We start from the raw sequence: 57,486 nt of genomic DNA, 5'->3' as shown, positions 1-57,486 counted from the left end.
AAGGTTGATTATTATTGAGCAAACTTGATACAAATAGCCACTCAGTCTTCTTACTCACATATCATCTGATTTTGGTAGTAAAATACCGCAGAAAAGTTATAAACGACACAATAGCAAACCGTATCAAAGAAATTGGTGAGTATATTGCACCAAAATATAATATTAGTTTTCTTGAATACAACCATGACAAAGATCACACACGCATATTGTTCAAGGCTCACCCTAATACGGAAATTTCTAAGTACATCAATGCATTCAAAAGTGCATCATCCAGACTTATTAAAAAGGAGTTTCCGGAAGTTAGAAAGCAGCTGTGGAAAGAATATTTTTGGTCGCAAAGTTTTTGTCTTCTAACTACAGGTGGTGCACCCATTGAAGTAATTAAGAAGTACATTGAAACCCAGGGTGAAAAGAGGTGAATCATTTGCAAATTGTCTACCGGTTTGAAATGCGTCCGACCAAAGAGCAACAGAAAAAAATGTTTCACACACTAAAACTTTGCCGGAAACTCTATAACTGGTCTTTATCTGAGCGTCAGCGTGTGTATAAAGAAACCGGCCAAGGGTTGACATATAATAAACAGCAGAATATGCTGCCGGGCTATACAAAAGAACATCTGGAATACAAGCAAGTTCACAGTCAGGTAATGCAGGATACTTTGCGCCGGGTAGACTTTGCCTATCAGCGGTTTTTTGCCAAAGAAGCCGGATACCCCCGGTTCAAAAACCGTGACCATTACACATCATTTACCTATCCCCAGGTGGATGCTGTAAAGAAAACTTTCTCTAAGCCGGGTAAAATCTATCTTTCTAAAATAGGTTTCGTAAAAATGACAACTCACCGGGAATTTGATGCCAGTCAAATATCCAGGGTTAACATAAAGTATCACGGTGGTAAGTGGTACGCTAATTTGACTGCCGAAGTGGAAGTACTCGAAAATCTTATCGACAGTACCAAATCCATTGGAATAGACGTGGGCCTTGAACATTTTGCTGTATTGTCTGATAGTACAGAAATAGGAACCCCAAAATACTATCGTAAATCAGAAAGGAAGTTAGCCAAACAACAGCGAAGACTTTCTCGCAAAAAGAAAGGTTCTAACAACCGAGGGAAAGCCAAAACTAAAGTGGCTAAACTTCATGCTAAGATAACTAATCAACGAAAAGACTTTCTACACAAGGCCAGTCTAGACGTGGTTCAGAGCCATGATATTGTCTTCATGGAAGATCTAAAGATCAAGAACATGGTCAAAAACCACTACCTAGCTAAAAGCATACATGATGCTTCATGGGGTACATTCAGAAACTTTGTTGAGTATAAATGTCACAGATATGGTAAAATATTTCTTCCTGTCCCTCCTCATGGCACTTCCCAGACATGTCTTTGTGGTGCCAATGTGCCAAAGGATTTGAGTGTCAGAGTGCACCGGTGTCCTGCTTGTGGAATGGTTATGCCCAGGGATTTGGTGTCAGCCATATTGATAGAACGTCGTGGCTTAGAAATGCTAGCGGCTTAGATATATAGTTGTAGGGCGGGGACCGCCCGAAGTCATGCCTGCTGGAGGCCGTGTAAGACCTATTGCTCTTTGTAACGGTAGGCCGTGGCTGATGAATCAGGAAACGCTCGTTGATGTTCCTTTGGAAGCCCCCGCTTCTTAGTGGAACGTAAGCGGGGGTAGTTCACAATATGGTACTCTGGAATGCCTTTACAGATAATGCTAAAATATTTCAATCAAATTACTTAAACGTATTGCCACGGATTTGGAATTTAGAGCTCAGCATAATCAACCGTATAAACCCAGGACGAAAAAAGGATAAAAAAACTGTAAAACATGAATCAGTAGGTTTAAGGATGGGGTTTGGGGTAGATTAGAACTAATGAAGATAGTTTAGAAAAATGAAAGAATTTTTATAAATTCGTTGAAAAATTATTAGGAAATATAAAACAAGGGGGAGTTATTATGATAAAATTATAATCAGGTGATTTTGCATGTTTTTAAAAAAGGTTATACTTTTACGAGAAAATATAGCATCTTTTAAACATTACCCATTTTCTATACCCTCCATTAATAGCTTGTATCAAATTGAATTCAAGAGTAATGTAACATTTTTTGTTGGGGAGAATGGTTCTGGAAAATCTACTTTGCTAGAAGCAATTGCAGATAAGTGTAATTTTAACACTGCTGGTGGTGGACGAAATAATATTTACAAAGTACATGCTTCTGAGTCTGCTTTAGGAGATTACATTAGACTATCATGGATGCCAAAGATTACTAATGGATTCTTCTTACGAGCAGAATCCTTTTATCATTTTGCTACTCATATTGATGATGTGGATGATACCGGTTTTAGAGATTACGGTGGTTCTTCTCTTCATAGACAATCGCACGGAGAAGCATTTCTATCTCTGTTTTTGAATCGTTTTAGGGGAAAAGCCATTTACTTATTGGATGAACCAGAATCAGCTTTATCACCATCTATATAGAACCGAAATAATAAATATCGTTATAAATTAAACGCAAAGTCTCTTTTTCACATCTTCCGAACAGCATTTGATTTCCTCTAAAAACGAGTCAACAGATTTTTGAATTTCTGAAGCATTTTTATGAAAGCGATTATAAATAGCTGTATTTTTTAACCATTTCCATAACTCTTCTATGCAATTCAGATTGGGTGAGTAGGGTGGAAGAAATTTCAAAAACAGATGATCCTTATGCTCGTCTAAAAAGTCTTTAAGTAATTTTGCATGATGAACTCTTGCATTATCAAGAACAATGTAAATTTTAGAAATGTCATCTTTTAAAAAATGTGATACCAATTTTTTAAGAAAATCTTTGAATTTTTCTGCATTGATTTTGTCATAATTTACACAAAAAACTTTACCCGTATAGTAGTTTAAAGCACCGTATAATGTAACTTTTGCATGGTGTCCATAGGTCTTAATCTTTTTTTGCTCACCTTTTGGGAACCATGCTCGTTGTAAACCTTGATAGTCCCTAATGTGAGATGCATCCACATATAGGAGTATTTCACATTCAGTGAGATTTTTTTAACTCTTCCAGCTCATCTTGAAAAGCTTTTTGCTTTTCCGGATCAGCTTTGGCTAATACATAAGTGGGACGATTATAACGAAAATCCATCTTAAGAAGCATGCGCCAAACACCATCTGATGTATATTTAATGCCGTATGTATCATGAATGTAAGCAGCGAGGGTTTTACAATTCCAAGTAGTATGGGTACTAAAACCAACCTCTGATGGTGATTTTTTCAGTACCTCTTTGACCTCTTCTTTTTGTTCATTGGTTAGCCTTGGCGGTCTTCCCGGTTTTTTTGATACATGAAGCAGTTTTTCAACTCCACCTTCATTAAAGTAAGCAACGTATTTTCTTATGGTTTGTTCACTTATATCAAGATATTCGGCAATCTGCTTTGCTTGTCTCCCTTTCATGACAAGAATGACAGCTTGAACTCTGCATCTTAGTTTATATGGTGTTTCTCTTTTTATCTTATTCAAATCCTCAATGGTTAAATTTTGTGGATTGTTTAAATGCAATTTCCTCATGGTAATAATACCCCTCCCCACACTTGATTCTATTTTACAGGATAGGAGTAAAAATTACCATTACTTTATTAATCGTTTCTATATAGACAAATAACATTTTTAAGAATAATACATGACTTAACTAGGAGTGGTGATGTGCAATTTATTATTGCTACTCACTCTCCCATACTACTAGGCTATCCTGATTCTGTAATTTTGAGTTTTGATGATGGAAAAATTACTGAAATGGAATACGAAATGACAGATCACTATCAAATCACTAAATATTTTTTGCAGCATAGAGAAAAGTTTCTTTCCAAAATATTAGATAATGATTAACTATACTATTTCAGACATTTCAACTAGTAAACAAATTTTTATGGAATAACACATATAAAAACCAACTTTAACCAATTGCTCCTTACATTTATATTTGTCGGAGGGTATTTCTATGGAAATTCGGGTTTATTACGAAGACACTGATGCAGGTGGAGTGGTTTATCATTCAAATTATCTAAAGTACTTCGAAAGAGGAAGGACTGAATACCTTCGTGAGCGGGGATTTTCAGTTGGGGAAATGGCCAGACAAGGTTTTGTCTTTCCGGTTGTGCATTTGGAGATTGATTACCTCGCCCCGGCCCTGCATGACGATTTGCTCAGAGTGGAAACAGTCGTGCTGGAAATTAGAAAATCCTCTTTCACCCTTGCCCAGCAAGTGCTGCGGGTTATTGACGGAAAACTGCTCGCAGATGGTAAAGTGAAATTGGCGTGTGTAGGACCTGGAATGAAGCCCAAGCGGTTGCCTGAGGAGATCATACAGGCCATTAAAGAATAAGTCATTACGAACAAGCCATCAATAATGGACACATCTATGATTTCATGGGTAGTGCCTAATTTCTGTGCTAAATTTTTCGCCTCTTCGATTTGCCATTTAGGAATAATGTAGGGCAAATGTATTTATTGTTACTGTTTTTGAGTTATCACCAAGAGATCTACTTAGTTACTTTAAGTAAAAAGTACCGTCTGCTCCGCCGAAAAAGGTTAAAAGGATATTTCCCTTTTAAGGATAATTATTTGGCTTTATATATTTCATATTATTTTTCACGCTAACATTCCTCTATTATTTTGTATACTTCTCTGTATACACTTGAAATAGGTATATTCTTTTCACTGGCTATTTTTCTGCAATCCTCATATTCCGGCTTGTATTTCACTTTTTCCCCTTGGTAATAGGAGTTTTTAATAGTTATATCACCATACTGCGTCTTTACCCGTACAAAATCTCTTTGCAGCATTATTTTTTCAACCTTGTATTTTCTGATGCCGATGGAAGTGGTTTCTCTAAAAACTATGTCCAGTATGTCTTTTTCCCGCCCTTCATCGATTAATATACTTAGTTTTATTGCTGACCTTCCTTTTTTCATTGATATAGGTGTCTTAAATACATCTAGAGCGCCTCGTTCAAAAAGCTTTTCCTCAATATAACCGTAGAGCTCCGGGTTCATGTCATCAATATTAGTCTCCAATATATATTGAGTTTCTATTTCTTCATTTTTTTCTTCGTTCGCTAAATAAACCCTAAGAATATTGGGAATTTCCATATCTCTATGTCCTATTCCGTAGCCGGTCCTGCCTATTGAAAAATGCACCATATCTGTAAATTTATCCACATTGGCTGCTAAAATAGCTGCTCCAGTAGGTGTCGTTGTTTCAAAAGGTACGTTGCCGAACTTAATAGGAACGCCTTTTAATATTTCGACCGTTGCCGGGGCGGGAATAGGTATAATGCCATGAGCACACTTTACAAAGCCTCCTCCTAACTGGACGGAAGAGGACATAATCTTATCCACCTTTAGGTAATCCAAGCACACTGCTGCTCCAACAATATCGATGATGGAATCAGTAGCCCCAACCTCGTGGAAATGCACTTCGTACGGGGAATTTCCGTGAATCATTGCCTCAGCCTCGGCTACTTTCATGAACATATTCAAGCTTAATTCTTTTACTCTGTCATTTAAACCGCTGGTTTTTATAATGTGTTCAATATCCTTTAAATTTCTATGCTCATGATAAGTATGTTCGGTATGAACCGTTGAAAAGTACTGCTCTTTGTCTTTCTGATGATTATGATGGTGGTGATGGTCATGAGAGTGGTTATGTGTGTGATCGCGCTTATGGCACTCTTTTTCATTTTTTAAGATTACATCCACCCGTGTTCCTTTTATTTCTTTTTTAATATCCTTTTTAATCTGCAAATCATATTCAGCGTCCAAATTCAGTTTGGAAAGCTCTTGTCTTAAGTACTTCTGGTTCACTCCTAAATCAAGCAATGCCCCTAAATTCATATCTCCACTGATTCCGCAAAAACAATCATAATATAATATTTTCATAAATTATCTCTCCCAATACACGTTTTGGTTCTCAACATGAGAATACCAATTTTCTGTCGAGATATCAAGCAATATTTAGAAACTATAAATTTACCCCGACTTTATATCCATTAGAAAGGTCGGCTAAAGATATAAACGAATAAGAGCCGCCTAATGGACGAGGATTTTCAGGTATTACTCTTGCTTATAACACTAAATCAATTGAAGAGGTTGATGAAATTATAAAAAAAGCAGGAAAAGCCGGAGGAATAGTCGAGAAATTACCTTGACGTGTTTTCTGGGGAAGACATAGCGGGTATTTTAAAAGGTGGAATTTGGCTAATGGAATTTAAAAATCTGTTACCGGAGCAGGATTATATCGTACATGAATAAATGTAGTCAACTAAATACTGATATTGATTATCATTAACGAAAAATGTTAGAATTGTTCATGTAGAATCATAAAAAACAGGCGGCAATTAATAATGGGGGAGATAAAAATGATTATAAGATCGGCAATTTCCAACATTTCAGCAATTCCCCAGTTTTGGGCGAATTTATGCTGCGTATGGTGGTGTTTTTATTATAATGTCAATACTGTGGGGTTGGTGGATTGATAACATAATCCCTGATTTTTATGATTGGGTTGGCACGGTTATAGCGTTATTGGGAACAGGTATTATTCTTTGGGCTCCACGACAGGAACTGCAGGAAGGAGTGAATAAAGAGTGATGATAAAATCAGCAATTCTATTTGTATTGGCCGGACTTGCGGAAATTGGTGGCGGTTACTTGGTTTGGTTATGTCTTCGTGAGAAAAAGCATGTTTTTGTTGGCCTAGCTGGGGGCATTATTCTTGTAGTATACGGGGTTATTCCCACGTTCCAGGACTATCCTAATTTCGGAAGGGTGTATGCTGCATATGGCGGTATTTTTATTATACTGTCTTTGTTATGGGGATGGGGTATTGATAAAAAGAAACCTGATCACTATGATTGGATAGGGTCTGCAATCTCCTTAATAGGTGCGGCTATTATAATATGGACACCCAGATAATTATTATAAGTTAATTATTCTGTTGCATAGCAGAAATAAGAGACTGCCACTCTTCTTCCTAGCGTGCAAGCTAAAGCATAACACCAGGGCATGACTGCATAAAGACAGCAAAGAAAAAGGTAGGTTCTTAACCGTGAGAGCCTTCTTTTTTTATTAATAGACGGCACAATGTGAGGCGATAGTAACCGGCTATGAACCGGGTATTATTATAGCAATTTTATTTCTATAATAATACCAAAGAAATTCATGTCGTTTGAGACTAGAATAGATCGTCTCCAGAGTCACTGAAATTGAAGTCTAATAGACCACTGTCAGCCTTTTCACCACCACCTGTATGTGTATCTGAATCTTCAGCATCTGTTTCTTCATTTTCATTATCACTAAACAAGCTGTCTAGCATGGCTGACCCAGCAGACCCGTTGCTATGCCTCTCATAAAACTATCTAATCCAAAGCCACCATGGCCATGCTGAATGATGGAATTATATCATAGATAACATTTCAATAAAATCAAGTATCAGTGTTTGAATTAAGATCATAGTATGAAGCAGAATTTGTTTTGTTGTTGGCGCTTGGTCAGGTGCCGCTAGTTAAACTAATATTTGCTGCAGCTTAGTTAGACTGTTTCGGTATTGTTTTATTTGATTACTTATGGTTTCATATCATAAAGGAGTTTCAGTCGTATTTTATTTAAGCAATAGTGAATAATCTGTTGTATAAAGATAACTCGAGAAATGAGGGGTTTTTAAGATATGAAAACGAGTATAAAAATTTCTATTTGGCTAAATAAACAAGTGAAGCGATTCATTGAAGAGGAAAGTAGAAATAATATGAAACAAATTGGGCTTAACTAATGGCAGGAATATTAAATATATTATCCAATTTCGTTAATAATCTACATGATATTATTCTTTACATTTCAAAAGTAATAGGACTTAATTTAAGTGACAAGGATTTGCACTTTTGGCTAATCGGCGCTTTAGGAATATTTATATTTTTTGTAACAGATGTTATTTTTAAGCGGATTGCCATGTTTAATGTGTCAGTTATTTCTTTTATCTATACATTTACGGTATTATTAGTGATAGTGTTTGGTCTTGAAATTGAACAAAAGATAACACATAGAGGAAATATGGAATTTGCAGATATAGTCGCAGGTTTATGGGGCTTTTTGTGTATGTTTAGTATATATTTAATTATTCAAATTGCAATTTCCTTAATTAAAAAAGCAATAAATAAAATGTAAGAACTAGCATACTGAAAAGGTAATAAAATTAAGGAAAAAGGCATTTACCACTATGCTAAGCAAGCAAGGTATTTTAGGGGCACATGGTTTTTTATTTTTCATGCCTTTTTACTATCCAAAAGGATTAAAACATTAAAGCTGTACTTTCATTTTTCGGAGTTATTTTTGTTTATACTGCATGAATATCTCTATTTAACTTATTATCAAGGATATTTAAACGAATTTGTTGGATACGGAGTCCTTGAATTCTGGTTACCTCTAGCCGGTGATTAGGTAGTTCCACAATATCTCCAACCTTGGGGCGTTTGCCGAGTTCACCAAAAACATAACCGCCAATAGTATCATATTCTGTATCCTCAGTTACAGGTAGGTGAAACATTTCTTTAGCTTCTTCCAGAAGCAATCGACCCTCTACAAGAAAAGTCCCTTCTTTTTCTGGGATTATTTTTGGAATCTCATTGTCAAACTCATCATGAATCTCACCTACCAATTTTTCCAAAACATCTTCCATAGTAACTATACCACTTGTACCGCCGTATTCATCTACTACCAAAGCCATCTGCTGGCGGCATTGTTGGAATTGCTTGAGTAATCTGTCTAATGGAATTCCCTCTGGTACCATCATAATATTGCGTTTAACATCATTAATGCTAGTTTCATCTTTTAGCTTAAAAAGGTCTTTGATGTGTATAAGACCAACCACATTGTCATTATCTCCGTCACAAAGAGGAAAACGAGTATGTTCCGATTGCCGTGCTATCTCAATATTTTGCTGTAGGGTTTTTCTTCTATCTAAAAAAACTACTTCCGGACGTGGAACCAATATTTCTCTGGCAATTCTTTTCTCAAATTCAAAAACATTTTGAAGTAATCTCCACTCATCTTTATCTAAATGTCCGGATTTGTAACTTTCGGAAACAAGCATTTGCAGTTCTTTCTCACTATGACTTGCCTCATGTTCACTGGTACGTTGAATACCAATGATATGCAATATTGAATTGGCTGTACCGTTAAAAACGATTATCCCCGGATAAAAAAGATAATAAAATATACGCATAGGTGTTGCCAGATACAGGGCTATTTTTTCTGCTCTCTGGATTGCCAAAGATTTTGGTACCAGTTCACCAAACACTACATGCATTAACGTAACTAAACTAAATGCAATTACAAAAGAAATGTAATGCAGCACATCTGACGAAAATACCCCTAAGTAACCCAAAACAGGTTCTATAATTTTAGCTACCACTGGTTCCCCGAGCCAACCCAAGCCAAGGCTTGCCAGGGTTATACCAAGTTGACACACTGAAAGATATGCGTCTATATTGCTTATGATAGTTTGAGCAATATTTGCTTTCCGGTTTCCTTCATCTGCCAGTTGCGCTAGACGTGTAGGTCTTACTTTAACAAAGGAGAATTCCGCAGCCACAAAGATACCATTTAAAAAAACCAAAAACAACGCGAATATAATTTGTACTGCAACAATAATACTAAACGACGTATCATCACCCATAAATATGGGTTCACACTCCTTTTACATCAATTACATAGCTAATTAACTTCAAAATTATTCTATCATAAAAATTATTAATAATAAAATATGAACTTCGCTTAAAGCAGCACGAAAAAGCCAGTTTTGTTCTGTTATTATATTTTAACATTGTCAAGTTAATTTTTTAGCTGCAATTCGTTCATTATCTTGCGTTTACTATAATTTTTATGAAATAACGAAGTTAATATCATGGTATGCCTTATTAAATTTATGTTAAAAAATTAGTCTTCAGGGCATGTTGCTGAGTAAAATCAGGATATAATAAAAAGTATATATGAATTAATAATTATTAAGCCAGAAGGAGTTTACATTGAGATATAAAGAATTAAAGCCTTTTTAATGTTTGATGGTAATGCTGAAGAGGCAATAAATTATTATACCTCATTGTTTGAACAATAGGAAATAATTAGTATTTCATGGCAACTAAATCTCGATAATTAATTGAGGAAGGGTTAAACCCTTTCCTTTTTGTTTTCCCGAATCCATACGGAATATATTTGCTGTAAGTATAAGGTTATTTTATAATATTGTCTTATAATACCTGAGAGTCAAAAGTTCTCTAAATATGAACCTATATAGCATTTATTTTATTAGATAAAACACTATATAGTATGGAAAACTAGAACTTTTAACTGTCAAGTAAAATATATAGAGTAAAATTAGTCGCAGCAAACCCGCGTCACTTTTTGGGTGATGCGGGCTTTGGGAGATTAGCTTAAATGTGGTTAGCCTTACGTGTCGTCCATAATTATATTTTTGTAACCATTATGGTAAATTCTGCATAAATTATCATATGCCAGATATACCTCACTTAAAGCACAGATTAAAGGCAATGCAAGAAGGCAGGCCTAGTAGGCTCTGGCCTTCTCTTTTTGGATAAATTTAGTTTTCATATGCCTGTATGGACCTCTTGTTTACTACAAAGGATTTATTGGGACATGCTTAAAGACCAGTTTTGACCATTATTATTATCCCAGTTGTTGGCACTGTCTTTGAAGCAGAAATTTAAATGGTTGCTCTCAATTTGGATAGTTTTTTCAAAACCGTATGGAGTAGGTTCCATTCGATGATCATATACATTATTCCAGTTGTCTTCTGTACCGGTATGAAGATAAACTTGGGTAGCTCCCGATTTTGTCAGTAAACCATTGTAAAAAATGCTTACGTCCTTTTTATCCGGGCATAAACACTTGACCGTGATTCCTGCCTTTTGATCGCAGTCTCCCTGTCCGTTATTAACTTTTAATTGATGCATTTCATATTCCTCCATTTAATTTTTTATGCTCCGGGAAATTATACTAAACGCAAATTTGTTTTGCGTAAGCAAGGTTAATACTGAATAATTTCCTACGAGATTTCCATGTGCCTAGAGCTGTCTTAATGATCACTTAAACAACTTTTCTGTAGTTTTCCCGGCTGCTGTTTTAACATGCACAGGTCCTTTAATTGAGAATAATATAATTAAGGCAAAGAAGTAAAAAAGGGGGTATTCTATGACCTTATATAATGAGATGAAAAGATTATTGAATAAAAAAGTGAAAATACAAACCGATGATAGTATTAAAGAGGTAATTATTGTTGATATAAGTGAAAGCACCGTTCGAGCAGCCGAGTCGGGTAGTGTTGAACCTGTAATTTTTCAAATGATTAATATTGGTTTTATTGAGTATGTTTAGGCCGGATATCCTGCTTTTGACCGGGGGTGACAGATATCTTAGCGAACCATGCCGAATCCCAATTGGAATTTAATAGAAATGAGGATGGCCTTTCCCAGTTGGTTCGGGAATTAAATAGTTATAAATATAAGCGGGTGACAGTTCAGATAAAAACTGAAAGATTTGAGGGCGTTCTTGTGTATGTTGGACAGAGCTTTGTTAATATAATATCCCAGGCCAGCCTGGTGATTATCCCACTGAAAAATATATTGATAATAAACGTGCCTAATATGTAATAATCATTCATAAAAAGGGGAGTTATAATATGTCACTCAGCGATGAAATTAGAAAACTGCACAATTTTCGGGTTCAAATCAGCACCAAAGGTCTAAAACAAGATATTATAATCGTAGAGGTGGCAGATGAATTTATTCGAGGGATTGATTTAGACTCGGGCAATGTAAAAATATTTCCTTTACAGAATATAGATTTTATTAAGAAATCAACCGGACCTCCGGCTAATACCAGAAAAAAAGTATCTTCCCTGCTTAGCAGCAGCAAAGAAAGAGGCACTCAGGAAAATTGAGTGCCTCTTTTATTTTAACAACTATTAGCCAAAAGCAACGATTCTATCGGTATTAATTCTTATAACCTGGCCTATAAAGAAGGGCGCTGTCGCGGCGGTTAATCTGACAGCAACAAAGTTGTCAACCAGGCTGATTAACTCTCCTATATAAGTGCCATTGGTAGTCACAATAGTAACTGTAACTCCGGTAGGAAAGTTCGTGCTATTTAAGATTGCCATTAAAATCTTCCTTTCGCTGTAGATTTAACCTAAGGCCACAATTCTATTGGTGTTAATTCTAATAACCTGGCCTGCTGAAAATGGAGTGGTGCCTACAGTGAGTCTGATAATTAAGAAGTTATCGACTTCATTGATCAATTCTCCGGTAAAAGTGGGGCCTGTGGTAACAATAGTAACAGTTACACCAGGGGCAAAATTGAACTTTGCTGAAATAGCCATAATCATTCTCCTTTCAGAAATTAATAATTTGCATTTCCAAGGTCTTTTTTAGTGAGAGCTTTTTATTAATATGTATATGGAAATAGTATCTATAGTGTGCATAATATGGAAATTTATAACTTGAATGGATTATTTCATATAGAAGAAGTCGGACATAAGGATATATTTGCATTGTAAACGATTATGAACTTAGAGCCTGTTTCAAAAGTCCTGTTTTAAATGCAAGATTCAATATATGGATAGCAACAAGAGATTTAGTATTATATATTAAGGATAATAAATAGAAATCCATTATTGACATAATATTCTAATTAGGGTAGAATTCAATAAAAAACCCGTATTAATTCATGAGTAATACGGGTTCTGCCTGCCTACCTTATTGTACCGGGAAATCCGCATTAATTTTATTAGGAACAGATATTGAAAGTCTTCCCCACTAATCATTGTTTAAATAATTGGCTGGCCTGTTCATAACTGATAGGTCCTTCAGCCGCGTAGATTACTTTTTCTTCCGGGTTGATAATTATGGTAGTAGGTATGGCATTTATGCCATAGGTGGCGGCTACCTCCGCATTTTTATCCAAATAAACCGGGATCTGCAAATTGTTTTGTTTTAAGAAAGCAGGTACATCAGAGATTTTCTTTTCCTGTGCGGCTATATTGATAAATATAAACTCAACATTTTTTTTACTATAATCCAAATAAAGCCTGTTTAGATCCGGCATCTCTCCTTTACATGGAGAGCACCAGGTATTCCAAAAATTAATAAAAATATACTTTCCCTTTAAGCTGCTTAGCGTTGTGGTTTTTTTATCTCGTGTTATGAAAAATGAGGGCGGTTGCCCCGGCGACAATTTTTCTTTTACTCCGCTGGGTGCTGTAATGGAGACATCTCCGGCTATACCGGGAATTTCAGATTCGTTTGCTGTTTGATGAGTTAGTCCAAATCCTAAAGCCAACAGCAAGAAAACAATAACAATAGTGATTATTTTGGGATTCATATAAAACCTCCTAATAAAATAGTAAAACCAATTTTTGCCATGTGCCGGTCAACAGTAAGATGCCCATAGTAATTAGCAATGCACCGCTGACAGCGTTTATGTATGGTAGCAACCATTGTGTTTTTTGCAGCCATTTATGTACCGAACCAATGCACATAGCTGCCAGAATAAAAGGGAAACCCAGACCCAGTGTATAGGCGGTCAAGAGGAGCATTCCGCGGGCGGGATCTGAGCCGCTTGCCAGTAGCAGGATGGAAGCAAGTACCGGCCCGACACAGGGAGTCCAACCGAGGGCAAAACATACGCCAAGAAGAAATGCGCCCAGCCGGCCGGAAAGTTTGGGGGCCTGACATTTAAACTGCCTGAATAAAATATTTATTGTAAAAATATTGCCGGTATGAAGACCAAAAATTATAATAATCAGGCCGGCTAATTTAGTTAACCAGGGCCGGTGGTATGTTAGATACTGTCCTAAACTGCCGGCTGCGGCACCGAAAACAATAAATATAAGACCAAATCCCAGTACAAAAAACAGGCTGTTTAGCAGGGTCTGTTTTTTATCAGGCCGAATGCCATTACTTAAATCAGTGCCGGCAATAAAAGATAAATAGCCGGGTAGAAGAGGTAAAATGCAAGGTGATAAAAAAGATAAAAAACCAAAGAACAGGGCAACGGTCGTATTTAATGAGTTTGTTGCTATTGGTACATCACCGCCTGTAAGAAATAGTATGTAAAACTTGACCTGAGCTCTAATTTAAAGTTATTATTATAATATAAAACTTCTTAATGAAAACTTAACCTAATATGAACAAAATTGCAATCTATATTTTTTATAATAGGAAAAGTCATTTACACGGGAGGGATTGCCATGAATATTGAAAGCAAGCTGCTTCTAGCTGTATCCACTGCTATAGTAATCTTATCCTTTTGGGTTTTGCCTAATATTTCAATTCATACGGAGGTCATAAGAAAACTAATTATAGGAATATAGCTATTTTAGGAACGAGATATTGACAGGATGATAATAGTAAATTATAATAATTACAAATTATAATTTTAGTGGATTTTAGGAAAGTCATTTGTAAAGTATTCTGACTGGAGGTAATATTTATGACATGGAATTTAATTGAATTTAGCGCAGAAGAAATCGTTAAGTTATCTACTGATATTGAGAAGTCTGGATATACTTTCTATAGCACTCTGGCAGTTAAAGTTGCGGATGCCAGGGCAAAAGAAGTCTTGCAGTTCCTGGCTAATGAAGAAGGCCAGCATATTAAGGATTTTGAAGCACTCGGTGCCGAATTGGCCAAGGAGTTTGTGGCTAACGAAAACTATGCCGGTGAGTATAAGGAATATCTTGATTCTTTAATTGAAAGCCATATCTTTAACCAGGCTGATATTGAGGACAAATTTAATAAAATAACCGATGCTAAAAGTGCTTTGGAGATGGCCCTGCGTTTTGAAAAAGATTCTATTATGATTTTTCAATCTTTCTTAAATGTTGTGGGTGGTAAGGCGCAAGAGGTAATTGGCAAGCTGATCAATGAGGAAATCGGTCACATCAAGAAACTGAGCCAGTTGAAAAAACAATTATAGATCATAAGGAGGTTACCTCTCTGAAAACTGATGACAACTTAATGGCTGCATTTGCCGGTGAATCTCAGGCTAATAGAAAATATCTTGCCTTTGCTAAAAAGGCACAGCATGAAGGCAAGGAAAAAATTGCCCGCCTGTTTACAGCGGCAGCTGAGGCGGAAACTATTCACGCCTTAAAACATTTAGATGTTGCCGGTAAGGTTAGCAGTACTTCGGATAATTTAAAGGTTGCTGTTGAGGGCGAGACTTATGAATCCGATGTTATGTACCCGCAATTTATTGAACAAGCGAAAGCCGATAATAATCAAAGAGCGTTTAAGACTTTTGATCTTGCTTTAGGTGCTGAAAAGGTTCACGCTGAATTATATCAAAAGGCACTGAAAGATTTGGAAGCTACTGGAGACTTAAAGGCAGAATCCATACATTTATGCCCGATTTGCGGGTATATTGAACTGGATCACGCGCCGGAACGCTGTCCTGTTTGTGGGGCAAAGGGTAGTGTATTCAAGCAGTATTAGATTAAAAAGGTCTTGCGAGGTTATCGTAAGACCTTTTGTTTTACTCATGGTAATCATGCCTATGATAGATTTGTGGATAAGTCATTGTTTAATGAGAGTATAAGAAAGAGGGGGTGTGGTGCATAATGGAATCTATCCTCAAGGGGTTGGGATTAAGGGCTACACCTCAGCGTTTAGCTATACTAAAATTATTAGAGGGTAATATTACTCATCCTTCCGCAGAGGAGCTCTACAACAGTATAAAACCAAATTTTCCCTCATTGTCATTGACCACTGTTTATAACACGCTTGAGTCTTTGTCGGGAGCAGGAGTAATTCAGGAAATTGGTATTGATTCTGAAAGAAGAAGATTTGATCCTAATCCAAAACCGCATAATCATTTTTTGTGTAATAAATGCCGAAAAGTTTTTGATTTAAATGTATATTTGTTGAGTTTCAGTTTGCCTCAGCAGGTGGGTGAATTTTGGGTGGAAGGTGCTGCTGTCCATTTTTTCGGCCTGTGTTCTAAATGTGTTAGTGACTAACTATTTTGATTATTCAAAAAAGAGTTGTATTTTATGCTACAACTCTTTTTTATACCATTTGGAATTGTGTTATGATGGATTTGTGGATAAGTTAAGTTGTGTAGTTCCCAAGATGTATGAGTACCTGTGTCTGCCCGAAAGCTGTTTTAAGCGACTTTCTTGGGCTATTCTAATACGGCTTTTTTAAATTCCTCAACTCCGAAACGCTCTATGAACCTGTAGGATCTTTCTCTTGTTTTGGCATTAGCCTGGTATATTGCCAAACATTTAATGACTAATGCAATCAGTTCTTTCCTGGTTAAATTAGTGGCAATGACGTCGCCAATTCTTGGTCTTCCTCCGGAATTTCCGCCAAAAACCAAGGTCCAGCCCTCTTTTGAAGCGAAAATACCTATATCCCTGACGTAGCCTTCTGCGCAGTTCATGGGGCAGCCGGATACGCTTATTTTTGTTTTGGCCGGCATAGGATTATTGACAAACAATTTTTCCAGCTCCAGCGCCAGTCCCAGTGAGTCCTGTTTACCATAAGCGCACAAGGTTGTCCCGGGACAGGCTTGTACATAGTGAATTGCCGGTCCGCTGGCCAGTGCCATCTCCATGCCTGTTTCTGATCGGATTTGTTCCGCTTCCTCCGCTTTAATCCCAACCAGTGCCATGCGCTGAGCGGAAGTAATTTTTACAGTAGGGATATTATATTTGCGAACTACTTTGGCAATGTTTTCTAAGTTATCTGCACTGAGCAAGCCTACAGGGCTTCTTAGCACAATGGCATAAGTTTGCTTGTCTCTTTGAAGTATAGCCCCTTGTGGATTTTCTGCCATTTCGCTTCCTCCTAGTGAATTAATTTTTCTAGTTTACTAATTGATTGCAGTTTTGTTAATTTGGTAAACCTCACCGGTAATTGTCTTTTCCAGCAGGGCTGAGTTTTCTCTGGGGCCACAGACGATTAAAACATCATGTTCAATGCGGGCCTTGTTTAGTATCCTGTCATCGGTTGCGTTCCCGATAATATATAGAAAGCCCAATCACGCGGATTCTCAAGTATCTCCTGGTTTTTTCTATGGCCACAAAGGGAATATTTTCATGCATCAGAGTGGCTATAACTTTACGTCCGTCCGCCTCACAGACTACAATATGATTGCTTAATTCGGATATTTTCTGTCTCATTTTATTTATCCCTCGTGAAAATAGATAAATATATCGGGCGTAGAGATGACAAAATGAAACACCTCATCATTATTATAGCATAGAATTATTTATGCTGATAAGGCATCCCTCTTTATCCTCTTAGAGAGTGTTTCAAAAATCTTAATTTTAAAAATCAACCACTATATACAGTTTAAATTAGAAGCATAAATGCTAGATATAGAAATTAAAAGCCTGCCGCCATTTATGGCGGCAGGCTTTATGTTAAACGGGCTGCTTTTTAGGCACCCGCTGTTGTTGCTTCTCAAATAACATATGATCAAAATGCAGAATGTGTGAAAAAATTAATAGCATAAGCTGATAAAATATTATATAGTTTAAAAATAAGAATACTTTAGAGAAAATCCTGTTAATAACTCGAATAATAAATTCTGTAAAAATAGTTAGTTTTATTTTGCAAAGGGTGAGGGATTATGCGAAGGACCGTGCTTTTTACAATTGTGGTGGCGGCCGCCGTTTTGTTATCAGGCTGTAGTTCCTTTATGCAGAATTCAGGCGGTGTTCACACTATAAAAATTGCCGGTTCTACTTCTATGCTGCCGGTATCTGAAACTTTAGCCCGTTATTATGAAAATCAACACCCTGGGATAAATATAAATGTGCAGGGTAGTGATTCAACTGTCGGTATGCGTGGCATGATTAACGGGATAGTGGATATCGCAGCTTTATCCAGATCCTTGACAGCAAATGAGCAAAAGGAGCTCAATGCTTATGAAGTTGCATTAGATCAACTCACCGTAATAACTAACCCTGAAAACCCGGTAGAAAGACTTGACTTCACAGATCTGCGGGATATTTTTAGCGGTAAAATTACCAGTTGGAAGCAGCTTGGCGGAAATGATTACCCTATATCTGTTCTTGTCAGAGAGGAAGGTTCCGGTACCGCTCTTGTTTTTGGGGAAACTGTCATGGGGGAACAAAACCTCTGTACTAATGCTGCAGTCCTTCCTTCGACCGGGGCTGTTAAGGCTATGGTGGCTAAGGATAAATATGCTATTGGTTATATTTCTTCAAATTATTTGAGTAAAGAAATAAAGCCAATTATAATAAAAAGAGGAAAAATAGAGTCACATATTTTAACCAGACACCTGGTTTTTGTTACCGAAAAACGAGTTGAGCCGTCTGTCAGGGATTTCCTGACTTTTGTTTCCAGTGGTGAGGCTAAAAATATACTGGCAGAACTTAAGCCAGGCAATTGATTTGTAAAACGGAGGGATTTAATTGAGGAATGTTACTGTGTTAAAACATCCCGTGGTTAGTGACCGCCTAACGACACTGCGCCACAAGGATACTCAAATTGAGCTGTTTCGCCGTGCCTTAAGAGAACTGGGCTTTTTTTTAGCCATGGAAGCTACTTCCCGGTTGCCTGCCATTAAGTCCAAAGTAATAACTCCACTGGGTATTGAAGTGGAGACGGAGGAGCTTGACTCAGCCAGAGTTTTGCTGGCTCCAATATTACGTGCCGGTTTGGGTTTTGTGGAGAGTTTTTTAGAACTGGTGCCCAGGGCCAAAATAGCTCATATCGGTATTTCCAGAGATCATGACACTTTACAGGCTATGTCCTATCTTAATTCCCTGCCGTCTAACCACGATTATTTCGATATGGTGTTTATGCTTGATCCGATGCTGGCAACCGGCAACAGTGCGGTTAAGGCACTGGAGATGCTTACCGGTAAAGGTTTTTCCCCGGACAAAATTATTCTGGTTTGCGCCTTTGCAGTTAAAGAGGGAATATTGCAGATTAATGAGAAGTTCCCGCTGGTGCGTATTGTGGCTGCTACTTTAGACTGGAATCTAAATGATGTTGGGTATATCGTACCGGGTTTGGGGGATGCAGGGGATAGGCTGTTTTTAATATAAAGGAGTATTGCCGGAGGAGGAGAAGCCGCCGCTTTTAACCACTTTGCCGCTTAGTTTGCGGCATCTGTTTGTTTGCTATGTTTGGAGCTACTGTAATGGTTCCCATATTATTTAAGGTCAATCCGGGAACCATTTTGTTTTTATTTCACCTGTTCTGGTGGTTTTACCTAAGTATAATAATAAAAAGGACATTAGCCGTCCGCGTAGAATTAATTAATATAGTCAGCCTGGTTGTGTATTTATTGGGAGGGATGTTTTTATATTATGATAAATCACCATATTAAGAATTTTAACCAGATGAGTGTAGAGGATATGAAGGAATTAAAAGCGGAAGATAAATTTACTTTCGGCTGTACTGACGGGTGTATGGGAAGTTGCTGTATGCTGATCAATATTTATTTGGATCCCTGGGATGTTGAAACTATAGCCCGTTGCTTAAACATGAGTGGGCAGCAGTTTATCCAGGAGTATTGCGATTACGAAATTGACAACAATTCACGCTGGCCTTATGTGCGTTTGAAGGATGCCGCCTCCGGTCCCTGTTCTTTTTTAATGGAAGATGGCAAATGCAGTATTTACGGTGCCCGTCCGCGCAACTGTAGAACCGCTCCTCTGGGCAGGGCCGTGCGCTACAATAATGACGGAGAATCAACCGTAAAAGAGGAGAAAATATTTTTTATACCGCCAACCGACAACTGCATGGGTTTTGGTGAAGGCAGAGATTGGACCGTGCATGAATGGTTTTTGGACGCTGACGCCTATAAGTATTACGAGTTTTCCGATATCTATACGGAATTGATTAATTATTCCTCAGAGAAATTAAACGGCAGGGAATGGATGCTGGCCGGCGTGTCTAAAATGATGAATCCTTTCTTGTACGGGCCGGAGCTTTTGCGGGCCAAGCTGGGTGTCAGTGAAGAATTGGTGGATTATGAGGAGTTTTACCGCCGGCGTATGAAAGCTTTGAAAGCTGTATTGACTGACATGGCTGCCGGTTTTGGCTGCGGGCCTCTGGCTGAACAGGCTGAAACTGTGCAAATGCAGGGCAGCAGCATGATGGACAGAGTAAGAAAAATATTGCTGGCCGAAGAATAAACTTCAGGGTTGCACGGGAGTGAGTTTTATGAACACAACTGTGACAGGAGAAGTAATTTTAGCCGCGGCCGGATTTGGGCAGCTCATGACCGGCTTGTCCATTGCTGAAAAACAAGCGGTAGTAGTATACGGAACTATGGATGGCCGGGTTTTAAGCCGTTTTACTGCGGCGGCGGGAATACCTGTATACTTCTTTGAAACAGGCTGAGACTGTGTGCGTAGAGTAGTTGCCGTGGGCAGCTTGGAAGGGGTTTGGGTAGATTTGCCTGACTACCCTGGTGACAATGAATTTGCAGCCATGGACTTATTGCGGCAAGAATTTGAAGGCCACTTTGGTTTTCCCTGGTTGGCTGTAATGTCCGGGGCAGGCGGTAATTTTGATTGTTACAAAGACTGGGACGGGTACATCGCTATCCGGGATTTAAAAAAATGCTCCGGTTTGCTTGTATCCGATTTAAAGGGAAAAACAATTCATAGAATAATTTTAGGATAAAACAATCGTTTTCAGACGGTTGTTTTAATTTTTGCTTCCCGCAAGACGTTGCTATAAATTTTTGTATTACCCCCATAAAATTAGATAAAGTATCGTATATATAAATAGAAAGGTGGTGAATGGATAGTACGGGATTAGATATTCATTGATAGAAAATATGAAAATTAATAGAAAATATAAAAATGGAGGAAAAATAATGAAGAACCGCAAACTGGCATTAATACTGGTATTGGGACTTCTGGTTACCTCCCTGTTTGGCTTTGCCGGAACAAGTTTTGCCGGGTGGAATATAAATGTTACTACTTATGTCCAGCCGGGAGATACTTTAAAGCTGATTTCCGACAGATACGGAGTTAGTGTAGATGAATTGATACAGGCCAATAATTTGAAATCCACAATGATTTATGCGGGCCAGCCCATAGTTATTGCGCATAAAACCGCGACCCAATCGGAGCAAACTGTTAGTTATCAAAAATATACTGTGAAGTCAGGGGATACTCTTTATATAATAGCCAAAAAGTTAGGCACTACTGTAAATAAACTGGTCAGTATTAATAACTTAAAGACGTACAGCCTGAATGTAGGACAAGTCCTGTATGTTCCGGCTGGAGCAGCTAACCAGGCTGTTCAGGTTCCTTCGCAGGCGCAGCCAGCTGCTCCAACGAATACAACCGCCACCGTAAACGGTATGACAGCGGACGAGCAGCAAATGTTGTCATTGGTTAACCAGGAGAGAGCCAAGGCCGGGTTGAAGGCGTTGCAAGCTGATATGAATATCGTTAAAGTTGCTCGCTTGAAAGCTAAAGACATGATTAATCTGAATTACTTTGACCATAATTCGCCAACCTACGGTTCACCTTTTGATATGATGAAACAGTTTGGCATTTCCTATGGTTATGCAGGGGAAAACCTGGCCGGTGCGTCTACTGTGCAGAGCGCTCATACAAATTTAATGAACTCTTCCGGACACAGGGCCAATATTTTAGGTGCAAATTATAATAAGGTTGGTATCGGTATAGTGGACGGTGGAAAATACGGTAAGATGTTTGTTCAGATGTTTACTGATTAAATTAAAAATTTAACAATAGAAGGAAGGGTAAATACCCTTCCTTCTTCACCTTTTACATCTCTCTTTCGGGCATATGCTGCACCATATCAATGGAGCCTAAAATAATGTGTGCCAGTCCAAAGCCTGCCACACCCCAGCCCAGTGCAGGGTTGCTGGCTCGTAGCGCTAACCCGGCCGCTGTTACGGCGGAACCGAGGACAGTTGGAATTAATCCTTCACGTGCCATAGAAAGCCCCCCTTACATATTGAGAGTATATATATTGTGTCTATATTTTATATAATTATGCTCACTAACCGGGGCCATTAGCCAGTATGCGAATTATAAGTTTAAGCGGTATAACAAAGTAAAGATAGGCAAGCCGGCATGGGAGAACTGTATGTTGAATAGTTAATATACATAATTCTCGATATTAGTTAATACTAATCAATATCCAGAATAAAATATATGGAATTGTTATAGTTTATGATGTAAAATAAATACACATAAACAAATATTTTAGTATTAAAGCTCTACTTAGAATGTATATTTAATGCTGCATGAGAAGGGAGATGCCAAGAGTGAGTTTATTCAAAAGAATAGGTGATAATATCAGGGCTAACATAAACAGTTTGCTGGACAAAGCTGAAGATCCGGTGAAAATGCTGGAACAATATTTGCGTGATATGGCTGAGGACATTGCTGAAGCAGAAACTGCGGTAGCCAAACAAATAGCTGTAGTTAAGAGATTTGAAGCGCAGTACCAGGAAGCTCAGGCCATGGTTGAAAAGAGGGAGAGCCAGGCCATGGCAGCTGTGGAAAGCGGACGGGAAGACCTGGCCCGGCGTGCTCTGGAAGATAAGAGACTAAATCAGACCAAGGCAGATGAGTTTTACGCGCAATACCAGCAATACCGGGATGTGGCTGATCGGTTAAAACTCCAGTTGACTGATATGAAAGAAGAGTATGAGAAGATGAAGGCCAGGAAGGCCGCACTGGTAGCCAGGGCCCAGGCCGCTAAAGCTCAGAAGAGCGTTAATGATGTTATGTCCGGTTTTGGTAAAAATAACGCCCGCGGCGGCTTTGAGCGTATGGAAGAAAAAGTCCTGCAGGCCGAAGCAGAAGCTCAAGCAGGCATAGAACTGAGATCATCCGGCGATAATTTGGATGATGAACTGGCAGCACTGGGACAGGGAACTTCGGATATAGACATAGAAATGCAGAGATTAAGAGAAAAGGTGAAAAACAGGCAGTAGCGGGGGAGTACCCCGCTTTTTATATGGTTTGGATGAACTTGCCACGGCTAATAAAAATACCCCGCCCCGAGGCTATTAAATGATTTTTTTCATTATCGTGTACGGAGAACTCTGCCAGGCAGACAGTTTTGCCTAAATGAAGGGCTTGGCCGGTTATTTCGAGTTCAACACCTGTATTTCCTGGAGATACATAATTGACTGTTAGTTCAGCGGTTATAACCTGGATTCCTCTGGTTCTCAAAGCGCAGGCCATAGCTATGTCCCCCAGAGTGGCTGTTACTCCTCCGTGTATTATACCATAAGGATTGGTATGGTCTTTCTCTGCTTGAAAAATAAAGCCGCTGTAACCGTTGCCCAGTCTGATTAACTCTATCCCCAGTAAGCGGGCAAACTGATTGCTTGAATGAAAATCCATAATATTCTTGCACAATTCCGTATCCAGATTATCTTCAATACTAACTGTATGCATAGGATCAACCCTTTCTTTGATAGATATTAAAATTGTTTATATTGGAATTATAAAATAAATATATTAAATTAGATAGCGCTTTAGGCTGAAGATATGTTAACATTGTTTCATAAAGCGTCTGTATCAATATGTATAGGAGATGGGAAAATGGGAAACGAAAATAATGGTCTAAATGCGGAAAGGTTGCTGGCTTATCTATATATTGCCCAGCAGCATTCTTTTTTTGGTGATTTGGCCATGGGAAAATTATTGCAAAAGTTGGACATCTCGAATAATGAATTGATTGCATTTTTGAAGGAATGCATTGATATGGACTGGTTGTCTGTGAAGAACTTTAATGCCAGATATTTTCTGAGGCCTGAATGTGTGGCTGACTTTCCAGTCATCATTTCTTCCACCGGGATTAAACATATTAATGAAAATAACCTTCTGGAACAGGTTAATTCGGAGTTGCGGGATTTAAGGTGTGAGAGCTAGCATTAGATGAGATGAATATTCATTGATGAAAGAATGAAGACGGATCCAAAGGACTATTCTAAGGTTGAGGTGATTGGGTGGCAATTGAAGTATATTAAATCTGCCAACCTTAAGTTTAGTTAAGGTTAGTGGCGAGAGGTGTATTCTATCATGTTAATGCAGGAATATGATGAGTTTGAATTTATTGGTGAGGAGAATGAAGAAGACTTAATTATCCAGGACATAAATCGTTTTAGTGAGTCTGTGATTTGGGGTACGGATTGGACAATTGAGACAATGATTTCTCAATTAAAGAAAGGGAATATAGATTTGAATCCCAAATTCCAACGTCGAGATGCATGGGGAGAAGAAGATAAAAGTAGATTAATAGAATCACTTATATTAGGTATTCCTGTTCCACCTATAATTATTGCTGAACATAAGAAGCAAAGGAATAAATATATTGTAATTGATGGGAAACAACGGCTGCTTTCATTAAGACAATTTGCAGCAGATAATAATGATGAATTTAATAATCTAAAACTAAAAGGCCTTCAATTTTTGAAGGAACTAAATGGGTATAAAATGGAGCAAATAGAGGAAGATTATAATTTAAATCCTTGGCTAAGAAACTTCTTGATAACGCAGTAAAAGAATGGAGAAATAACCGGGTTCACTTAACGGTTGCTTCAATTCTAGGCCATTTTGGTGCTATCCAAACTTCTGATAAAATTTCAACAAAGATTTTTGATGCAATTAAGCGATTTGAAAAAGAAAGGATAGCACAAAATAATGGAATAAAGGAAGTTGATATCATTAAACTTTTTAAACCGTTAGGGATTGAGAAGGATCAAATCGATGCTGCATTGCTTTCAACGTTAGACTCATATGGTGGAGACAGAGGATTTACGGCACATAGCTCTGCCAAAACCCACCAACCGATAGATCCCCGTACCGAACTGAGAACCGTAGAGATTATACTGGATGGACTAAAGGATTTTGATGCAGAAATAATAAAGCTTATCAGCTAGGATTTGCTTATTAACCAGTTCTCTAGCTAGCAGAGTTCACTGGATGTTTTAATTGGAACTACGGCAATATTAATAATACAAGGGTTATGCTATAACTTCATGCCCTTCGCTTTGCTTTATATTTATATAAGGGGCGGACCCCTGTTAAATACCGACCTCAATTACACAAAGAGGTAGAACCAGCATGATACAAAATGTTATGGCTATTTCTTCTTTAGGTCTTTTGCTGAGGTCTGTTCCGAAAGCGTCGGGATAAGCCGGCAGAAAGTGGTTAGTGAGTTATTGGTAGCATAGGTAGCATAACCTGATGACATTGGCATATGTACGGCATAGCTGTTCACGAAGCGGCAGGCTATGTCATAGCCCGGCGTGGCTTGGGCTTTGATCATGAGAAGATACCCAAGATATTGCTTGATAAACTGGTTAAAGAGAAACCTGAATTTAAACAAATGGCAAATTGGAAACAATGGTCGGCAGTTAAAAAGTCTGTGCTGGCCAAAATTAAAAAAATCACGAAAAGGAGGTCAAAAAGATTAGGCGAAGTTCAATTATTTTTATTTGCCTACTACTTTTTTGTGTAGGCTGTAGCCAAAACACTAAGGACAAAAGCACTATGCAAGGTGATAAATTTTCAGAGAAAACTAAAATAACTTCATATTCTTCAACAGAAGATACGCCTACTCCTAAAACATCAAGCCTATCTTTTACCGAGCAAAATAATTCATCAGAGGAAATGAAAATGATTATGAAAGCGGTACCAAACGCCTACTTCTCGTCAGTAGACAATGTGAAAGTAACAATCACCAATAACACTTCTATTAAGGTTTATACCGGTTTGGATTATTCTATTGAACATTACAACGGTTCTGCCTGGGATAAAATACCATTAGAAGTTTTCATTAACGATGTTATGATTATCTTGCTTCCTCAAGAGTCTAAAGACTTTATTATCCATTTATACCCTGAACAGTATGATTACCAGTCAGGCAGGTATCGTGTATGCAAAACTGTTTCAACGACTCAACGGATAGATGACCCTGAACGGAGGACATATGACCTAACTGCTGAATTTAACATAGATTAATTGCTAATTATTAGATACATGGGAACCATAGATCAATGTCAATAATTTTTTAAAAATTATTCTATAAGGAAACGTTATAGACGGCTTTTTAAGCCGCCTTAGTTTTAGGGGTAATACCAGCGTCGCTGTCAGCCAGACGCAAAAGTAGGCCCATAACCAGCGAACCTGACACCAGGGGCAAACGCATGATGAACAATTTATGTAAGTGAAAAAACGGAATTACCCCCGGAGGTTAATAATTTTTTATATGTTAGCAACGCGCAGCTGAGGAGTTACTATGATCAAAAGCTTGGTTTTGATCATAGTAATTTTGAGAATATCCTATAATGACGGATTTTTATTTTAGCTTATAAATCTGGCTGCTGCCAGCAGCGGCAGGTGATCCGAAGCCTGGCCGGGCAATGTTGTCTGGCAGATTTCTTTCCAATGGGCTGAGAGAAAGATATAATCCAATTTTTCTGACGGGCGGTCAGACGGGTATGTTTTAAGATCATTATTTTTGCTTTCTGTAGAAACTGATTTCCGCTCCAAACAGGCTCTAAGCTGCTCAATAACAGGATCATTCGGTGTGGTGTTGAAATCGCCTGTTAAAATGGTAGGCAGTTGTATCTCTCCCAGCAGTTCAATAATCTTATTAACCTGTTTTTGCCTGGAAGATGTACTTAAACCAAGGTGAGTATTACAGAACCTGATCTTTTTATTATTAATATTGATTAATACATCTAAAAGTGCTCTCTGCTCTCCGGTACCGGGCAGCAGGGTGTTTTTATGTCCTTTGATAGGGTATTTGCTCAATATGGTGTTGCCAAAGCGGGAAAAAAACGCGGGTTTGCAGGCTCCGCCGAAAACATAATGCATTCCCAGCAGGCGGGCCAATTTCCTGGCTTGAGAACTAAAGCAACTTCTTTTCATATATTTATCCGTTTCCTGCAGGCCTACCAAATCTGCTCCACTGCACTTAATTACCCAGGCGATCCTGGATAAAGAACGCCGGTTATCCATGCCCATACCGCTTTGAATATTGAAGGAAAGTATTTTTATTGGTTTAGTCATGAGTTAAACTCCCGATTATTCGTCTCTCTTGTTTAAAAAGTATCTCTGTATAGTGTATGCTTTAGCTTGATAAATGGCAGCATAGCTCCGATCGTGTTATAATACCTTATCTGATAATATTAATGAGGTTTATAAATATGGCTGAAAAAATATTGGCAATTGAAACATCCTGTGATGAAACTTCTGCCGCCGTATTGGACGGGGGGACCAGGATCCTGAGCAACATCATTTCATCACAGATTGACGTTCATCGCAAGTTTGGCGGAGTTGTGCCGGAGGTTGCTTCCCGCAAACACCTGGAATTAATTAATCATGTTATTGCCGAGGCTTTGCAGGCTGCCGGGCTTTGTTTTGGAGAACTGGACGCGGTTGCAGTGACTTACGGGCCCGGTCTGGTCGGTGCTCTGCTGGTAGGGCTGTCTGCCGGTAAAGCTATAGCTTACGCGGCAGATATTCCTCTCATTGGTGTGAATCACCTGGAAGGGCATATATATGCCAATTTTCTCCGCGAACCTGATTTGGCCTTTCCTTTGCTCTGTCTGGTAGTTTCCGGCGGGCATACTGACCTGGTATATATCGCCGGTCACGGCGAATACCGGGTGATAGGCAGGACCAGGGATGACGCTGCCGGAGAGGCCTTTGACAAGGTAGCCCGCACTCTGGGTTTAGGTTATCCGGGCGGTCCGCAGATTGAAAAAGCCGCTGTGGAAGGAAACCCTCAGGCGGTTATGTTTCCCCGTGCCTATCTGGAGGAAGGCAGTTTGGATTTTAGCTTCAGCGGACTGAAATCTTCGGTAATCAATTACCTGCACCGGGCCCGCCAGCGTGGTGAAGCTGTGCATATTCCCAATCTGGCGGCAAGTTTTCAACAGGCGGCTGTGGATGTTTTAGTGGATAAAACAATTACCGCCGCACAGGAGCATAATGTGTCGTTAATTATGCTGGCCGGAGGGGTGGCAGCCAACAGCCTTTTGCGGACAGAGCTTCAGAAAGCTGTCTGTTCTTCCGGTCGTCGTTTAGTATATCCCTCGCTGGTTTTATGCACAGATAATGCGGCTATGATCGGCTGTGCTGCTCACTTTAAATATATAAGAGGAGAATTTGCGCCGCTGACGCTCAATGCCATACCCGGTTTAAGACTGGGCGAATGTCGATATTAGTTGAAAATACGAAAATAATTTAGTATCCTGTTCTATATTGACAACTTGAAGAGTCTGTGGATTTATTTCTGTGGATATTGTGGATAAGTCTGTTGATAACTTATTATATAAGGGGTTAGCCTGTGGGTGAATATGTACATAAAAAACTCAAATAACTATATTCGAACTCTTGTTTTGCAAAGTGCACAGAACGCTAATATTTTACCGCTAACATCTGTTTGTAATGTGCAGTGCATATTTTGCAGTCACCGCCAGAATCCGCCTTCTGTGGAGGCTTTTCGTACCGGTCATCGAAGCTTGCGGGAAATAAAAGAAACATTGGATTTTATGGATGCGAACAAACCTGTTGTCATAGGTGAGTCTGTAACCAGAATACTGGAGGGGGAACCCTTTACACACCCGCAGATAGTTTCGGTGCTTAAACTAATACGTGAAAGAATGCCTGCTGCCAATATTCGCATTACTTCTAACGGTACCCTTTTGGATAAAATAATGATTGATTTTTTAGCTTCTCTGGGCGGCATAACCATTAACCTGTCACTTAACAGCGCAGATGTTAGAATGCGTCAGATACTGATGTCTGACCGGCGGGCTCAAGAGGCTGTGCTGGCAGCGGAGTTACTGGGCAGTGCAGGTTTAGAATGGCACGGCAGCATAGTAGCCATGCCCTGGTTGACCGGTTGGACGGACATAGAGAAAACCGTTCTCTATATGGAAAGCTGCGGTGCTCAAACTGTAAGAATATTCATGCCCGGCTATACCAATCTGGCGGAAAAACAGCTGCGCTTTAAGCTTTCCCTCTGGTCGGAATTAAAAAACTTCGTGCTTGAGCTAAGGTCAAAGGTGAGTCTCCCCTTAACCTTTGAACCCCAAATGCTGGCGGATCTTAGAGCGGAAATAACCGGTGTGTTAAAAGCCTCTCCGGCCCAGGCAGCCGGGCTGAGAGCCGGAGACAGGGTACTGTCTGTAAACGGTAAAGAAGCGTTAACTAGGGTACAGGTTTTCAGCAATATATTAGTGGCCTCTAATCCTCGACTGAGGGTGCGAAGAACAAAGAAATCCGGTATAACTTTGCCGGGCAATATTTCTTATGAGTATAATGCAGCTATTGACGATGCAAGTGAAGAGCTTGAAGTGCGGGTTTTTAAAGAGAGAGGCCAAACATCGGGACTGGTAATGGATTATGACCTGCATCCTGATATGATTTACGATATGGTTGATGCGGCAAGAAAAAATCGGGCGAACAGTGTACTGGTGCTGACTTCTGTTCTGGCGGAGCAATTAATCAAAATAGGTGTAGAAAGATTTTTTGATTACCCGGCGGAAGTACAAGTTCTGGCTGCGGCAAACCACTTTTTCGGAGGTTCAATAATGTCCGCCGGACTTTTGACTGTAGATGATTTTGCCCTGGCTTTAAGGGAATGGCTTAATGATTCCGGCTGGCAGCCTGATTTAATACTTTTACCCGGTTTGGCCTTTGATCTAAAGGGAAGGGATTTATCAGGCAAATCCTACTTAGACCTGTCGGAGGAATTTGGTATTGTAGTTGTGGCTTTATAATTCGCGGTTAATTAATGGTACAGCAATATTGTATGGTAAAGTATTTTCTCAAATATGGAGGATGTAGGGTGTGCTATGGTTATCCCAGCGAAGCCCTAACCCCATTGATTGGTATGCAACCAAAACAGAGTATATATTTTTTATTCACCGATATGTTATACTTTATTTATTAAATAGTTGCGTAGGAGGTGTTTGTTTGTGAAAGTAAAACAAGTATCAGTCTTTCTGGAAAACAAATCAGGCCGTTTAGCCAGGGTAACTCAGGTGCTGGGCAACAATAATATCAATATCCGGGCTCTCTCCATTGCCGATACTACAGATTTCGGCATTTTGCGTTTAATTGTCAATGACCCTGACAAGGCTTTTACTGTGCTGAAAGAGGACGGTTTTACTGTCAGTGTCACCGAGGTTCTGGCAGTTGAAGTTAGAGATGAGCCGGGCGGTCTCAGCAATATACTGGAAGTATTAAAACAGGCGGGCATTAATATTGAATATTTGTATGCCTTTTTACAGAAAGCCTCCAACGCTGCATTGGTAGTCTTTCGCGTAGAACAAATAGACGAGGCCATAATAGCTTTACAAGAAAAAAATGTTAATATATTGGCCGGAGATGAAGTATACAGGTTGTAATACCGGGAATCTCCCGGTATTTGAATTATAAGTTTATTTTGAAAAGTTCTATTTTTCCTCCTTTTGCAGGAGGAAATTTTATTTGTAACGAAGAATTTAAATCTTTTAATAAGTCAGAATTTTAGGGAGGAGTTCCCGTGTCGAAAAGTGAATTGAGAAAAAGAGTTATGGAGGACAGGAAAGCTATTCCTGCCGCGGAAGCTAAAGAAAAGAGTGATATAATACAGCAGCGGGTGTTGTCTATGGATGAATATGCAAAGGCCTCCACTATCATGCTTTATCTGGATTTCCGCAATGAAGTTCAGACTGATAAAATAATTATTGATGCTCTTTCCAAAGGGAAGAGAATATCCATACCCGTCTCTGATGTTGCTACCAAGCGTCTTACCCCTTCACAGATTATGGATTATCCCGGTGACTTAACCGAAGGTACTTACGGTATATTGGAACCCAGACAGGAATGCATTAGACCTCTGGAACCGGAGGATTTGGATTTAATTATTGTTCCTGGAGTAGCTTTTGATGAGGAATGTAACCGGTTGGGTTACGGGGCAGGGTTTTATGACAGGTTTCTACCCCGCACCAGGCCGGGTACAGTATTTATAGCCCTGGCTTTTGAAATGCAAATTCATGCCAAGGTTTATCAACAAAGTCATGATTGCCCGGTACACTATGTAGTAACAGAAAACCGGGTAATCAAGAAACTGTCTGAAAGTTGAGAGGAGGGAAATAAAAAACCGGTTGTTTGCACATGTGGATGTTCAAACAACACTATTATTCCGAAACAGCAGGCATTGCAGGAGCTATTGCAAAAGTTTATGGGATATAAAGGGGTAATTGTTCCTGTACTGCCGGGAGGGCAGGATATTTACGGATATCTCCCAAAGGAGGTAATGCAGCAAATTGCTGAAGATTTGAGGATTCTCTTTAGCAAAATTTACGGTGTGGCCACCTTCTATGCCCAGTTTCACTTAAAACCCCGTGGGCGTAACATATTCATGTCTGTCAGGGTACAGCCTGCCACGTGCGGGGCTGTGAGTTTGATGCCATTTGTAAAGATTAGTTGAGCAAGTCAGGGTATTAATGAGTTGAAATGTAAGATTTTTTTACCGATTGTTGCGTAGTTCTATCTTGCCCTGTGCAGTATTTGCGTGTGCCGGGCTTACTTAATTTAATAACAGAGAGGGGGAAAACCGGGAAGTGTTGTCAATTTCTAGAGACATAGTGACAGCACGGTTTCGGTGATAAAAAATGTCCGTTACTTCAATTGTAAGCGGAATCAAAATTGCCGTAGCCAATAAAATAACTGTTTTGGAAGCAGCCAGGCCAGCCAGGGTGTTTATTTCTACTTTTTGACATCATCCATGATTTCCCAGTTAGGGAAGTTATAATGTATGCATAGTGGATATACCTGCTGTGAATAATCTGACTGCCTCCCATGTAACAGAAATTATGTAAAGTGTGGATATTTATATAATATCCTGTTATTTGTTATGCTTTAATTAATTTCCATGAGGAGGTATAAAATAGTGTCTTCTGTAACTTTAACTATTAATGGTCAACAAGTGACTGTTCCCAAAGGAACCTCTGTGTTGTATGCTGCCAGAAAAATAGGCGTTGATATTCCCACCCTTTGTCATGATCAGGAACTCACCAGATTTGGAGCCTGCCGTATATGTGTTGTGGAAATTCCGGGCATGCGTAACCTGCCGGCTTCTTGTGTTACCGAAGCGACGGACGGAATGGTGGTTTTTACCGAATCCGAAGCTGTGGTAGAAGCTCGTAAAACAATTCTTGAACTGATGCTGGCCAATCATCCAATAGATTGCCTGATATGTAGTAAAAACGGTGCCTGCAGCCTGCAGAATTATGCTTACCGTTACGATGTTCAGGGAAATGCCTTTCCCGGAGAAAAACACAATTATCCTATCGAAAATGAAAACCCCTTTATTGTTAGAGACATGAATAAATGTATTCTTTGCGGCAAGTGCGTCCGGGCTTGTGCGGAAATACAAGGCCGCAGTGTGATTGATTTTGCTTATCGAGGCTTTGATGCTAAAGTAAGCCCGGCCATGGATTTGCCTTTAGGAGAATCGGAATGCGTTTTTTGCGGCAGTTGTGTTGCTGTTTGCCCGGTGGGTGCTTTGAGTGAAAAGGCTATGTTGGGTAAAGGACGTACCTGGGAAGTTAAAAAGGTTCGCACTACCTGCCCCTTCTGCGGTGTAGGCTGCAATTATGACTTGAACGTCAAGGACGGAAAAGTAATCGGTGTTACCTCCAACCCGGACAGTCCGGTTAACGGGCGCCATACGTGCATAAAAGGACGTTTTGGAACAGATTATATTCACAGCCCGCAGCGTTTAACCAGGCCTTTGATTAAGAAAAACGGTGAATTTGTTGAAGCCACCTGGGATGAGGCTTTGGATCTGGTGGCAGCCAAATTAGGTGAAATAAAAGATAAATACGGCAGTGATGCCATTGCCGCACTTTCTTCAGCACGCTGCACCAATGAAGATAATTATGTGCTGCAAAAATTCATCCGTGCCCGCATAGGCACCAATAATGTCGATCACTGTGCACGCACTTGCCATGCCTCGACTGTGGCCGGTTTGGCTATAAGTTTTGGAAGTGGTGCAATGACCAACTCTTTTAATGATATCTTAACAACTGATTTATTGTTTGTTATCGGTGCTAATGCTACTGAAGCACACCCGATAGCCGGTGCTAAAATGCTTCAGGCTGTGCAGAAAGGTACTAAATTAGTGGTGGCTGATCCCCGCAGAATTGAACTGGCGGAGAGAGCCGATTACTGGTTGCAGCACAAACCTGGTACAGATATCCCGTTGATGAATGGGTTAATGCATATTATTATTAAAGAAGATCTTTATGATAAAAGATTCGTGGAAGAACGCACTGAGGGTTTTGAAGAACTTAAGGCAACAGTAGAAAAATACCCGCCGGAAAAAGTCTCAGAAATCACCGGTGTTCCGGCAGAGATCTTATATGATGTGGCGAGACTTTATGCCACTTCTCATAATGCGCTGATTTGCTACACACTGGGTATTACTGAGCATGTGTGCGGTGTGGACAATGTTATGAGTACTGCCAATATGGCTATGCTGACAGGTCATATCGGCAGGGCAGGTTCGGGTGTGAATCCGCAGCGTGGTCAGAATAATGTGCAGGGTGCCTGTGATATGGGGGCATTGCCCAATGTGTATCCAGGGTATCAACAAGTGGTTAGTCCGGAGGCACAGGCTAAGTTTGAGAAGGCATGGGGAGTTAAGCTGTCCGGCAAACTTGGTTTAATGATTCCGGATATTATGGATTCCGCTGTTGAAGGCAAAATAAAGGCTATGTATATAATGGGAGAAGATCCGGTGCTAACAGATCCTGATGCGCACCATATTCACAAAGCTATGAATAATCTTGAATTCTTAGTGGTGCAGGAAATTTTTATGTCAGAAACGGCTAAATATGCTGATGTAATACTCCCGGGGGCAAGTTTTGCGGAGAAGGACGGTACCTTCACTAACTCTGAGAGAAGAGTGCAGAGGGTTCGTAAGGCTATCGAGCCTATTGCGGATTCTAAAGCTGACTGGGAAATCGTTTGTTCTGTCAGCAACCGTATGGGTTATCCCATGAATTACAGTTGGCCCGGAGAAATATTTGATGAAATGGCTGCTTTAACTCCCTCATATGGCGGGATGAATTATGACAGAATTGATGCAAAAGGCTTGCAATGGCCCTGCCCGACGCTGGATCACCCGGGAACGCCGATACTGCATACTCAGAGCTTCACCAGAGGCAAAGGGTTGTTAAAGGGCATCGAACATGTGCCTCCGGCAGAACTGCCTGACGCTGAATACCCGTATCTGTTGTCGACCGGCCGCATTTTATACCACTATAATGTTACGACTCGTCATTCGAAAGGTTTGGGCACTCACAGACCTGAAGAAATGGCTCAAGTTAACCCAATTGATGCCTGCGTTCTGGGGGTTAATACCGGTGATAAAGTGGAAGTTGCATCACGCCGCGGTTCTCTTACAACTAAGATAGCAGTAACCGATAAAGTACCGCCGGGAATGATCTGGATGAGCTTTCACCATGCGGAGACTCCTACTAACCAGCTTACTGTTAATGCTTTTGACCCGGTTAGCAAGACTGGTGAATATAAGATAGCTGCTGTTAAACTGGAAAAAGCTGAATAAGTAAAAGATTTTTAAACTTCCTCCTTTCATTAGAGGAAATCAATTTTTGAATGAAGAATTTAAATCTTTTAATAAGTCAGAATTTTATAGAGGAATTTTTATGTCGAAAAGCGAATTATGAAAAAGACCCATGAAAATGCAAATTTATGTTAAGGTCTGCCATTAAAGTCATGATTGCCCGGTACACTATATAGTAACTGAAAACCGGGTAATCATGAAAGTTGTCTAAAAGTTGAGAGGAGGGAAATAAAAAATTGGCTTGTACATGTGGATGTTCAAACAACACTATTGATCCGAAACAGCAGGCCCTGCAGGAACTATTGCAAAAGTTTAAGGGATATAAAGGAGCAATCATTCCTGTTCTGCAGGGAGCACAGGATATTTACGGCTACCTCCCCAAAGAGGTAATGCAGCAGATCTCTAAGGACTTAAGGGTTCCCTTTAGTAAGATTTACGGTGTGTCAACCTTTTATGCCCAGTTTCACTTGAAACCACGCGGGCGCAATATTGTCCGCGTCTGTCAGGGTACTGCATGCCACGTGCGGGGCGGCAAGAAGATCTTCGAAGCGGTGGAAAAGGTTCTGGGAATTAGTGAAGGCGGAACCACTGAAGATTTGCGTTTTACCCTGGAAACAGTGGCCTGTCTGGGCGCTTGCGGTTTGGCACCGGTATTGATGATCAATGACGACACCCATGGCCGTCTGGTTCCCGGAGATATCCAGGGGATTTTGGAACAATACGAGTAATCGGGAGGTGAAAAGATGAAAAGTTTGGCTGAAGTACGGGCTAAGATGGGAGAAGAGTATAAGCAGAAGTTTACCCGTGCCCGTGTGGTGGTTGGCCTTGGTACTTGCGGAATTGCAGCCGGCGGTGACAAAGTAATGAAGGCTCTGCAAGCTATAGTTGCCGGCCGTGTTTTGGATATAGATGTCGACTTTACCAGCTGTATCGGGATGTGCTATGCGGAACCTACCGTAGAAGTAGCTCTCCCCGGTGAAGCCAGTGTTATATACGGGGATGTTAATCCTGAGAACGTTATCCGTTTGATTGATGAGCATGTAATAGGTAAAAAGCCGGTTGAAGATATGGCGATTCTCCAAATAGTTGAGAACGGTGCCAAAGCTTATGAAGGCATTACCTTGATGGAAGATTACGACTTTTATAAAATGCAGGTTCGCACAGTTACATCCAGACTGGGCAGAACCAACCCGGAGAGCATTGTAGATTACATTGCCACCGGCGGTTATGAAGGTCTGGAGAAGATTCTCTCCGGTATGACTCAGCAGCAAGTTATTGATGAGATCAAAACTTCCGGCCTGCGTGGCCGTGGGGGCGGTGGCTTCCCCACCGGTATGAAGTGGCAGTTTACCCATAACTCACCCGGAGATAAAAAGTATATCGTTTGCAACGCTGACGAAGGCGACCCCGGTGCTTTCATGGATCGCAGCGTCTTAGAGGGTGATCCGCACTCAGTTTTAGAAGGTATGATCATTGCAGGTTATGCTATCGGTGCCGATGAAGGCTATATCTATGTGAGGGCCGAGTATCCCCTGGCTATTCACCGTTTAAATCTGGCAATTGCCCAGGCAGAAGAGATTGGCATGCTGGGCGAAAACATTTTAGATACAGGCTTTAACTTTAAACTGCGCATCAAGGCCGGTGCCGGTGCTTTCGTATGCGGTGAAGAAACAGCTCTCTTGACCTCTATCGAAGGTAACCGCGGTATGCCTCGCGTGCGTCCTCCCTTCCCGGCTGTTAAAGGCCTTTGGGAGAAGCCGACTAACTTAAACAATGTTGAAACCTATGCCAACGTGCCTTTCATTATCCGTAAGGGCGGCGAATGGTACGCCTCCATGGGTACCGAGAAGAGCAAAGGCAGTAAAGTGTTCTGTCTGACCGGCAAGATTAAGAATACCGGTTTAGTGGAAGTTCCCATGGGTATCAGCGTCAGAGATATTATCTATAAAGTCGGCGGCGGCATTCAAGACGACAAGAAATTTAAGGCTGTTCAGGCCGGCGGTCCTTCCGGCGGCTGCTTGCCGGAAGAAAAGCTGGATTTGCCGGTAGACTATGATTCACTGAACGCTGCCGGTGCGATTATGGGTTCCGGCGGTTTGGTTGTCATGGACGAAACCACCTGTATGGTGGATGTGGCCCGTTTCTTCCTAAACTTCACCCAGGCAGAGTCCTGCGGTAAATGTACCCCCTGCCGTGAGGGTACCAAGCGCATGCTGGAAACCTTGACCCGTATCTGTGAGGGTACAGGTAAGCCGGAAGATATTGAGACACTGGAGCGTATGGGCAGAGTAATCACCAAGACAGCTTTGTGTGGTTTGGGACAAACCTGTGCCAACCCGATTCTCTCTACCATGCGTTATTTCAAAGATGAATATCTTGCCCACATTAATGACAAACGCTGTCCGGCCGGTGCCTGCACAGAATTGTTAACCTTTGTGATTGATAAGGAAAAATGCAACGGCTGCGGTAAGTGCGCAAGGAGTTGTCCTGCCGGAGCTATTACCGGTGAGAAGAAAATGCCGCATGAAATTGATATCACCAAGTGCATCAAATGCGGTGCCTGTCTGGCCGGTTGTAAGTTTGACGCTATTTACAAAGCCTAAGGTAATATTATTATAATATATGGAAGGGAGGGAAGCCGGGAAGCGTTGTGCAGTCTTCTTTGCAAAGCATAAAACTGGGTAATACAGCGCGGTTTCGGTGTTCATAAATGTCTGTTAATTTAACTATCAATGGTAAAAAGGTAAATGTTCCTAAGGGTACCACTGTGCTTGACGCAGCCAAACAAGCGGGAATTTTTATACCTACTTTTTGCCATGATCCAGAATTTCCTAGGTTCGGAGCTTGCCGTATCTGTGTGGTAGATATTCCTGGTATGCGTAACCTGCCTGCTTCGTGTGTAACTGAAGTAACGGAAGGTATGGAAGTATACACAGAATCACCGGCAGTGGTAGAAGCACGGAAAACTATTTTAGAGTTGCTTCTGGCCAACCATCCCAAGGATTGCTTGACCTGTGAGAGAAACGGCGATTGCCGCTTGCAGGACTATGCTTTTCAATACGGAGTGAAAGAAAGTCCGTTTGAAGGGGAAAAGAAAAATCATCCTCTTGATGATTCCAACCCCTATATAGTGCGTGATCCCAATAAGTGTATTCTATGTGGCAGGTGTGTCAGTACTTGCAATGCTATTCCTGAGCGCAGTGTGATTGATTTCGGTTACCGTGGTTTTAATACCAAGATTGTGACCGGTATGGATCTGCCTTTGGCTGAATCGGATTGTGTTTATTGCGGTAGATGTGTAGCTGTTTGTCCGGTCGGGGCCCTGACTTGGAAACCGCTGGCAGGAAAAGGACGGGTATGGGAAATGGAGAAAGAGGAAGTTACCTGTACCTTCTGCGACAGTGGCTGTAAATTTAATTTACTTAAGAAACAGGGTAAGACTATCGGGGTGGTACCCAAGTCTACAGCAGTTGGACGTCCGCTTTGTCTGAAGGGCCGTTTGGGTTTACAGTTGAAGTATATGGATGAGCCTGCTTTGCCGTTTATTAAGAAGGACGGTGTATTCTCTCAAGTTTCTTGGGCGGAAGCACTGAACATAGAAGAAGTATTGGCAAAAATCTTAAAGATGAACAATAGTAATGAGAAATAGATAAGAACTTTAGCTATGCGAGGGATTCGGTTAAGCCGGTGTAAGTCAGGTATTAAACTAGGTTAAGATATTGTTATTGAGGGAATTTATGTGATATTCCGTGGCGGACACCGGATTTGCTGAATCGTTTGATATTTTGAATTCCGGAAAGGAGGAAAATTGATTGGGTTCTGTTACATTAACCATTAATGATCAACAGGTTACGGTTCCTAAGGGTACTTCCGTCTTGTACGCTGCCAGAAAAATAGGAATTGATATTCCTACTTTCTGCCATGACCAGGAGCTTGCCAGATTCGGAGCTTGCCGTATCTGTGTTGTGGAAGTACCGGGCATGCGCAACCTGCCTGCTTCCTGTGTTACCGAAGCAACGGACGGTATGGTGGTATACACTGAGTCCGAAACGGTAGTGGAGGCACGCAAAACAATTCTCGAATTGATGTTGGCCAATCACCCGGCTGACTGCCTGACTTGCAGCAAAAACGGTGACTGCAGATTGCAAGATTATGCCTATCGTTATAATATCAGGGGAGACGTTTTCTTCGGGGAGAAGCATAATTATCCTATCGAAGACAGCAACCCGTTCATTATAAGAGATATGAATAAATGCATTCTGTGCGGCAAATGTGTTCGCGCTTGTGCAGAGGTGCAGGGCCGCGGTGTGATTGATTTTGCTTACAGGGGTTTTAATGCTAAAGTGGCCACCGCCATGGATTTGCCTTTGATTGAATCGGAATGTGTATTCTGCGGCAGTTGTGTGGCTGTTTGCCCGGTGGGTGCCCTGACTGAGAAAGCTATGAGCGGTAAAGCACGTATCTGGGATATTAAAAAGGTGCGCACCACTTGCCCGTTCTGTGGAGTAGGCTGCAACTTCGACCTGAATGTTGCCGACGGTAAAGTTATCGGTTCTACCTCCAATCCCGACAGCCCGGTTAATGGCCGTCATTTGTGCGTAAAAGGCCGTTTTGGGATAGATTATATTCATAACCCGAAACGTTTAACCACGCCTCTAATTAAGAAAAACGGTGAATTTGTTGAAGCCGGTTGGGATGAGGCTCTTGACCTGGTTGCTTCTAAATTGACTGAAGTGAAGAATAAGTACGGCAGTGATGCTGTAGCCGCACTTTCTTCAGCCCGTTGTACCAATGAAGACAATTATGTACTACAAAAACTTCTTCGCGCGGCAATCGGCACCAATAACGTCGATCACTGCGCCCGTACCTGACACGCTCCCACAGTAGCTGGTCTGGCTACAAGTTTTGGTAGTGGCGCAATGACAAACTCTTTTAGCGATATATTGAAAACTGATTTGCTGTTTGTAATCGGTTCAAACGCAACTGAAGCACACCCGATGGCAGGTGCTAAAATGCTTCAGGCAGTTCAGAAGGGCATTAAGATGGTAGTAGTTGACCCTCGCCGCATTGAACTGGCAGAAAAGGCTGATTACTGGCTGCAGCTTAAGCCCGGTACAGATATTCCGTTGTTAAACGGTTTAATGCATATTATTATCAAGGAAGATCTCTACGATAAGAAGTTCGTGGAAGAGCGAACCGAAGGTTTTGAGGAACTCAAGGCTACGGTAGAAAATTACCCGCCGGAAAAAGTTTCGGAAATGACAGGTATTCCGGTAGAAGACTTATATGATGTGGCAAGACTCTATGCAACCTCCTACAATGCGCTTATTTGCTATACACTGGGTATCACCGAGCATATTTGCGGTGTGTTCAACGTTATGAGTATTGCCAACCTGGCTATGCTTACCGGACATATCGGCAGGCCCGGTTCCGGCGTGAACCCGCAGCGCGGTCAGAATAACGTGCAAGGTGCCTGTGATATGGGTGCACTGCCTAACGTTTATCCCGGTTACCAACCTGTTATTAACCCGGATGCTCAGGCCAAGTTTGAAAAGGCATGGGGTGTTCCTTTATCCGGCAAGCTTGGTTTGACTATTCCTGATATGATGGACGCGGCGGTGGAAGGAAAAGTCAAGGCCATGTATATATTGGGCGAAGATCCCGTGCTCACAGATCCTGACGCTCATCATATCCGCAAGGCTATGAGTAAACTGGACTTCCTGGTAGTGCAGGAATTATTCATGTCAGAGACAGCCAAATACGCTGATGTAATACTGCCCGGAGCAAGTTTTGGTGAAAAAGACGGTACCTTCTCCAACTCTGAAAGAAGAGTGCAGAGGGTTCGCAAGGCTATTGATCCGATAGCAAATACCAAAGCTGACTGGCAAATTGTCTGCGAAGTGAGCAACCATATGGGGTATCCCATGAATTTTGCTTCGCCGGAAGAAATCTTCAATGAAATGGCTTCATTGACTCCCTCCTATTGTGGGATGAATTATGAAAGAATAGATGCGAAGGGATTGCAATGGCCTTGCCCGACCCTGGATCACCCGGGTACCCCTGTACTGCATACGCAGAGCTTTACCAGAGGTAAGGGTTTGTTCAAGGGTATTGATCATGTTCCACCGGCTGAAATGCCTGATGCTGAATATCCGTACCTGTTGTCCACCGGGCGGATACTGTATCACTACAATATCACAACCCGTTACTCGCAAGGTTTGGATGCTCACAGACCGGAAGAAATGGCTCAGATTAATCCGGTTGATGCCTGTAAGTTTGGTGTGGAAACAGGTGGTAAACTTAGAGTTACTTCCCGCCGAGGTTCTGTGGTAACCAAGGTCGTCGTAACCGACAAGGTACCGGCAGGATTGATTTGGATGAGCTTCCACTACTGGGAGACACCTACTAACGAGCTTACTGTCGATGCGTTTGACCCGATCAGTAAGACTGGTGAGTATAAGGTGGCCGCTGTTAAATTAGAAAAAATTCAAGAGTCGAAAGAAATAGGTGCTTAAAGAAGAAACCGGAGTGTCGAGCTCCGGTTTTTTCATTACAATACAATAATGACAGTAACACAGAACAAATAAATTCTATATTAGTTTAAGTTGTTTATAGGGTAAATGATTGTTTGTTGATATAATTAATTGATATGAATATACATAATATAACTGTATACTACATAATTAAATTATTTAGTTGCACTTTATTAAACTCAATATAAATAGACATAACATTGCTACAATAATATTAAATAATATAAGTACAGGTGTCAATGCTTTACAAAAAGTATTTCCAAATTATATTTATTCTTTCCAAAAGAGCAATTACAATGTAACATAAACTTATTGCCGAAGGCGCCGGTTTATTCTGCTGTATTCCTTTGCTTTTTTAAAATCCTCCGGTGTATTGGCATTCATCAAATTTTTCTGTTGATCAAAGATCATATCGGATGTTTGCAGTTCAAAAGTTTTCCACCTGGTTAGAGGTATCAGATCAATAATCTTATATATTCCCTGCTTTAAAGCGGTTTCCGCGACCGCGGCAAAATTTTTGCTGTATATGGAAAACAGCGGTTCTAAATGATTTTGTATAGAAAGCATAACAACATCATAATCTTCTATGCTTTTTGTCAGCAATTGAATGGTTTGGACATTAGGATAAGGGATATCACAGGCTGCTACAAAACTATAAAAATGTTTGGCGGACAGTAAGCCTGCATGTATCCCGGACAGAGGTCCACAGCCGGGGTAAATATCCGGGATAATCTTATAACCGGTATGTCCGTAAGTTTTTTCATCCCCGCCGGCAATAATTATTTCGGAACATACCGGGGCTATAATGCGGGCAACCCTTTCTATCAGTGGGATACCGTCAATATCCAGAAGTGCTTTATTAGTGCCCATACGACTGCTTTTTCCACCGGCCAGAATTATGCCCGATATGTTCAATTTGTCTCATCCTTTACGAAATATTACATGCAATAGCCTTCCGGCAGCAAAAGTGCCTTAACCTCATCTCCTATATCCAAAGGCCCGTGTCCTTTAGGTATATCAATCAGAGCATTGCACTGCAGCATTGACTTCAAAGCTCCCGGACTTTGTATTCCGGCCGGTGCGGCATGGTAAATGCCGTCTTTCCAGGTTAGAACAGCTCTCATAAAACGCCTCTGGCCGCTCTTTTTCTTAAAGGGAACATCCATAACAGCTTTTACCTCAGGCAAATTCTCACCTTTTTTGCCGCAGATAGACTGAATTATTGGCCTGGCCAGCAAAACGAATGTTATCATAGAGGCAGCCGGATTTCCGGATAAGCCTATAACCAACTGCCCGTCTCTTTCTCCGCATACCGCCGGAGTGCCGGGTTTCATGCCGACTTTCCAAAACAAAGTATTAATGTTGCTAATTTTGATGGCTTCTTTTACATAGTCCTTTTCTCCTACCGAGACACCGCCCGTGGTAATAACTAAATCATTTTCCTGTAAAGCCTGGTTTAGCGCGGAAGCAATTTTGTTTTTATCATCCGGAACGCTCTTAATAGGTACAGCCAGTCCACCGGCTTCGGTAATTTGCGCGGTTATTGCGTAAAGGTTGCTGTTATATATTTTGCCGGTTTGCCGTGGCTGACCGATATCCAGCAATTCATCTCCGCAGGAAAAAACTGCGATTCTTGGTTTTCTGAATACTTTTACTGTTCCTCGCCCCAGCGATACCAGAAGTCCGAGTGAGGCCGGCGTGATTTTTTCCCCAATAACAAGTATTTTTTCTCCCTCAACTACATCTTCTCCCGCCGGGACAAAATTATCTCCCGGCTTCAAAGGTGAAAAAATTAAAATGTAATCCCCATCTTTTTTTATATCCTCGAATTTTATGATGGCATTGGTACCCGAGGGGAGAGGCGCGCCTGTCGTAATTGCTGTAGTCTCACCTTTTATTACCGGTGCTGAAGGCAGTTCACCCGCATAAACGGTTTGCGTTAGTTTAAGCCGTACAGGGTTGTCTTTTGCTGCGGAAAAAGTATCCTCCGCCATTAAAGCATAGCCGTCCAGCGGTGATCTGTTAAAAGGAGGCAGCGGGAAGCCGGCAATAATATCTTCAGCCAGAATTCTGCCGAAAGCCTCGGCAACAGCGATTTCCTCAATGCCTCTGGGTGCCGAGAATTCATGCAATATTTGCAGGGCTTTTTCAAGTGGAATTGATTGTAACATATCAGTCATCCCCTAATTACCGGTATTTAGTGCACAATCGGGGAAACGACAGGTTTTACACTTTTGGCAAAGACCACCGTGACCCAATTGAGCAAAATCAGATTTTTGTAAAACTTCTCCGCTTAGAATCCGCGGCAATACAATATCAAAAATAGTTGTTTTAGAGTACATCACACAGCCCGGCAGGCCAAGAACCGGAATACCGTTAATATAGGACATCATAAACATGGCTCCCGGCAGTACAGGTGTACCGTAAGTGACTATAGTGCCGCCGGCTTTTTTAATACCGGCCGGGGTGAGATCGTCAGGATCAACTGACATGCCGCCGGTAACCAGAATCATTTCAGCCCCTTCAGCCAGGTTTTCTAAAACGGTTGCAGCAATTTTGTCAACATTATCATCAACTATAGTTTGTTTAAAAATTTCGCAGCCCATTTTCTTTAATTTTTTGGCTACAATAGGTGTAAAGGAATCTTTTATCCTTCCCCTGTAGACCTCGTTGCCGGTAATAATAATAGCTGTACGTTTGGGCAAGAGAGGTAATACCCTGATAATCGGACCCTGTTTTTGACAAATATCTTCCACTCGTTTAATTTTTTCTTCATCAATAATTAGCGGTATAATTTTGGTACCTGCAATTATGGTATCCTTATATACCAGACGATTATTGCGTAATGTGCCCATCATTAATTCATCAGTTTCATTGATTATATTTAAGGTGGCAACATCAATTTTTAACAACCCTTTGATTTTTGCTTTTAGAGTAACCTTTCCTTCCGACGGTTCCATTAATACAATGTTTTCTCCCGCAGCAGCTATAGCCATGCGTTCTGCAGCTTCGTTTTCGTGGATTATACCTTCTTTTACTTCCCAAACAAAAACATGCTCTTTACCTAAATCCAAGAATGCGGGTATATCTTCCTCAGTTATGATATGACCTTTTTTAAAAGCAGGCCCTTTGCTTTCTCCGGGAATAATCCTGGTTATATCATGACACAAAACTGATCCAACTGCATCTTCAACCCTGATAGACTTCATTTATGCTAACCTCCGCAATGGCATTAAAAAAGTGCCGGCAATATTTACCATCTTTTGGGCATGGAAAATAAGCGACACTTAAATGCCGTAAAATTTTCCTTTCCTAAAAGTAAGTGGAGGCATAACCGTTTCCGGTTAAACCCGGGGCTCCATTGAAGAACCCGGCATGATTACCGTGTGCAGTAAATACATTTAGGTAATACAGCTCGGAAAATAAAAAATATTTAGTTAATTTATATTTTCTATTTTTAATGAGTAAATCCTGCTTATTTTTTAAAATTGACAGATTAATTTAAAATATTTAAGATTAATATTATTACTGAAAAAATAAAAAAGAGGTGTTTTTATGAAAGAGGCACCGGTTGTGGCTGTTGTAGGCAGGTCTGACGCCGGGAAGACAACTTTCTTGGAAAAACTGTTAAAAGAGCTTAAGCTGCGAAAAATAAAAGTCGGTACCATAAAGCATGATGTGCATGGATTTGATATTGATAAACCGGGAAAGGATACCTGGCGTCATGCTCAAGCCGGGGCTGATACTGTGGTAATTTCTTCTCCAAGTAAAGTGGCCATCATAAAAAAGGTGCCGGAAGAATTATCATTGGATCAGGTGGTGGCTATGGTTACCGATATGGATATACTTTTGACTGAAGGTTATAAAAGGTCGAATAAACCTAAAATAGAAATCAACCGTACAGAGCACAGCAGTGAACTCGTATGTGCTCCGGATGAATTGATTGCTTTGGTAACAGATGCTGAATGGGACATAGGTGTTCCTTTGTTTGGGTTGGATGATGCAGTCGGCGTAGCGGACTTGTTAGTTGAAAAGTATAATTTACCGAAATAAATTATTAAGTTCGAAAAGTGAATTGGGAAAGGCCCGTATCATTTTTTTTGTGATAGGGGCTTTTTTGCGTGTATCCGGCAAGGATTTTAATAACTCAGGGGCGATCACAGACCCGATATAAGGCTAGTGGCAGCTAAATGACCTTGTACAGCAAAGCAATGTTCTTGCTAACGCAGGCGGCAGACTGTGGTCTTCGGAGCTTCTTGTTTATAATTATCACTAGTTTATTTATGTTTATTTATATATTATTAATTTAAATATAAAATCGTTATGTTCTATCATTTTATAACGTATTGTTAATTTATGTTGCGTCGTGTCTGTTTGTGATGTATAATTGTTAAAAATCTTTAAAATATGATTATTAGTTAATTATTGAGATATGCAAGCAGGATGGTTGAACGTATAAAATAATTAGATAAAAATAATCGTTAAATTATAGATGGGCTAAACTAGACTTAAAATCTCATCTGTCCTCCGGTTTCGAGTTTTAACCTCATTCATACTTCATGTAAATTTTCCAGATTAATCCGGTTTAATTCATATAATTCATATCAACTCTTCGCAGCCATTATGAAAATTCCAAATAATTATTAAAGCTTATAAGTTAAACAGTATATTTTTTAGTTATTAAATGAGGTAGGATTGCTTGCCTTGAATGAGAGGTGATGTCGGCTCCAATAAAGTGTTAACAGCAGCTGTTATCTGAAATTTATTGTCAGGAAGGAGAAGAAAATCTGATAGGAGGTCTTAAAGGTTTGAGTCCGATACAAAAGGGATTATCATCAGCCCAGGTATTGTCTCATAGTGATGATTTAATTATCAAACGCAAATTATTGAAAAGGGATGGTATTTGTGAGAAAACTGATTGGCTTATTATCTGTTCCGCTTATTTGCTTGCTTTTTATGGGAATTGCTTTTGCTGAGAGTAATGAGACGTCAGTCAACCTCTATACACCTGCTTCTTCCCAAATCTATAAACCGGGAGATAACGTTTCGATTAGCGGAAAAGCACAAAATATTGCGCAGGTTTCTGTTTTGGTGCGTAGCGCAGGGGGCGGCATGGTTTATGCAGCTCAGCCTGCCGTGGCAGACGGTTCTTTTTCTACGGAATTTCAACTAAATGACGGTGCAGCAGCAGGACAATATACGATTAGAATTGGTGCCGAAGAATTAGCTGAGCCGGCTGAATTTACTTTTATGGTTAGCAGCAGCGACAGTAATAACAACAATAACTCTAAAACTGGTGGCGGTGGAAGCTCAACATTGAAAGCAGTCACATCCACTACCGGAAAGGCCACTGTCACACCAAGTGCCGGTGGAACAATAAGTTTGGGCAGCGAAGCCGGTGTTGAATTGCCGGTCGGAGCGCTTAAAGGCAGCGGAGCGGTGGAAGTTACAGTACAGAAAGTGACCAATACTTTTGCTGCACCTGCTGGTTTCAGGCTGATCGGCAGTGTGTACGAATTTAGTGTGGGGGCCGAGAATAAATACAGCTTTTCCAAGAATGTCACAATCAAATTCAGTTTTGAGCCTGATGAGATTGGTGAGGGAGAGACACCTGCTATCGAATATTATAATGAAACCTTATCCCAGTGGGTTAACCTTGGCGGTACTGTATCAGGCAACACTATAAGCGTGCAGGTTGACCATTTCACCAAGTTTGCCGTAATGGCTGTTAAAAAAGAAGCCGGGTCGGTTGAAAATCCGTCAATAACATTAACGGACATTGCCGGACACTGGGCCTTTGACAACATTAACAAACTGGTAGACATGGGTTGTATAAGCGGTTATCCAGATGGCAGTTTCAAGCCTGACAGCAAAATTACCAGGGCTGAATTTGCTGCTGTGTTAGTGAAGTCGTTTAAGCTGCCTTTGAATGACAATAAAACATTTGCAGACACAGCCGGGCACTGGGCAAGAAAATATATTGCCGCGGCGGCAGCCTACGGTGTAGTTAACGGCTATGATGCCGGCACCTTTGGTCCGGATGACCTTATTACTCGCGAGCAGATGGCGGTAATGATCGTCAAGGCGGCAAAGCCGGTACCGACAGCAGGTGAGGTTAGTTTTGCCGACAGCGATAGCATTTCCGGTTGGGCCCGTGAAGCCATCGCTACCGCTGCGCAAAAAGGAATTATCAAGGGTTATACCAATAACACTGTTCAGCCACAGGGCAATGCCACCAGGGCGGAAGCGGTAACGGCTATTATGAATGTTAATAAGTAATCTAGAAAGGATGTGTAAGAGTGGCATCATTTAATGAAACCGACATGATTACAATAAAGCCGGTAGGGGTTGTCAGATCTGATTTTAAAGCGTTGGATCAAGTGCCGCTTACGGGGGGAAGTTCTCTGATCGAAATATTTCCCGAATACAAGGATGGTTTATTGCGCATTGAGGAAAATTCTCATCTGTGGATTCAATTGTGGTTTCACAAGGCGAATCGCGATATTTTGAGAGTTGTTCCGGTTAAGGTTAACCCGAATCTTCCTGAATATGGGGTTTTCTGCCTGCGCGCCTTTAACCGGCCCAATCCCATTGCTTTATCCCTGGTTCGATTGGAGCGGGTGGAAGACAATTTACTTTGGGTCAGCGGTTTGGATGCCCTGGATGATACTCCTGTGCTGGACATCAAACCCTATTATGAGCAGGAAATCGTTTTTTCACCGGTAACTCCATATCTTCGCCCGCTAAAAAGAGAAATGCGTCAAGCAATATTCATGAAACAGGCATTGCTCCACCACCAGGAAAAATGTGCTGATTTATTGTTGGGTGTGCGCATGGCTCTTGTAGCAGATGATTATTTGGGTCACCTCAATTCAAGGGAACTGAAAGTATCGGTAAACGGTCCTCCTTGCCTGGCCGATGTGCTGCAGGGTTTAAGTAACGCGCGCTTGGCTAATCCCCCACGGTTTAAGTATGTTGAAAACCATGATTTGCGACAAAGTATATGGGAAAAGAATGGCAGCACCCTGAGGATAACAGCCAGATTGCCAGTTGTAGGCGATGAGTTTTTTTATGCTGATGACCGGAAGCTTTTTACAATTGAATTTAAGGGATAGGGCAAATATCATTTAAATTCGCATGGTTAATCTTAGCTTACTCACAAATTTATCATAAGCATAATTTCTTAGATTATAAAAATAGTCTAAAGCCTTCTCAAATGGAATTTTGTCGTCCAATTGATTGTTCATTTACCATTTAACAATGGAAAGGTGAAAATAGCATGAAAAAATTGAGTAGTTTTCTAATGGAATTGTTGGCTAATGTGGCAGTATTTTGCATTATGTTGGGATTCCTGATCCTGCTGGCACCGCAGGTGTCAGAAGCGGCGGATCCGGTGGTGTTGACGGTGACAGGCAATGGAGTTAACAAAACGGTGCAGTTTACCATGGCCGATTTACAGGCGCTGCCCCAGGAAACTCATACCTATTCCGGCTATAATCACTGGCCGGCCTTAAAAATATTTAAAGATATGACCGGGCCAACCCTGCAAAGTATTTTGGACCGGGCGGGATTAAAGGATAATGCCACATTGCTCAAGTTTAGAGCAGGTGGTGCTTTTGCATATAAAGATTATACCAAAGAACAGTTGTTGGATACTCCACGCTATTATTTTCCTGTTGGTGAAGAAGGTGATTGTTCAGATTGGCCGCCCGTGCGCAGTGAAGAAGGAAAGGTATCGGTTCCAACCATACTTGCTTTGAACAATGCAGACGGCAGATTGTGTATTGGTCAGGTGGCTCCGAATGAACCTCAGGGGGGGAATTGTGCCATGATCGAAGCTATTTGCACCGGGGGAACCATTTATGTGTCCATTGAATCCCTTGATAAATGGGGAACTCCTTATACCAATATCCCATCAGGAACAACAGTTGTTCCCGGTACGCTGATAACCCTGACCTACCCGGATGGAACGCCGGATGATACCATGATCTACTATACTCTGGACGGGAGTGAACCTACTTACGGCAGCTACATATACAACATTAGCTATCCCGATTTCCGACCTAAAGAAATGAATAAACCTATACCGGTAAATGGTGATGTAACTATTAAAGCCAGGTTAATCGGTTGGGGTAAATCGGATGGTGATGTAGTGACTTTTTGCTACAATACAGGTGTACCGGCTTGCACTATCCAGGGCTCAGGGTTAAGCCAACCTGCTAACTATACGGTTGAAGCATTAAAAAGCATGACTCCGTCAGTGGTGAGCTACCAATGCTCCGAACAAGGGCAGACAGTTGCCCTGACCGGTAAAGGTGTGCTGCTGGGTACATTGCTTGACCAACTTAATGTCTCCAGCAGGTGGGGAGTTGAGTTTGTTACAACCACTGGTGAAAAAATCGAGGCCGGTTCGATACAGGAACTGAAAGACCAGCAGTGTATGTTGGCCTATGAAGTTAATGGTGTTGAGATTGCCGATGTGTCCGGGGATCAGACGATTGAAATTCTGCGTAACAGCAGTAACCTGGTAGATAACCGGTTAAAACACATCAATATGATCAATTTGATCAGCATTGCAAATGAGATAACCATTAGTAGTGTTAAATTGCTGGATTATACAGGTCAGCTCATTACTTCCGTCGCACCTGGCGGAGGCTATTGTATTGAAGTACAGTATGCCAATGATATAAATCTACTCCAAAATGCTTTGCTGATTATTCAGGTGCGCAGTGGTGATGAGGCAACCGCAACTACCGGGGGTGTTGTGGTGGGCTTTGTTGCCTTACAAACTGAGGTTGATATTGAGGGTGGCAAGGCTACGGTGGAATTTACTATGCCCGGTAATCTGACCGGAAAGGCTTATGTGGATGCGCTGGTTTGGGATAATAGCAGTGAACAGAACCCGTTGGGCAAGGACAGTCATGATTTGAATTTTGATATTAAATTAAATTAGCTATTACCCCACCGGTTTTAAGAAAGAGAAAGGAGAATATGATGAGGATACTGCGGATCAGGAAAAATCTATTATGTATCTTAATGATTTTAGCGATATTGTTGCCGTTAACCGGTGTTGGTTACGCCGGTAACCAGGGTGTCGCTGTAAATCTGACTTCTCCTGGTGCCCATCAAGTGTACAAGCCCGGTGACACTGTAGAGATAAGCGGCACGGCCCAGGGATTAGCCGAAGTATCAATAGCTGTTCGGAATGAACAGGGGGGCCTGGCATTTACGGCCCAACCCCGGGTGCAAGACGGTGTTTTTACCACTGGCTTTACATTGGAGGCTTCGGCGGCCGAAGGTCAATATACCATTAATATCGGTTGCCTGGGCTTGCCTGATCTGAGAATTTACCGGTTTCAGGTGCAAAGTGCGGGTGGAGCCGCCGTTTCTCTGAACAAACCTGTAGCCGATAGTTCTTTTAAAGCAGGTGACGTTGTTGAAATAGAAGGTACAGCTCAGAGAACAGGTTCAATTGCTATTTGTGTTCGCAACAGTAATAACGGGCGGGTTTACGTGGCCCAACCGCCGATAGAAAACGGTAGTTTTGCCACCGCTTTTACCCTGGCGGCTGACGCCGTCGGCGGTACTTATACAATTAATGTAACCGGGGATGGGTTGGCTGCAGCCCAAATTTATCAGTTTACTGTAACTTCTGGTGGTACAGGCCCGGGGGGCGGTACTTCTGACAAACCGGATGCTATTCTTTTCATAAACGGCAACGGGGTGGCTAAACAAGTGTCTTATACCCGTGCCGAGTTGGAAGCTATGGATCAGGAAAGAGATCTGTTCTCAGCCACAAATGATTGGCCTCAAGATTTATTTGAGGCTGCTGAAGGTGTGCCGCTGCGCACCTTATTGGATCAGGCTGAAATGAGTCCGGGGGCCCAGATGATTACTTTTACCGGCAGTGACGGTTACTATTGGAACTATACCGTAGATGAATTATTGAATACAACACGATATAAATTTCCCGGTCAAACACCGGTGGAGCCGTTAATAGCCTTGAAACGGGTAGAGGCTTCTTCTAATTTTGGCAATATGACAGAAAGTGAAACACCGGTTTTGTGTTTCGGACAGCGTATAAAATCGGATTATACCCTTATGGGTTTTGTTAAACATTTGAAATATATTACTGTTAATACGAATTCTCCGGGTAAATGGTCCAAGCCGACAGCACAAATTATCGATCCCGATACCAAGCAAAAAACTGCGACGCAGGGTGGCCAAATTAAAAGCGGTTCCAAAATTGTTTTGCAAAGTGAGCCGAGAACAAAACTTCGTTATACCACTGATGGTAGTAATCCGGACATTAACAGCAAGATGTACAATGTCAGCGCCCATGTTCCCTCTTTAAACGTACCGATTGTAGTGAATCAAGACACTACGATTAAAGCGATGGCTGAGGGAAACGGCAAGCTGGGCAGTGATGTTCTAACCTTGATGTTTACGGTTGCCGGAGGAACACCGGTGGCTCCCGTTGGTGGTAGCGGTGGTTTAGTCCCTCAACAAACCGTTAGTGAAGAGAATATCAAAAAAGAAGAAATAAGCCTGGAAAAAGGTCGCAAAGGGGAGAAGCTAACTTTACAGGAAGGAGTTCTGGAAGACATAGAAAAGGGAACCCAGGGGAGCAGACTGGCGGTTAATTCTACTGCTTTAGTGGATGAAGTAAACACCGAAGTTTCATCAACTATACTGCAAAAAGCCAAAGAAAAAGGGATGTTGTTGGGTATAAATAGTGCTATAGGTAATTATACACTGCCGCTTGATTCTCTAAACCTTGATGAAATAGCGGCCGGAATGGATGTCAAGCCGAAAGAATTGAATATGAATATTGTTATCTCCAGGGCAGCTGAAGATGTTAAAAATAAACTGGTTGCCGGTATTCAGGCGGGACAAGAAATGTTGGTTGATCCGGTGGAGTTCAGCATAGAAATTAGTGCTCCAGGCGGTAAAAAAGTGGAGTATAAATCATTCGGCAGTAATTATGTGGAGCGTGAAATCGAGCTGGACAAAGGCGTAAATGCCGGGTGTGCCACGGGTGCTGTTTGGAACGAGGCGAAAAATAGATTTAAACCTGTGCCTACCCGCTTTGAAACCAGGGACGGTAAGAGCTACGCAATTATTTTAAACCGTACCAACAGTTTGTATACTGTTTTGCAGTCAAGCAAGAGCTTTTCAGATATTCAAGGAAACTGGGCCAAGGATGATATTGAAATGCTGGCTGGCAAGATGTTGATTTCCGGTAAAAATGACACTACTTATGAACCGGACAGCAATATTACCCGGGCTGAATTTGCAACCCTCTTAGTCAGAGCTCTGGCCCTGGAAGAAGGAGTTTTGCATGAAGGGCAATTTAAGGATGTATTGGTTAGCGACTGGTATGCCGGCAGTGTTGCCGCTGCTACAGGTGAAAACATCATTGCGGGTTATGACGGCGGCTTATTTAAGCCGGCTGACAACATTACCAGGGAGAAAGTGGCGGTCATGATCGCCCGGGCAGCGCGAGTTGCGGGGAAAGAAGATACTTTATCCGCCAGCGAGCAGGTTCAGCAGTTGGACCAGTTTAAGGACAAGAAAGAGATTGCCTCCTGGGCAACAAAGGATGTGGCTCTGGCTGTCAAGATAGGGATTATCGAAGGAATGCCGGGTGGTAATTTTGCGCCCAAGGCAAATGCCGACAGAGCTCAAAGTGCGGTAATGTTGAAACGGTTCTTAACCTATATTAATTTTATCAGCACTGACCAGCCTGTTGAGCAGCAAATAGACAATAATCAATCAACAGGGGAGGGGGATAAAACATAGTATTGAAGATTATTTAGATTATATTGGGCCGCAGCAGCAAAAATATTTTAATTACGGGGTGGATGAAAGGATGAAAAAGACAGGCGCAAAAATACTGGGTGTATTGATGGTGTTGTCCCTGGTGCTCTGCTTAAACAGTGCGATTGCACTTGCCAATACAGGTGAGGTAAGCATTTATCTGGGTAATAATGCAAATTCCCTTGCAACTTATGATACTAATGATTTAGAGGGTTTTGGTACAACTGCTGCTTACGATTATTCATCTTATAATTGCAAGGACTATCAGTATCATTATTTCACTGCCTATGGACCAGAATTGGAGCAAGTACTAACGGCTGCTTTAAATGGAAGCGGGGTTTCTTTAAGCCAAATTACCAGTGTCAAGATATTAGATATTGGAGCAGATGGAACAGAAGGAACTTCAGATGATTTCAGCAAAACAATTAGCAAGAGCGATTTGTTTGGTACCCGCTATTATATTGATAGTAATCAAAATTATGTAGTTGTACCAGCAATAATTGCCACCGAATTTGGGGATTTAGGTGGGACTATAAGTTCTACTGATTGTCTCAGGAATTTTTATGGCCAGACATCAGCAACGGAGGCAGTTATGGGCAACTGGGTGAAGAACATTAGTAAGATCCGTTTATATCAATAATTAATAATTTAAAATCAACGTTCATTATACAATGAAAATTTTATAGTTTAGCCGCAAGCTGCTGCGGTCCATATTTTTATAATAATTAATTAAAGGATAAACTAGGAAAGGAAGGAAACCATGAAAAAGATATGCTTAATGATCCTCTGTCTGGCTCTGTTGGTTGGTTCGTTGCCCCTGGCGACAGTGACTTATGCAGACGGTGATGACAATACGCTAGGCAATCTTACCGTGGCAAGCTTGGTTTATCAGGACGGGGCGGAGAAGGTGATTTCCTGCGGCCTTTATCCCGCTTTCAGCAGTGAGCAGACCGAGAGCGTGGTTGATGTGGCCTATGGGGTGGAGGAAGTGCGAATAGTTGCCCAGCCTGCCAGTGTTACTGCCACTTTGCGGATTAACGGTGTTCAGGTTGCGGCTGGCGTGGCTGCTGTGGTCTATGGTCGGGATTTAGCGGTGGGTGACAACCTTATTCCCATCACGGTTACTTCTGCAAGTGGCAGTCAGAGCACATATGATCTTCATATCAAGCGGGTCAGTTTTGATTTTGCTCTGGCTCCTCTGCCCCGGACACCGGCTGCCTATCAGGCTAGCGACTATGCCCGCTATAGATGCTGTCTGGCTGTTGGCAATAATTACAGCTTGGCCTTGAAAAAGAACGGCAGGGTGGTGGCCTGGGGCGGCAATGATAAAAAACAGTGTAACGTGCCGATCAACTTGGCCAATGTCACCGCCCTGGCGGCAGGAAATGCACACAGCCTGGCCTGTAAGGCTGACGGCAGGGTGGTAGCCTGGGGCGATAATATTAAAGGTCAATGTAATGTGCCGACTGGCTTGAGTGAAGTGGTGGCTGTTTCTGCCGGTAGGTATTTTTCTGCTGCCCTGGAGGAAGATGGTAGGGTAGTAGTCTGGGGCGACAATAGTAAAGGCCAGTGTACGGTGCCGTCCGGCTTGAATAATGTGGTGGACATTCAGTGCGGTTATGAGCATATGCTGGCCCTCAAAGCGGATGGTACGGTGGTGGCCTGGGGCGGCAACAACTCTGGCCAGTGTATGGTGCCGGCCGGATTAGATCATGTGGTGGCGGTTGCTGCCGGCTTCAAGAGCAGTATTGCTTTAAGAGACGATGGCACTCTGGTTATCTGGGGAACAGATAGTCAAGGTAATGAATTTAAGAATTTAAACTTGCAATTTGTTAAGGCAATTGCAGTTGGAGCATACCATGCCGCCGCATTAAAGTGGGACGGCAGCCTGGCCGTTTGGGGTAATAATACCGGCCAAAATGTTGATTTGGGTGTCCCCCTAATATCAGATAAAAGAGTTCTGGCTGTCAGCGGTTATGGTAATAATCGACACCTGCTGACTTTGCGTGAGGATGGTACGGTAGCGGCCTGGGGTGATTTGACTGACTTACATTATGGTAATTATAACGGCCAATGCAATGTGCCTCAGGGGCTGAACTTGCTTACAGACGACCCGCCTCCCTATAGCGGCCCGGTTCCCAATATTCCACAGACCCCGGCGGCCTACGCTGCCAGCGATTATGTTCGGGCTGCTGCTAAAGTTTATGATGTAGCTGAATATCAGGTTGCAGTAAATATGGATGGCAATTTAAAGTTATATTACAACAGTCCGATTACAGATGAACAATTTGGCATATCTAGGGTGCCGGCAAGTGTAAAAAACGTTAAATCTATAGGAGTAATGACACTTGCCATTGATATTGTGGCTTTAAAAGAGGACGGTACGGTGGTGGTTTGGGGCAATAACGCCGACGGTCAGTGTGACGTGCCGGAACAAGCTAATGATGTTGCGTCCATAGCAACGGGTTATTACCATTGTCTTGCCTTGCGTGAGGATGGTATGGTGGTGGTCTGGGGCAGAAACAATAAGGGGCAATGTGATGTTTCGGCCGGTCTGGGAGGCATCACGGCCATAGCAGCGGGATCATACCATAATCTTGCCTTGTGTGAAGACGGCACGGTGGCGGCCTGGGGTGATAACACCAACGGACAGTGCGATGTGCCGCCCGGTTTAACCGGCGTAGCACGTATTTATGCTTTTGGTAATACCTCCTTCGCATTGAAAAACGATGGTACCTTAGTGGTTTGGGGATATACATCCGGACAATATGACGTGCCGGATGGTTTAAACAACGTAGTGGATCTTTCCGTTGGTTCTGCTTGCGCAGCGTTAAAAGCCGACGGCACTGTGGTGGTTTGGGGTGATAATAGCTATGGCAGGCGCAATGTGCCCGTTGGTTTGCATGATGTTGCCTCAGTAACGAGCGGTGATGATGGTATCTTTGCCGTAAAGACAGACGGCAGTGTCGTGGTCTGGGGGTATAGATCAACGATAGATGTTGAAAAAGTATCCGGTTTGGCCAATGTGTTAAAGGTATTACGGGGTTCGACCGCCATTTACCGGGATGGTACGCTTCAATATATTGGTGCTGGGACGGCAGGTGATGCCCTGCAGAGGAACGCACTGCTGGCCGGGGTTAATGTGTTGGCCGGACACTATTTTGTCGTCAACAATGTCGGTCTATACGATTCGTCAGGCAAGAGCATAAATTCTGTAGCCTGCCAGGGTGGCTATCGCATCCAGGCCAGTATAGCCAATAATAATAGTGGTTCCAGCAAAGGGTTGGCTATCTTACAAGTGCGTGGAGGCCCTGGCGCTACCAGTAGCGGTGGCGGCCGGGTACTGGGTTGTATTGGGGTGGAAGGTGAGGTTCCTGTGGACGGTCAGCCGGTTAGCGCTGATTTCACCATGCCGGCTGGTTTAAGCGGGCCGGCTTTTGTGGATGTTTTTGTTTGGGACGGTTGGGACACCATGGTGCCGCGGGCTAAACCCAATCAAAACTTGTCTTTTAATATTACACAATAGTTGAGCAAAGCTTGGCCTGGGCTGGGGTTACGGCCCGGGGCTGAGCTTACTCAGGCAAACCGCAGAGCATGAATAGAATGGAAAGGAGAAGCACTATGGCAGAGAAAAGATGCCGGTTAATGGGGTTTAGCCTGTTGCTAGCGATAATGCTGATAGCCGGCTTAATTTTTACAGGACAGGGGCTGGCACTAGAAACCCTTGCCCAGCCTGATCTGAACAGTTCGTCGGCAGTCCAATCAATTTCCTCGCAGGTGTATGGTGCTGCTCTAAATGTGGATGAGATTCCTGCGCAAGCAGATCAGAATGTTGATTCCCAGCTATACAGCACCCGGCCGGACCAGATTATCCTGACTTGGACGGCCGATCCGCAGACCACCCAGACTGTATCCTGGCGAGTATACGGTGTTGCCGGCAGTAAGATTCAGTATTTGCCGCAAAGTGGCAGTACGGATGATTTCAGCAGCGCGCAGGAAAAGGATATTGCTGGCAGCCAGTTGTACGGCGGTTTCAATCATTTTGTGGCTGAGTTGGATAATTTGCAGCCTGGTACCACATATGTCTACCGTGTCGGCAAGGACAGTGGCTGGAGCGAGCCGGCTACCTTTACTACGGCGGCTGCGACAAATAATTTTTCTTTTATGTTTATGGGTGACGTGCATTCCGGTTATTATGATACCAGTGCCGGTATCTGGCAGCAGCTTCTGGCACAGGCCTGCAGCGCATATCCGGATATAAAATTTGCCTTGCAAGCCGGTGACATAGTTGACAATTCGGAAGACACCGGGGATTGGTCTCAACTGTTCACTGCTGCAGCAGGTGTTTTTGATCATATACCGCTAATGCCTGCCGAAGGGAATCATGATAGTGGCGATGCTGATCTGTTTAATAAATATTTTGCCTTG

At 41.6% G+C, this 57,486-nt stretch carries 62 protein-coding genes, 1 pseudogene and 1 riboswitch (1 of these 64 cut by a window edge); of the genes and pseudogenes, 45 read left to right on the top strand and 18 right to left on the bottom strand.

The window, feature by feature from the left end:
* Positions 1-14: 14 nt before the first annotated feature.
* From tnpA to DTOX_RS17210, 3 genes are all read left to right on the top strand, one after another.
* Positions 15-419 (top strand): IS200/IS605 family transposase, encoded by a 405-nt coding sequence (gene tnpA / locus DTOX_RS17225; RefSeq protein WP_015756076.1) that lies wholly within the window; start codon positions 15-17, stop codon positions 417-419.
* Positions 420-424: 5 nt separating this feature from the next.
* On the top strand, positions 425-1,516 hold the full coding sequence (locus DTOX_RS17220; RefSeq protein WP_015758955.1) for an RNA-guided endonuclease InsQ/TnpB family protein: 1,092 nt from the start codon (positions 425-427) through the stop codon (positions 1,514-1,516).
* Positions 1,517-1,989: 473 nt separating this feature from the next.
* Complete coding sequence (locus DTOX_RS17210; protein WP_083773485.1) at positions 1,990-2,484, top strand: AAA family ATPase; 495 nt, start codon at positions 1,990-1,992, stop codon at positions 2,482-2,484.
* A gap of 27 nt (positions 2,485-2,511) precedes the next feature.
* Here DTOX_RS17210 and DTOX_RS24540 read toward each other — a convergent pair whose 3' ends face one another.
* Both DTOX_RS24540 and DTOX_RS24535 read right to left on the bottom strand, forming a co-directional pair.
* Positions 2,512-3,015 carry an IS630 family transposase gene (locus DTOX_RS24540; protein ID WP_242652418.1) on the bottom strand — a complete coding sequence of 168 codons (504 nt, stop codon included), beginning with the start codon at positions 3,013-3,015 and terminating at the stop codon, positions 2,512-2,514.
* Between the two features lie 19 nt (positions 3,016-3,034).
* Positions 3,035-3,562 (bottom strand): IS630 family transposase, encoded by a 528-nt coding sequence (locus DTOX_RS24535; RefSeq protein WP_042315521.1) that lies wholly within the window; start codon positions 3,560-3,562, stop codon positions 3,035-3,037.
* Between the two features lie 135 nt (positions 3,563-3,697).
* Here DTOX_RS24535 and DTOX_RS17195 point away from each other — a divergent pair, with 135 nt between their 5' ends.
* On the top strand, positions 3,698-3,880 hold the full coding sequence (locus DTOX_RS17195; RefSeq protein WP_052292968.1) for a hypothetical protein: 183 nt from the start codon (positions 3,698-3,700) through the stop codon (positions 3,878-3,880).
* Between the two features lie 112 nt (positions 3,881-3,992).
* On the top strand, positions 3,993-4,376 hold the full coding sequence (gene ybgC / locus DTOX_RS17190) for a tol-pal system-associated acyl-CoA thioesterase (protein ID WP_015758953.1): 384 nt from the start codon (positions 3,993-3,995) through the stop codon (positions 4,374-4,376).
* Positions 4,377-4,647: 271 nt separating this feature from the next.
* Here the strand turns inward: ybgC and larC are convergent, their stop codons facing one another.
* Complete coding sequence (gene larC / locus DTOX_RS17185; RefSeq protein ID WP_015758952.1) at positions 4,648-5,931, bottom strand: nickel pincer cofactor biosynthesis protein LarC; 1,284 nt, start codon at positions 5,929-5,931, stop codon at positions 4,648-4,650.
* 501 nt (positions 5,932-6,432) lie between these two features.
* Here larC and DTOX_RS17180 point away from each other — a divergent pair.
* Both DTOX_RS17180 and DTOX_RS17175 read left to right on the top strand, forming a co-directional pair.
* Positions 6,433-6,642, top strand: a pseudogene (locus DTOX_RS17180) (YnfA family protein); the annotation flags it as partial.
* Positions 6,642-6,965: a YnfA family protein gene (locus DTOX_RS17175; protein ID WP_042316140.1), complete on the top strand. Its 324-nt coding sequence runs from the start codon at positions 6,642-6,644 to the stop codon at positions 6,963-6,965. The pseudogene DTOX_RS17180 and the gene DTOX_RS17175, both read left to right, overlap by 1 nt.
* Before the next feature lie 259 nt (positions 6,966-7,224).
* On the opposite strand, the gene DTOX_RS23215 is transcribed toward DTOX_RS17175, so the two are convergent.
* The gene (locus tag DTOX_RS23215; RefSeq protein WP_157863003.1) at positions 7,225-7,365 is read right to left on the bottom strand and encodes a hypothetical protein; all 141 of its coding nucleotides are present in this window, start codon (positions 7,363-7,365) and stop codon (positions 7,225-7,227) included.
* Positions 7,366-7,817: 452 nt separating this feature from the next.
* On the opposite strand from DTOX_RS23215, the gene DTOX_RS17170 reads away from it, so the two are divergent.
* Positions 7,818-8,210, top strand: a complete 393-nt coding sequence (locus DTOX_RS17170) for a hypothetical protein (protein ID WP_015758950.1) — start codon at positions 7,818-7,820, stop codon at positions 8,208-8,210.
* A gap of 169 nt (positions 8,211-8,379) precedes the next feature.
* Here the strand turns inward: DTOX_RS17170 and DTOX_RS17165 are convergent, their stop codons facing one another.
* Complete coding sequence (locus DTOX_RS17165; protein ID WP_015758949.1) at positions 8,380-9,720, bottom strand: hemolysin family protein; 1,341 nt, start codon at positions 9,718-9,720, stop codon at positions 8,380-8,382.
* 363 nt (positions 9,721-10,083) lie between these two features.
* Between DTOX_RS17165 and DTOX_RS25445 the strand changes: the two genes are divergently transcribed.
* Positions 10,084-10,158, top strand: coding sequence for a VOC family protein (locus tag DTOX_RS25445; RefSeq protein ID WP_422698414.1), 75 nt, complete (start codon positions 10,084-10,086; stop codon positions 10,156-10,158).
* A gap of 529 nt (positions 10,159-10,687) precedes the next feature.
* On the opposite strand, the gene DTOX_RS17160 is transcribed toward DTOX_RS25445, so the two are convergent.
* Entirely contained in the window at positions 10,688-11,014 is a 327-nt protein-coding gene (locus DTOX_RS17160; protein ID WP_015758948.1) for a carbohydrate-binding protein, read from the bottom strand.
* 238 nt (positions 11,015-11,252) lie between these two features.
* Here DTOX_RS17160 and DTOX_RS17155 point away from each other — a divergent pair, with 238 nt between their 5' ends.
* Together DTOX_RS17155 and DTOX_RS17145 are read left to right on the top strand one after the other, a co-directional pair.
* Positions 11,253-11,435, top strand: a complete 183-nt coding sequence (locus tag DTOX_RS17155) for a hypothetical protein (RefSeq protein WP_015758947.1) — start codon at positions 11,253-11,255, stop codon at positions 11,433-11,435.
* A gap of 304 nt (positions 11,436-11,739) precedes the next feature.
* Positions 11,740-12,000, top strand: coding sequence for a hypothetical protein (locus DTOX_RS17145; RefSeq protein ID WP_015758945.1), 261 nt, complete (start codon positions 11,740-11,742; stop codon positions 11,998-12,000).
* A gap of 24 nt (positions 12,001-12,024) precedes the next feature.
* Here the strand turns inward: DTOX_RS17145 and DTOX_RS17140 are convergent, their stop codons facing one another.
* The 4 genes from DTOX_RS17140 to DTOX_RS17125 all read right to left on the bottom strand — a co-directional run bounded on the left by DTOX_RS17140 (position 12,025) and on the right by DTOX_RS17125 (position 14,070).
* Positions 12,025-12,219, bottom strand: a complete 195-nt coding sequence (locus tag DTOX_RS17140) for a hypothetical protein (protein ID WP_015758944.1) — start codon at positions 12,217-12,219, stop codon at positions 12,025-12,027.
* A gap of 24 nt (positions 12,220-12,243) precedes the next feature.
* Positions 12,244-12,438, bottom strand: a complete 195-nt coding sequence (locus DTOX_RS17135) for a hypothetical protein (protein ID WP_015758943.1) — start codon at positions 12,436-12,438, stop codon at positions 12,244-12,246.
* Positions 12,439-12,878: 440 nt separating this feature from the next.
* Positions 12,879-13,439, bottom strand: a complete 561-nt coding sequence (locus DTOX_RS17130; protein WP_015758942.1) for a TlpA family protein disulfide reductase — start codon at positions 13,437-13,439, stop codon at positions 12,879-12,881.
* A 10-nt stretch (positions 13,440-13,449) separates the two neighbouring features.
* Positions 13,450-14,070 carry a cytochrome c biogenesis CcdA family protein gene (locus tag DTOX_RS17125; protein WP_242652631.1) on the bottom strand — a complete coding sequence of 207 codons (621 nt, stop codon included), beginning with the start codon at positions 14,068-14,070 and terminating at the stop codon, positions 13,450-13,452.
* Between the two features lie 237 nt (positions 14,071-14,307).
* Here DTOX_RS17125 and DTOX_RS24965 point away from each other — a divergent pair, with 237 nt between their 5' ends.
* From DTOX_RS24965 to DTOX_RS17110, 4 genes are all read left to right on the top strand, one after another.
* On the top strand, positions 14,308-14,430 hold the full coding sequence (locus DTOX_RS24965) for a hypothetical protein (protein WP_015758940.1): 123 nt from the start codon (positions 14,308-14,310) through the stop codon (positions 14,428-14,430).
* A gap of 119 nt (positions 14,431-14,549) precedes the next feature.
* Entirely contained in the window at positions 14,550-15,035 is a 486-nt protein-coding gene (locus DTOX_RS17120) for a ferritin family protein (protein WP_015758939.1), read from the top strand.
* 41 nt (positions 15,036-15,076) lie between these two features.
* Complete coding sequence (locus DTOX_RS17115) at positions 15,077-15,553, top strand: rubrerythrin family protein (RefSeq protein WP_015758938.1); 477 nt, start codon at positions 15,077-15,079, stop codon at positions 15,551-15,553.
* Positions 15,554-15,678: 125 nt separating this feature from the next.
* The gene (locus DTOX_RS17110) at positions 15,679-16,077 is read left to right on the top strand and encodes a Fur family transcriptional regulator (RefSeq protein WP_015758937.1); all 399 of its coding nucleotides are present in this window, start codon (positions 15,679-15,681) and stop codon (positions 16,075-16,077) included.
* A 164-nt stretch (positions 16,078-16,241) separates the two neighbouring features.
* Here DTOX_RS17110 and DTOX_RS17105 read toward each other — a convergent pair whose 3' ends face one another.
* Together DTOX_RS17105 and DTOX_RS23210 are read right to left on the bottom strand one after the other, a co-directional pair.
* Positions 16,242-16,898 carry a nitrite/sulfite reductase domain-containing protein gene (locus tag DTOX_RS17105; RefSeq protein ID WP_015758936.1) on the bottom strand — a complete coding sequence of 219 codons (657 nt, stop codon included), beginning with the start codon at positions 16,896-16,898 and terminating at the stop codon, positions 16,242-16,244.
* Positions 16,899-17,064: 166 nt separating this feature from the next.
* Positions 17,065-17,244 carry a hypothetical protein gene (locus DTOX_RS23210; RefSeq protein ID WP_157863001.1) on the bottom strand — a complete coding sequence of 60 codons (180 nt, stop codon included), beginning with the start codon at positions 17,242-17,244 and terminating at the stop codon, positions 17,065-17,067.
* Positions 17,245-17,696: 452 nt separating this feature from the next.
* Here DTOX_RS23210 and DTOX_RS17100 point away from each other — a divergent pair, with 452 nt between their 5' ends.
* From DTOX_RS17100 to DTOX_RS22475, 6 genes are all read left to right on the top strand, one after another.
* Entirely contained in the window at positions 17,697-18,482 is a 786-nt protein-coding gene (locus tag DTOX_RS17100) for a phosphate ABC transporter substrate-binding protein (RefSeq protein ID WP_015758935.1), read from the top strand.
* A 22-nt stretch (positions 18,483-18,504) separates the two neighbouring features.
* The gene (gene upp / locus DTOX_RS17095; RefSeq protein ID WP_015758934.1) at positions 18,505-19,143 is read left to right on the top strand and encodes a uracil phosphoribosyltransferase; all 639 of its coding nucleotides are present in this window, start codon (positions 18,505-18,507) and stop codon (positions 19,141-19,143) included.
* Between the two features lie 264 nt (positions 19,144-19,407).
* Entirely contained in the window at positions 19,408-20,238 is an 831-nt protein-coding gene (locus DTOX_RS17085) for a YkgJ family cysteine cluster protein (protein ID WP_015758932.1), read from the top strand.
* 28 nt (positions 20,239-20,266) lie between these two features.
* A complete protein-coding gene (locus tag DTOX_RS17080; RefSeq protein ID WP_015758931.1) occupies positions 20,267-20,446 on the top strand; it encodes a hypothetical protein in 180 nt (59 codons plus the stop codon).
* Between the two features lie 6 nt (positions 20,447-20,452).
* Entirely contained in the window at positions 20,453-20,731 is a 279-nt protein-coding gene (locus DTOX_RS17075; RefSeq protein WP_015758930.1) for a hypothetical protein, read from the top strand.
* Between the two features lie 196 nt (positions 20,732-20,927).
* Positions 20,928-21,800 (top strand): LysM peptidoglycan-binding domain-containing protein, encoded by an 873-nt coding sequence (locus DTOX_RS22475; protein ID WP_015758929.1) that lies wholly within the window; start codon positions 20,928-20,930, stop codon positions 21,798-21,800.
* Between the two features lie 52 nt (positions 21,801-21,852).
* On the opposite strand, the gene DTOX_RS17065 is transcribed toward DTOX_RS22475, so the two are convergent.
* Positions 21,853-22,026 (bottom strand): hypothetical protein, encoded by a 174-nt coding sequence (locus tag DTOX_RS17065; RefSeq protein WP_015758928.1) that lies wholly within the window; start codon positions 22,024-22,026, stop codon positions 21,853-21,855.
* Between the two features lie 332 nt (positions 22,027-22,358).
* Here DTOX_RS17065 and DTOX_RS17060 point away from each other — a divergent pair, with 332 nt between their 5' ends.
* Positions 22,359-23,033 carry a PspA/IM30 family protein gene (locus DTOX_RS17060; RefSeq protein ID WP_015758927.1) on the top strand — a complete coding sequence of 225 codons (675 nt, stop codon included), beginning with the start codon at positions 22,359-22,361 and terminating at the stop codon, positions 23,031-23,033.
* A gap of 19 nt (positions 23,034-23,052) precedes the next feature.
* On the opposite strand, the gene DTOX_RS17055 is transcribed toward DTOX_RS17060, so the two are convergent.
* Positions 23,053-23,502: a PaaI family thioesterase gene (locus DTOX_RS17055; protein WP_015758926.1), complete on the bottom strand. Its 450-nt coding sequence runs from the start codon at positions 23,500-23,502 to the stop codon at positions 23,053-23,055.
* Between the two features lie 147 nt (positions 23,503-23,649).
* Between DTOX_RS17055 and DTOX_RS17050 the strand changes: the two genes are divergently transcribed.
* The 5 genes from DTOX_RS17050 (at position 23,650) to DTOX_RS17030 (ending at position 26,073) form a co-directional block, all read left to right on the top strand.
* On the top strand, positions 23,650-23,979 hold the full coding sequence (locus DTOX_RS17050) for a hypothetical protein (RefSeq protein ID WP_015758925.1): 330 nt from the start codon (positions 23,650-23,652) through the stop codon (positions 23,977-23,979).
* A 150-nt stretch (positions 23,980-24,129) separates the two neighbouring features.
* Positions 24,130-24,609 (top strand): DUF262 domain-containing protein, encoded by a 480-nt coding sequence (locus DTOX_RS17045; RefSeq protein ID WP_015758924.1) that lies wholly within the window; start codon positions 24,130-24,132, stop codon positions 24,607-24,609.
* Complete coding sequence (locus DTOX_RS17040; protein WP_015758923.1) at positions 24,579-24,989, top strand: hypothetical protein; 411 nt, start codon at positions 24,579-24,581, stop codon at positions 24,987-24,989. Before DTOX_RS17045 ends, DTOX_RS17040 begins: the two co-directional genes overlap by 31 nt.
* Before the next feature lie 320 nt (positions 24,990-25,309).
* Complete coding sequence (locus DTOX_RS17035) at positions 25,310-25,570, top strand: hypothetical protein (protein ID WP_042316124.1); 261 nt, start codon at positions 25,310-25,312, stop codon at positions 25,568-25,570.
* Positions 25,571-25,602: 32 nt separating this feature from the next.
* Complete coding sequence (locus tag DTOX_RS17030) at positions 25,603-26,073, top strand: immunoglobulin-like domain-containing protein (RefSeq protein WP_015758922.1); 471 nt, start codon at positions 25,603-25,605, stop codon at positions 26,071-26,073.
* 342 nt (positions 26,074-26,415) lie between these two features.
* Here the strand turns inward: DTOX_RS17030 and DTOX_RS17025 are convergent, their stop codons facing one another.
* Positions 26,416-27,126, bottom strand: coding sequence for an endonuclease/exonuclease/phosphatase family protein (locus tag DTOX_RS17025; protein ID WP_015758921.1), 711 nt, complete (start codon positions 27,124-27,126; stop codon positions 26,416-26,418).
* Between the two features lie 137 nt (positions 27,127-27,263).
* Here DTOX_RS17025 and tsaD point away from each other — a divergent pair, with 137 nt between their 5' ends.
* From tsaD to fdhF (DTOX_RS22470), 10 genes are all read left to right on the top strand, one after another.
* Positions 27,264-28,286: a tRNA (adenosine(37)-N6)-threonylcarbamoyltransferase complex transferase subunit TsaD gene (gene tsaD, locus DTOX_RS17020; protein ID WP_015758920.1), complete on the top strand. Its 1,023-nt coding sequence runs from the start codon at positions 27,264-27,266 to the stop codon at positions 28,284-28,286.
* 132 nt (positions 28,287-28,418) lie between these two features.
* The gene (locus DTOX_RS17015) at positions 28,419-29,846 is read left to right on the top strand and encodes a DUF512 domain-containing protein (RefSeq protein ID WP_015758919.1); all 1,428 of its coding nucleotides are present in this window, start codon (positions 28,419-28,421) and stop codon (positions 29,844-29,846) included.
* 198 nt (positions 29,847-30,044) lie between these two features.
* A complete protein-coding gene (locus DTOX_RS17010; protein ID WP_015758918.1) occupies positions 30,045-30,476 on the top strand; it encodes an ACT domain-containing protein in 432 nt (143 codons plus the stop codon).
* 137 nt (positions 30,477-30,613) lie between these two features.
* Positions 30,614-31,195: a 5-formyltetrahydrofolate cyclo-ligase gene (locus DTOX_RS17005; RefSeq protein WP_015758917.1), complete on the top strand. Its 582-nt coding sequence runs from the start codon at positions 30,614-30,616 to the stop codon at positions 31,193-31,195.
* Positions 31,196-31,282: 87 nt separating this feature from the next.
* Positions 31,283-31,543 carry an NADH-quinone oxidoreductase subunit NuoE family protein gene (locus tag DTOX_RS17000; protein ID WP_242652462.1) on the top strand — a complete coding sequence of 87 codons (261 nt, stop codon included), beginning with the start codon at positions 31,283-31,285 and terminating at the stop codon, positions 31,541-31,543.
* Between the two features lie 462 nt (positions 31,544-32,005).
* Positions 32,006-34,687 carry a formate dehydrogenase subunit alpha gene (fdhF, locus tag DTOX_RS16995; protein ID WP_015758916.1) on the top strand — a complete coding sequence of 894 codons (2,682 nt, stop codon included), beginning with the start codon at positions 32,006-32,008 and terminating at the stop codon, positions 34,685-34,687.
* Between the two features lie 254 nt (positions 34,688-34,941).
* Positions 34,942-35,433, top strand: coding sequence for an NADH-quinone oxidoreductase subunit NuoE (nuoE, locus tag DTOX_RS16990; protein ID WP_015758915.1), 492 nt, complete (start codon positions 34,942-34,944; stop codon positions 35,431-35,433).
* A 15-nt stretch (positions 35,434-35,448) separates the two neighbouring features.
* Complete coding sequence (nuoF, locus tag DTOX_RS16985; protein WP_015758914.1) at positions 35,449-37,308, top strand: NADH-quinone oxidoreductase subunit NuoF; 1,860 nt, start codon at positions 35,449-35,451, stop codon at positions 37,306-37,308.
* A 107-nt stretch (positions 37,309-37,415) separates the two neighbouring features.
* The gene (locus DTOX_RS16980) at positions 37,416-38,354 is read left to right on the top strand and encodes an NADH-quinone oxidoreductase subunit G (RefSeq protein WP_015758913.1); all 939 of its coding nucleotides are present in this window, start codon (positions 37,416-37,418) and stop codon (positions 38,352-38,354) included.
* Between the two features lie 163 nt (positions 38,355-38,517).
* Entirely contained in the window at positions 38,518-41,220 is a 2,703-nt protein-coding gene (fdhF, locus tag DTOX_RS22470; protein ID WP_015758912.1) for a formate dehydrogenase subunit alpha, read from the top strand.
* A 327-nt stretch (positions 41,221-41,547) separates the two neighbouring features.
* On the opposite strand, the gene mobA is transcribed toward fdhF (DTOX_RS22470), so the two are convergent.
* From mobA to DTOX_RS16955, 3 genes are read right to left on the bottom strand one after another with little or no spacing between them, the layout of a single operon-like run.
* On the bottom strand, positions 41,548-42,153 hold the full coding sequence (gene mobA, locus DTOX_RS16965; RefSeq protein WP_015758911.1) for a molybdenum cofactor guanylyltransferase: 606 nt from the start codon (positions 42,151-42,153) through the stop codon (positions 41,548-41,550).
* A gap of 23 nt (positions 42,154-42,176) precedes the next feature.
* Positions 42,177-43,409: a molybdopterin molybdotransferase MoeA gene (locus tag DTOX_RS16960; protein ID WP_015758910.1), complete on the bottom strand. Its 1,233-nt coding sequence runs from the start codon at positions 43,407-43,409 to the stop codon at positions 42,177-42,179.
* 12 nt (positions 43,410-43,421) lie between these two features.
* Positions 43,422-44,447, bottom strand: a complete 1,026-nt coding sequence (locus DTOX_RS16955; protein WP_015758909.1) for a molybdopterin-binding protein — start codon at positions 44,445-44,447, stop codon at positions 43,422-43,424.
* A 79-nt stretch (positions 44,448-44,526) separates the two neighbouring features.
* Positions 44,527-44,671: riboswitch (molybdenum cofactor riboswitch) on the bottom strand.
* A 122-nt stretch (positions 44,672-44,793) separates the two neighbouring features.
* Between DTOX_RS16955 and mobB the strand changes: the two genes are divergently transcribed.
* The 8 genes from mobB to DTOX_RS16915 form a co-directional block, all read left to right on the top strand.
* On the top strand, positions 44,794-45,291 hold the full coding sequence (mobB, locus tag DTOX_RS16950) for a molybdopterin-guanine dinucleotide biosynthesis protein B (RefSeq protein WP_015758908.1): 498 nt from the start codon (positions 44,794-44,796) through the stop codon (positions 45,289-45,291).
* An 852-nt stretch (positions 45,292-46,143) separates the two neighbouring features.
* Entirely contained in the window at positions 46,144-47,517 is a 1,374-nt protein-coding gene (locus DTOX_RS16945) for an S-layer homology domain-containing protein (RefSeq protein WP_015758907.1), read from the top strand.
* A 20-nt stretch (positions 47,518-47,537) separates the two neighbouring features.
* A complete protein-coding gene (gene tsaA / locus DTOX_RS16940; protein WP_015758906.1) occupies positions 47,538-48,353 on the top strand; it encodes a tRNA (N6-threonylcarbamoyladenosine(37)-N6)-methyltransferase TrmO in 816 nt (271 codons plus the stop codon).
* Between the two features lie 164 nt (positions 48,354-48,517).
* Positions 48,518-50,191: an FN3 associated domain-containing protein gene (locus tag DTOX_RS16935; RefSeq protein WP_015758905.1), complete on the top strand. Its 1,674-nt coding sequence runs from the start codon at positions 48,518-48,520 to the stop codon at positions 50,189-50,191.
* Positions 50,192-50,232: 41 nt separating this feature from the next.
* Positions 50,233-53,040 carry an S-layer homology domain-containing protein gene (locus DTOX_RS21705; protein WP_015758904.1) on the top strand — a complete coding sequence of 936 codons (2,808 nt, stop codon included), beginning with the start codon at positions 50,233-50,235 and terminating at the stop codon, positions 53,038-53,040.
* 70 nt (positions 53,041-53,110) lie between these two features.
* On the top strand, positions 53,111-53,698 hold the full coding sequence (locus DTOX_RS16925; RefSeq protein ID WP_015758903.1) for a hypothetical protein: 588 nt from the start codon (positions 53,111-53,113) through the stop codon (positions 53,696-53,698).
* 120 nt (positions 53,699-53,818) lie between these two features.
* On the top strand, positions 53,819-56,584 hold the full coding sequence (locus tag DTOX_RS16920) for a cadherin-like beta sandwich domain-containing protein (RefSeq protein WP_015758902.1): 2,766 nt from the start codon (positions 53,819-53,821) through the stop codon (positions 56,582-56,584).
* A 95-nt stretch (positions 56,585-56,679) separates the two neighbouring features.
* On the top strand, positions 56,680-57,486 hold the 5' end (the start) of the coding sequence (locus DTOX_RS16915) for a purple acid phosphatase family protein (RefSeq protein WP_015758901.1). The gene runs 930 nt beyond the window's last position; only the first 807 of its 1,737 coding nucleotides appear in the window; its start codon is at positions 56,680-56,682; its stop codon lies off the right edge, out of view.

The sequence above is a fragment of the Desulfofarcimen acetoxidans DSM 771 genome (assembly GCF_000024205.1).
GTDB lineage: Bacteria > Bacillota > Desulfotomaculia > Desulfotomaculales > Desulfofarciminaceae > Desulfofarcimen > Desulfofarcimen acetoxidans.
Note: the sequence above shows the minus strand (reverse complement) of the source record. Positions and strands in the feature narration are given on the sequence as shown.

Bases quoted from the DNA above. Each gene is read 5' to 3' on its own strand.
- DTOX_RS17110 (WP_015758937.1), top strand. From the start codon at position 15,679: ATGGAATCTATCCTCAAGGGGTTGGGATTAAGGGCTACACCTCAGCGT.
- DTOX_RS16955 (WP_015758909.1), bottom strand. From the start codon at position 44,447: ATGAAGTCTATCAGGGTTGAAGATGCAGTTGGATCAGTTTTGTGTCAT.
- DTOX_RS17160 (WP_015758948.1), bottom strand. From the start codon at position 11,014: ATGCATCAATTAAAAGTTAATAACGGACAGGGAGACTGCGATCAAAAG.
- DTOX_RS16960 (WP_015758910.1), bottom strand. From the start codon at position 43,409: ATGTTACAATCAATTCCACTTGAAAAAGCCCTGCAAATATTGCATGAA.
- DTOX_RS17100 (WP_015758935.1), top strand. From the start codon at position 17,697: ATGCGAAGGACCGTGCTTTTTACAATTGTGGTGGCGGCCGCCGTTTTG.
- DTOX_RS17140 (WP_015758944.1), bottom strand. From the start codon at position 12,219: ATGGCAATCTTAAATAGCACGAACTTTCCTACCGGAGTTACAGTTACT.
- DTOX_RS17035 (WP_042316124.1), top strand. From the start codon at position 25,310: ATGTACGGCATAGCTGTTCACGAAGCGGCAGGCTATGTCATAGCCCGG.
- DTOX_RS17165 (WP_015758949.1), bottom strand. From the start codon at position 9,720: ATGGGTGATGATACGTCGTTTAGTATTATTGTTGCAGTACAAATTATA.
- DTOX_RS16925 (WP_015758903.1), top strand. From the start codon at position 53,111: ATGAAAAAGACAGGCGCAAAAATACTGGGTGTATTGATGGTGTTGTCC.
- mobB (WP_015758908.1), top strand. From the start codon at position 44,794: ATGAAAGAGGCACCGGTTGTGGCTGTTGTAGGCAGGTCTGACGCCGGG.
- DTOX_RS17145 (WP_015758945.1), top strand. From the start codon at position 11,740: ATGTCACTCAGCGATGAAATTAGAAAACTGCACAATTTTCGGGTTCAA.
- DTOX_RS24965 (WP_015758940.1), top strand. From the start codon at position 14,308: ATGAATATTGAAAGCAAGCTGCTTCTAGCTGTATCCACTGCTATAGTA.
- DTOX_RS16920 (WP_015758902.1), top strand. From the start codon at position 53,819: ATGAAAAAGATATGCTTAATGATCCTCTGTCTGGCTCTGTTGGTTGGT.
- DTOX_RS17045 (WP_015758924.1), top strand. From the start codon at position 24,130: ATGTTAATGCAGGAATATGATGAGTTTGAATTTATTGGTGAGGAGAAT.
- DTOX_RS17130 (WP_015758942.1), bottom strand. From the start codon at position 13,439: ATGAATCCCAAAATAATCACTATTGTTATTGTTTTCTTGCTGTTGGCT.
- DTOX_RS17210 (WP_083773485.1), top strand. From the start codon at position 1,990: ATGTTTTTAAAAAAGGTTATACTTTTACGAGAAAATATAGCATCTTTT.
- DTOX_RS17085 (WP_015758932.1), top strand. From the start codon at position 19,408: ATGATAAATCACCATATTAAGAATTTTAACCAGATGAGTGTAGAGGAT.
- ybgC (WP_015758953.1), top strand. From the start codon at position 3,993: ATGGAAATTCGGGTTTATTACGAAGACACTGATGCAGGTGGAGTGGTT.
- DTOX_RS16980 (WP_015758913.1), top strand. From the start codon at position 37,416: ATGTCTGTTAATTTAACTATCAATGGTAAAAAGGTAAATGTTCCTAAG.
- DTOX_RS17025 (WP_015758921.1), bottom strand. From the start codon at position 27,126: ATGACTAAACCAATAAAAATACTTTCCTTCAATATTCAAAGCGGTATG.
- DTOX_RS16935 (WP_015758905.1), top strand. From the start codon at position 48,518: ATGAAAAAATTGAGTAGTTTTCTAATGGAATTGTTGGCTAATGTGGCA.
- DTOX_RS23210 (WP_157863001.1), bottom strand. From the start codon at position 17,244: ATGAGACAGAAAATATCCGAATTAAGCAATCATATTGTAGTCTGTGAG.
- DTOX_RS17015 (WP_015758919.1), top strand. From the start codon at position 28,419: ATGTACATAAAAAACTCAAATAACTATATTCGAACTCTTGTTTTGCAA.
- nuoF (WP_015758914.1), top strand. From the start codon at position 35,449: ATGAAAAGTTTGGCTGAAGTACGGGCTAAGATGGGAGAAGAGTATAAG.
- DTOX_RS21705 (WP_015758904.1), top strand. From the start codon at position 50,233: ATGAGGATACTGCGGATCAGGAAAAATCTATTATGTATCTTAATGATT.
- tsaD (WP_015758920.1), top strand. From the start codon at position 27,264: ATGGCTGAAAAAATATTGGCAATTGAAACATCCTGTGATGAAACTTCT.
- DTOX_RS17155 (WP_015758947.1), top strand. From the start codon at position 11,253: ATGACCTTATATAATGAGATGAAAAGATTATTGAATAAAAAAGTGAAA.
- DTOX_RS24535 (WP_042315521.1), bottom strand. From the start codon at position 3,562: ATGAGGAAATTGCATTTAAACAATCCACAAAATTTAACCATTGAGGAT.
- DTOX_RS17135 (WP_015758943.1), bottom strand. From the start codon at position 12,438: ATGGCTATTTCAGCAAAGTTCAATTTTGCCCCTGGTGTAACTGTTACT.
- DTOX_RS17115 (WP_015758938.1), top strand. From the start codon at position 15,077: ATGGCTGCATTTGCCGGTGAATCTCAGGCTAATAGAAAATATCTTGCC.
- DTOX_RS17175 (WP_042316140.1), top strand. From the start codon at position 6,642: ATGATAAAATCAGCAATTCTATTTGTATTGGCCGGACTTGCGGAAATT.
- DTOX_RS17030 (WP_015758922.1), top strand. From the start codon at position 25,603: ATGCAAGGTGATAAATTTTCAGAGAAAACTAAAATAACTTCATATTCT.
- DTOX_RS17105 (WP_015758936.1), bottom strand. From the start codon at position 16,898: ATGGCAGAAAATCCACAAGGGGCTATACTTCAAAGAGACAAGCAAACT.
- DTOX_RS23215 (WP_157863003.1), bottom strand. From the start codon at position 7,365: ATGCTAGACAGCTTGTTTAGTGATAATGAAAATGAAGAAACAGATGCT.
- DTOX_RS17065 (WP_015758928.1), bottom strand. From the start codon at position 22,026: ATGGCACGTGAAGGATTAATTCCAACTGTCCTCGGTTCCGCCGTAACA.
- DTOX_RS17170 (WP_015758950.1), top strand. From the start codon at position 7,818: ATGGCAGGAATATTAAATATATTATCCAATTTCGTTAATAATCTACAT.
- DTOX_RS17080 (WP_015758931.1), top strand. From the start codon at position 20,267: ATGAACACAACTGTGACAGGAGAAGTAATTTTAGCCGCGGCCGGATTT.
- larC (WP_015758952.1), bottom strand. From the start codon at position 5,931: ATGAAAATATTATATTATGATTGTTTTTGCGGAATCAGTGGAGATATG.
- DTOX_RS22475 (WP_015758929.1), top strand. From the start codon at position 20,928: ATGAAGAACCGCAAACTGGCATTAATACTGGTATTGGGACTTCTGGTT.
- DTOX_RS17050 (WP_015758925.1), top strand. From the start codon at position 23,650: ATGGGAAACGAAAATAATGGTCTAAATGCGGAAAGGTTGCTGGCTTAT.
- DTOX_RS17055 (WP_015758926.1), bottom strand. From the start codon at position 23,502: ATGCATACAGTTAGTATTGAAGATAATCTGGATACGGAATTGTGCAAG.
- DTOX_RS17120 (WP_015758939.1), top strand. From the start codon at position 14,550: ATGACATGGAATTTAATTGAATTTAGCGCAGAAGAAATCGTTAAGTTA.